This is a genomic window from Niastella soli, assembly GCF_017742245.1.
In the GTDB taxonomy this organism is placed as follows: Bacteria; Bacteroidota; Bacteroidia; order Chitinophagales; family Chitinophagaceae; genus Niastella; species Niastella soli.
The window spans coordinates 332,189-389,859 of record NZ_JAGHKO010000011.1; the positions used below are offsets into that span (position 1 = coordinate 332,189).

At 46.1% G+C, this 57,671-nt stretch carries 33 protein-coding genes (2 of these 33 running past the window's edge); 30 read left to right on the forward strand and 3 right to left on the reverse strand.

What is annotated here, in order from left to right:
* The 29 genes from J7I42_RS27435 to J7I42_RS27575 form a co-directional block, all read left to right on the forward strand.
* Positions 1-672 carry the 3' end of a glycoside hydrolase family 2 TIM barrel-domain containing protein gene (locus J7I42_RS27435; protein ID WP_209142231.1) on the forward strand. It extends 1,746 nt beyond the left edge of the window, so 672 of the gene's 2,418 nt are visible here — the last part of the coding sequence; its start codon lies beyond the left edge, outside the window; the stop codon is at positions 670-672.
* Between the two features lie 500 nt (positions 673-1,172).
* The gene (locus tag J7I42_RS27440) at positions 1,173-1,880 is read left to right on the forward strand and encodes a DUF3826 domain-containing protein (protein WP_209142233.1); all 708 of its coding nucleotides are present in this window, start codon (positions 1,173-1,175) and stop codon (positions 1,878-1,880) included.
* A 167-nt stretch (positions 1,881-2,047) separates the two neighbouring features.
* Positions 2,048-5,398, forward strand: coding sequence for a SusC/RagA family TonB-linked outer membrane protein (locus J7I42_RS27445; protein WP_209142235.1), 3,351 nt, complete (start codon positions 2,048-2,050; stop codon positions 5,396-5,398).
* A gap of 29 nt (positions 5,399-5,427) precedes the next feature.
* The gene (locus J7I42_RS27450; RefSeq protein WP_209142237.1) at positions 5,428-7,422 is read left to right on the forward strand and encodes a RagB/SusD family nutrient uptake outer membrane protein; all 1,995 of its coding nucleotides are present in this window, start codon (positions 5,428-5,430) and stop codon (positions 7,420-7,422) included.
* A gap of 435 nt (positions 7,423-7,857) precedes the next feature.
* Positions 7,858-9,522, forward strand: coding sequence for a polysaccharide lyase (locus J7I42_RS27455; RefSeq protein ID WP_378572657.1), 1,665 nt, complete (start codon positions 7,858-7,860; stop codon positions 9,520-9,522).
* A gap of 293 nt (positions 9,523-9,815) precedes the next feature.
* Positions 9,816-12,932, forward strand: coding sequence for a DUF6298 domain-containing protein (locus tag J7I42_RS27460; RefSeq protein ID WP_209142241.1), 3,117 nt, complete (start codon positions 9,816-9,818; stop codon positions 12,930-12,932).
* 62 nt (positions 12,933-12,994) lie between these two features.
* A complete protein-coding gene (locus J7I42_RS27465; RefSeq protein WP_209142243.1) occupies positions 12,995-14,389 on the forward strand; it encodes a glycoside hydrolase family 140 protein in 1,395 nt (464 codons plus the stop codon).
* Positions 14,390-14,407: 18 nt separating this feature from the next.
* Positions 14,408-15,307 (forward strand): glycoside hydrolase family 43 protein, encoded by a 900-nt coding sequence (locus J7I42_RS27470; RefSeq protein ID WP_209142245.1) that lies wholly within the window; start codon positions 14,408-14,410, stop codon positions 15,305-15,307.
* Between the two features lie 260 nt (positions 15,308-15,567).
* Complete coding sequence (locus J7I42_RS27475) at positions 15,568-17,412, forward strand: sialidase/neuraminidase family protein (protein ID WP_209142247.1); 1,845 nt, start codon at positions 15,568-15,570, stop codon at positions 17,410-17,412.
* 171 nt (positions 17,413-17,583) lie between these two features.
* A complete protein-coding gene (locus J7I42_RS27480; protein ID WP_209142249.1) occupies positions 17,584-19,131 on the forward strand; it encodes an MGH1-like glycoside hydrolase domain-containing protein in 1,548 nt (515 codons plus the stop codon).
* Positions 19,132-19,153: 22 nt separating this feature from the next.
* On the forward strand, positions 19,154-21,961 hold the full coding sequence (locus tag J7I42_RS27485; RefSeq protein WP_209142251.1) for a glycoside hydrolase family 2 protein: 2,808 nt from the start codon (positions 19,154-19,156) through the stop codon (positions 21,959-21,961).
* A 78-nt stretch (positions 21,962-22,039) separates the two neighbouring features.
* The gene (locus J7I42_RS27490; RefSeq protein WP_209142253.1) at positions 22,040-25,837 is read left to right on the forward strand and encodes a family 78 glycoside hydrolase catalytic domain; all 3,798 of its coding nucleotides are present in this window, start codon (positions 22,040-22,042) and stop codon (positions 25,835-25,837) included.
* 60 nt (positions 25,838-25,897) lie between these two features.
* Positions 25,898-27,034 (forward strand): iron-containing alcohol dehydrogenase, encoded by a 1,137-nt coding sequence (locus J7I42_RS27495; protein ID WP_209142255.1) that lies wholly within the window; start codon positions 25,898-25,900, stop codon positions 27,032-27,034.
* A gap of 2 nt (positions 27,035-27,036) precedes the next feature.
* Positions 27,037-27,963 carry a dihydrodipicolinate synthase family protein gene (locus J7I42_RS27500; protein ID WP_209142257.1) on the forward strand — a complete coding sequence of 309 codons (927 nt, stop codon included), beginning with the start codon at positions 27,037-27,039 and terminating at the stop codon, positions 27,961-27,963.
* A gap of 6 nt (positions 27,964-27,969) precedes the next feature.
* A complete protein-coding gene (gene pdxA, locus J7I42_RS27505) occupies positions 27,970-29,016 on the forward strand; it encodes a 4-hydroxythreonine-4-phosphate dehydrogenase PdxA (protein WP_209142259.1) in 1,047 nt (348 codons plus the stop codon).
* On the forward strand, positions 29,016-30,170 hold the full coding sequence (locus tag J7I42_RS27510) for a four-carbon acid sugar kinase family protein (RefSeq protein WP_209142261.1): 1,155 nt from the start codon (positions 29,016-29,018) through the stop codon (positions 30,168-30,170). The genes pdxA and J7I42_RS27510 overlap by 1 nt, the downstream gene beginning before the upstream one ends.
* 31 nt (positions 30,171-30,201) lie before the next feature.
* Positions 30,202-31,773, forward strand: a complete 1,572-nt coding sequence (locus J7I42_RS27515) for a sodium:solute symporter (protein WP_209142263.1) — start codon at positions 30,202-30,204, stop codon at positions 31,771-31,773.
* A 242-nt stretch (positions 31,774-32,015) separates the two neighbouring features.
* On the forward strand, positions 32,016-33,401 hold the full coding sequence (locus tag J7I42_RS27520; protein WP_209142265.1) for an alpha/beta hydrolase family protein: 1,386 nt from the start codon (positions 32,016-32,018) through the stop codon (positions 33,399-33,401).
* A 361-nt stretch (positions 33,402-33,762) separates the two neighbouring features.
* Entirely contained in the window at positions 33,763-34,638 is an 876-nt protein-coding gene (locus tag J7I42_RS27525; RefSeq protein ID WP_209142267.1) for a sugar phosphate isomerase/epimerase family protein, read from the forward strand.
* Positions 34,639-34,658: 20 nt separating this feature from the next.
* Positions 34,659-36,536: a right-handed parallel beta-helix repeat-containing protein gene (locus J7I42_RS27530; protein ID WP_209142269.1), complete on the forward strand. Its 1,878-nt coding sequence runs from the start codon at positions 34,659-34,661 to the stop codon at positions 36,534-36,536.
* Positions 36,537-36,558: 22 nt separating this feature from the next.
* Positions 36,559-37,623, forward strand: coding sequence for a Gfo/Idh/MocA family protein (locus tag J7I42_RS27535; protein ID WP_209142271.1), 1,065 nt, complete (start codon positions 36,559-36,561; stop codon positions 37,621-37,623).
* Between the two features lie 31 nt (positions 37,624-37,654).
* Positions 37,655-39,241, forward strand: a complete 1,587-nt coding sequence (locus J7I42_RS27540) for a sodium:solute symporter (RefSeq protein WP_209142273.1) — start codon at positions 37,655-37,657, stop codon at positions 39,239-39,241.
* Between the two features lie 27 nt (positions 39,242-39,268).
* Positions 39,269-41,479 (forward strand): alpha-L-rhamnosidase-related protein, encoded by a 2,211-nt coding sequence (locus J7I42_RS27545; protein WP_236065595.1) that lies wholly within the window; start codon positions 39,269-39,271, stop codon positions 41,477-41,479.
* A gap of 40 nt (positions 41,480-41,519) precedes the next feature.
* Positions 41,520-42,767, forward strand: a complete 1,248-nt coding sequence (locus J7I42_RS27550; RefSeq protein WP_236065596.1) for a ribulose-bisphosphate carboxylase large subunit family protein — start codon at positions 41,520-41,522, stop codon at positions 42,765-42,767.
* Between the two features lie 110 nt (positions 42,768-42,877).
* Positions 42,878-44,209: a four-carbon acid sugar kinase family protein gene (locus tag J7I42_RS27555; protein WP_209142275.1), complete on the forward strand. Its 1,332-nt coding sequence runs from the start codon at positions 42,878-42,880 to the stop codon at positions 44,207-44,209.
* Positions 44,210-44,241: 32 nt separating this feature from the next.
* Positions 44,242-44,904, forward strand: a complete 663-nt coding sequence (locus J7I42_RS27560) for an aspartate/glutamate racemase family protein (protein ID WP_209142277.1) — start codon at positions 44,242-44,244, stop codon at positions 44,902-44,904.
* 49 nt (positions 44,905-44,953) lie between these two features.
* Complete coding sequence (locus J7I42_RS27565; protein WP_209142279.1) at positions 44,954-46,288, forward strand: bile acid:sodium symporter family protein; 1,335 nt, start codon at positions 44,954-44,956, stop codon at positions 46,286-46,288.
* A gap of 180 nt (positions 46,289-46,468) precedes the next feature.
* Positions 46,469-49,918 (forward strand): glycosyl hydrolase, encoded by a 3,450-nt coding sequence (locus J7I42_RS27570; protein WP_209142281.1) that lies wholly within the window; start codon positions 46,469-46,471, stop codon positions 49,916-49,918.
* A gap of 29 nt (positions 49,919-49,947) precedes the next feature.
* Positions 49,948-51,972 (forward strand): aceric acid hydrolase, encoded by a 2,025-nt coding sequence (locus tag J7I42_RS27575; protein ID WP_209142283.1) that lies wholly within the window; start codon positions 49,948-49,950, stop codon positions 51,970-51,972.
* Positions 51,973-52,148: 176 nt separating this feature from the next.
* Here the strand turns inward: J7I42_RS27575 and J7I42_RS27580 are convergent, their stop codons facing one another.
* Both J7I42_RS27580 and J7I42_RS27585 read right to left on the reverse strand, forming a co-directional pair.
* A complete protein-coding gene (locus J7I42_RS27580) occupies positions 52,149-52,841 on the reverse strand; it encodes a hypothetical protein (RefSeq protein ID WP_209142285.1) in 693 nt (230 codons plus the stop codon).
* Positions 52,842-52,854: 13 nt separating this feature from the next.
* Positions 52,855-55,200, reverse strand: a complete 2,346-nt coding sequence (locus J7I42_RS27585; RefSeq protein WP_209142287.1) for a DUF5703 domain-containing protein — start codon at positions 55,198-55,200, stop codon at positions 52,855-52,857.
* Positions 55,201-55,303: 103 nt separating this feature from the next.
* Here J7I42_RS27585 and J7I42_RS27590 point away from each other — a divergent pair, with 103 nt between their 5' ends.
* The gene (locus J7I42_RS27590; protein WP_209142289.1) at positions 55,304-56,212 is read left to right on the forward strand and encodes an AraC family transcriptional regulator; all 909 of its coding nucleotides are present in this window, start codon (positions 55,304-55,306) and stop codon (positions 56,210-56,212) included.
* 190 nt (positions 56,213-56,402) lie between these two features.
* Here the strand turns inward: J7I42_RS27590 and J7I42_RS27595 are convergent, their stop codons facing one another.
* Positions 56,403-57,671, reverse strand: the 3' portion of a protein-coding gene (locus J7I42_RS27595; protein ID WP_209142291.1) for a hypothetical protein. 258 nt of this gene lie beyond the right edge of the window; 1,269 of the gene's 1,527 nt are visible here — the last part of the coding sequence; its start codon lies beyond the right edge, outside the window; it ends in the stop codon at positions 56,403-56,405.

The window sequence follows — 57,671 nt, forward strand, 5'->3', positions numbered from 1 at the left end:
TGGCCTGCGAGAAGTTCCTATTATGGGATCATAGATCTGGCGGGTTTTCCCAAGGATGCTTATTATATGTACCAGAGCGAATGGACCAGCAAAACAGTTTTGCATGTATTGCCCCATTGGAACTGGGAATCGGGTAAGGATGTGGATGTATGGGCTTATTATAATAATGCGGATGAAGTAGAATTGTACCTGAATAACCGTTCATTGGGCATTCGTAAAAAACAACCACTTGATTTTCACGTACAATGGCGGGTAAAATACGAACCCGGAACGTTAAAAGCCGTGAGCCGTAAAAATGGCAGAATTGTTAGTACAAAAACCATCAATACGGCAGGAGAACCCGCAAGGCTCGAAATAGTGCCAGATAAAAAAATCCTCCATGCCGACGGAAAAGACCTGTCTTTTATAACTGTCAGAATTGTTGATAAAAATGGCAATTTGGTGCCCGCTGCTGACAATAAAATAGCTGTAGAAATCGTTGGCAAAGGCATCCTTGCCGGAATGGACAATGGTTATCCCGCCAGTATGGAATCGTTTAAAGCTGCCTCCCATAAGGCTTACAACGGTCTATGTCTCGCCATCATTCAATCAAAAACAGAAGCTGGAACTATTTCTGTAAAATTCAGTTCACCTGGATTGCCACCAGTTACTATGGTGCTGCAAAATCAGTAGATCATATTAAAAAGGATTACCGGGCATTTCTTAAGAAATAGTGAAATATTCCATCATTTTAGTGAAACCTTACATTGTTTACACATAGGGCCACTAGTACCTTTATTCAGGTAAAATGAATCGTAACAGATAACAATGCTAATATTTGGTTAAGTGGTCCTGATCCATTGTATTCTGAAGGAGATGTAAATGATTGAGCATATGAAGCGTTTGCTTGCCCGGTATTCCTTATTCGCAAAGTTTGATATGGCACTCTAATAGCCAGTAATTATCACCAGCGCAATATCCGGTCAAACTAAACACTCTTCTTGCGAAATCTACACAAATCAACCAGACAGGCTTAAGTCCCCGCACTATGAATAAACAGGCTCATGCTGTTTATAGAATACAAGGTTCTTTACACGTAATCATTAGATAGTTAGAATAAAAAGCATACTTAACTAAAAAGAAAAAGAGCTTACGGCATAGGTCCGTTGGTATTTTTTTTCGCTATGGTCCATATGAAACGTACAGGAAGTGTATATGTAGCATTGATGACGCTTACCATTGTAATGATGGTGCTGTCTGTAAGTCCGGTTTCTGCGCAAACAACTCCCGCCAAACAAACTCAGGAAGAATACAAAGATGTAATTGCAAAAAGAGCTGATAAGATCGTTGCCGGGTTAGGTATTACCGATTCTACCGTATATAAAAAAGTATCGGCAGTAGTGGCCGATCAGTATTTATCGCTGGGACATATACACGATGAGCGGAATGCAAAGATCAAAGAGATCAAAGCAAAGGATAGCGTATTGACCGATAAGGATAAGGCTGCTATTGAAAAGCTGACAGCCAACGCCGATAAACAACTGGATAAACTTCACTCAAAATACCTGGCTAAATTATCAAAACTGTGTACGCCTGAACAGGTGGAAGGCATTAAAAACGGCATGACCTACAACGTATTGAACGTTACCATGACCGCCTACAATGAAATGTTGCCCAATATAACCCCGGAGCAAAAAAAGCAAATACTCGATTGGTTAACCGAGGCGCGTGAGCATGCTATGGATGCCGAGTCATCTGATAAAAAGCATGCCTGGTTTGGAAAATATAAAGGTCGCATCAACAATTATCTGGCAAAGGCCGGTGTGGATATGAAACAGGCTGAGAAAGAGTGGCTGGAGCGGACCCGCGAGAAGAAAGAAGCCGCCAAACAAAGTAAATAACTAGCATTCAATAAGTATTTCCAAATAGCAGGCTGGAAGTGTGTACGCATGACGCATATTCCTTACTGCAAGACACTTAAATTGTATGACAGACTCGCTAAAACCTAAATCATTCACCTGCAAGAAGATTGCAAGAAAGTTTTTTCAGTCCTAAAAACTAATGCTGTATGAATCTGCAACTAACAAAAAAGTTTTCCATTTCGTTTGTCCTGCTGTTGTTGATAACAGTGGGCGGTTTTGCTCAGGTGCGACCTGTGGCCGGACAGGTCACAGACATCGAGGGTAAGCCCGTGTCAGGCGTAACTGTAACTGTAAAGGGAACGGCCGGCAATGTAATTACCGATAAAGAAGGTAGGTACAAGGTTATGGCTACTCCTGAGCAGGTAATTGAGTTTACGCACATTGCCTACACTTCTAAAGAAGTAAAAGTAGGCGCGCATCCAACTGTAGATGTCATGTTGAATAAGACTGACTCGCAGTTAGATGATGTAATTGTAATTGGTTATGGTTCCCAGAGACAAAAAAATATCACTGGGTCTGTAGTTAGTGTAAATATGTCAAAGCTGCCTGATCAGCCGGTACCCACCATTACAGAAGCGTTGAGAGGTCAGATCCCCGGCGTGTCTGTGAACGGCGGTAGTACACGTCCCGGTGTAATGCCCACCTTAACCGTTCGCCAGCAATTTAACTGGGGTAAAGACGGTGGTGGTTCGAATCCGCTGGTCGTTATCGATGATGTGATCCAGACTGATCCGTATACCGGTTTGTCTTCCATGGACCGGTTAAACCTGCTTGACATCTCTGAGGTGGAAAGCATTACTGTACTGCGTGATGCCGCTGCTGCCATTTATGGTACCCGCGCTTCGCAGGGTGCTATTGTTATTAAGACAAAAAGAGGAAAGATCGGTGCGCCAAAGATCACTTACTCTGGTAAATTTGAGACCACTGATGCGGTTAGCCATGGCAAAGTGATGAACGCTTATGAATATGGCGTATTCGCCAACCGGTTTATCCGGGGTACAACTACTCCGACTGCCGACAATACTTTCAGCGATGCGGAGTTGGAGTCAATGAAAGGGATCAACTACGATTGGTTGGATCATGGCTGGAAGGCGGCTAATGCGATGCAGCATTCCGTGAACGTTAGCGGTGGGGCTGAAAGGGCTACCTATTTTATGGGCGCCTCTTACTTTACACAGGGAGCTAACTTAGGCGTGAATGATTATAACAGGTATACATTCCGGGCCGGAACAGATATAACCGTAGCAAATGGCCTGAAGTTTTCCGCTGGCCTTGGTGCGAACAACTCAGACCTGGCAAAAACATTTACAAAAATGGGTATCAGTGATGGTAGCTATGGAAATGGAGGAGTAGAGCAGAATGATTATTCCCAATTGCTCCATATGCCCAAATTCATACCCTGGTCTGTTAATTTACATGGGGTAGACAGTTTTATTTCTCCTTCCCTGGGTCCTAATAAATTAGGGAACGTAAATACTAACCAGCAGCTTTCTGGTACTAACTTTTATGCGTTGTTAGCCAATGGGTCTAAACAAACAACAAAGACCTTTGGTTATAATGCGAATTTTTCGATGTCATATGAAGTACCCTGGGTGAAAGGCCTTTCTTTCAAAGGGACTTATGCCATCCAGTCAAATAACCAGACTACCGAGCAGGCGATGTTGCCGATTTCTTTGTCGCGCAATAAGAATGGAAATAAGGCAGGTCAACATTTATATACTGATTCTACGGTATATGATGCTCCTGTTGTCAACAGGTCTCAAACCCGTGTTGTCTATTCCAATCCTACCGGTACCTCCGAACAAATGAACTTCTTTGTGAATTATGATCGTTCTTTTGGCGACCATAATATTGCTGCCGTAGTAGGCGGTGAGAAAGCAAAAAATACCTATGACGACAGAACGCAACTGTATAGTCAGCCTGTTCCTGGTTTTTACCTCGGTACGTCTCCTACAGCCGGAACAATAGATCCTACAGTAACAACTACAACCCGTAGGATAAGTGGAAGCCTTTCTTATTTAGGCCGCGTGAGCTATGCTTACAAAGGCAGATACCTGTTGCAGTTTTTAGGCCGCGCGGATGCTTCTACCCGTTTGGCGCCAGCCAATTATTGGGGTTTCTTCCCAAGTATTTCAGCGGGCTGGGTGCTTTCTGACGAAAACTTCATCAGAGACAACCTCAGCTTTGTAAACTTCCTGAAGTTGCGTGTTAATTTTGGTAAAACAGGTAACGATAATATTTCGCCCTGGAGATGGTATCAAAACTATAATATAGGAACCGATAAGGGTATGGCCTTTGGTGCTAATGGTGGTGGGCTTACAAACGGTATTACACCGGATGTTTCGCCAAACCCAGAAATTAAATGGGATGAAACCCTTCAGCGTAACTTCGGTCTTGATTTCAGCGTGTTGCAGAACCGCCTGTCTGTGAATGTTGACCAGTACTTTAACACTACTACTAACTTACTTACGGATATGCAGGCTGCGGTAGGTACACCCTATACAGTGGGTGGTGGATTTGCTGAATTAAATTATTCCGACTTAAAATCGTGGGGTACTGAACTTAACGTGACCTGGAAAGACAAGATTGCCAGAAAGGTTGACTACTCAATCAACATGAACTTTGGTACCGGCAACTACCGGACTACCAAATACTACAATCAGGTTATCGGTTATCCAGGGGTGACAGAAACCAGAAGATCTGTGGGAAATGACGGCTACAACCCTGTTTATGGCTATAAAACATGGAGAGAAACTTCCAGTGGCGACGGGATCTTACGTACTGACGAAGACATCGATAATTACTGGCAATACCTTACTGATAATGCCAACAAATCAGGTGTTACCGGCGGACCGAAATATGGTGAGATCATTGCCAAATCGGGGATGAAAAAAGGAATGGTGGCCTATCAGGATTTAGGCGGTGCGTTAAACTATGACGGTACTTATGAAGGACCGAACGGGATCATCGACAAAGACGGTGCACAGGATTATGCTGTAATAGCAAAAACTAACCGGACCTGGGGTGTTACCACCAACCTGAGCTTTGGTTATAAGGGTATTACTTTAAGTGCGCAGATCGCAACCTCATGGGGTGGTTATAATCAGATCGATTATATTAAGAATGCTACCAGCAGTAATGCGGGTATCTGGTCACAGCCTATTTACCTGACTGATATGTATGATGCAGTAGATAATCCCAATGGTAAATATCCTGGCATGTCAGTAAATGACTGGGGTGGAACCAATTCTGATGCTGATTTCTGGAAAGTATCTTCTTTCCGTTCGTATGTACGTACGATGACCATTGGCTATGCATTACCAAAAAATCTGGTGAGAAGAGCCCGTATCGATAATGCCAGAGTATACCTGTCCGGTAACAATTTATGGGATTTCTATAACCCATATCCGATGAAATACCGGAATATGTATGACTCGCCAAATGTGCCTTATCCAACACTGCGTACATGGGCGCTGGGCTTAAACGTAGGATTCTAACCAATTTGATAACTGATTATATTGTTAATATGAAAAATAAATTAGCAAGTTTCCTGTTCGGCGCTGCTGCAGTGGTGGCGACTGCCGGAACGGGTTGTAAGAAAAGTTTTCTGGAAGACATGAGGAGCTATGAGAAATTTGATGAGACCATGTTCACCAGTGAAGCGTTGACCGGTGCATATATAGACAGAACTTACAAGGATTTTTTTAATAATTATAGAACTCCTACGGTTACAGTAACTGGCTTGTATGATAATAACAGGTCAAATAGTACGGATGAATTGGGTGGAACTGTGACCTCTTATATTAATCCAACTACAGAGCTGAAGCAGGCTTCCCAGGCTGATATTTATTTTGGCGATCAGCTGAAGGCCAGTGTAGTTAACAACTCTTATACACGCATCCGTTTTGCAAACTTTTTGATTGAAAAAGTAAATGGCGGAGCTGCCCAGGTGCTTTCGGATGATTTTAAAAAGACAGCAAAAGGACAAATGTATATGTTCCGGGCGCTGCAGTATTTTGACCTGGTTCGCGTGTATGGCGGTGTGCCGATCGTAACAAGCGTAGAAGCAGCCAGTGCCGATGATGAGGCCATTAAAATACCCCGCGCAAAAACGTCGGAGGTTATTGCCCAGATCGTAGCGGATCTTGACTCTGCTGCCATCTTATTGCCCATGAAATGGGCGAATGTAAGTACTGATTATGGCAGATTTACTGCTGCTGGCGCCATGGCCCTCAAAAGCCGGGTGCTGCTCACCGCTGCAAGTCCCCTGTTCAATGCTAACTGGGATAATGCAGGTGATGATCACTGGCAAAAAGCCCTTGATGCAGGTCTGCAGGCAGAAGCTGCCTTAACGACTGCTGGTTATGGCGGTTCTATCACTACTGCAAAGGACTGGTCGGAAGTAACATTTAAAAATGACAACTCGTTTAATGGCGAGGCCCTTATTGTGATGCTTCTATCCAATACCACTAATACAAGCACCGGTTTAAATAGTAGCTGGGAAAATTCGTTAAGGCCAAAAGATTATAACGGCGGCGGTGGTATTGCTGCGCCCCAGGCTATGATCGATCTGTTTCCCCTGGCCAATGGAAGCCGTCCTACAGCAGTAAATGGCTATAACCCCACTTATTTTTATGAGAACCGGGACCCCCGTTTTTATCGCACGTTTGCATTCTCAGGAGCTAAATGGGGGGTGAAAACAAACCCCAATAAAGTTGCCTGGTTGTACAGATGGAAAAAGAATGATGCTGCTACCAGCGGTACCTTCTATGCAAATAACCAGACTAACAGTCCGGCCATTGTTCGGAAAATGTCTAACCCGGCTGCGGACAGCTCCACTTTTGCTAATTCCGGTACAGATATCTTTGATATGCGTTATGCGGAGTTGTTATTGAATATTGCTGAGTGTTATGCGGCACAAGGAAAGATCACTGAGTGTGTCACTTACCTCGCAAAAATCCGTAAGCGGGTATATCCTTTGAGTGCCGCTGCCAACTTCTACGGTATTGGAACTCCCGGAGACAAGTATGCTGCTTTGGAAGCCTGTCTGTACGAGCGTCGCGTGGAACTGGCCTATGAAGGAAAACGCTTCTGGGATATGCAACGCTGGATGTTATATGATGACGATGGTTCTATCGGTGATAACACCAACCAATTGCTTAATATCGCCAAACTCAACGGTACAAGCCGTCAGGGTTCTTATTGGGAAGCAAAAGTAAACAATGACAAAGATCCGTTAACAGCAGCCGACAGAGCATCTATTGCTGTTGATCCCGATGCATCAGATTTCGCTGCCCAAATAACAAAGCTGCATACTTTATTTGATGCCAAATTTAAAGTGACGCCGCTTGACAATCCCTGGGACCAGGTTAATAAAGCTGGTGTATCTATGTTATTCAGGTCGAACTATTATGTAAGTGGTTTGCACTCGTCGCCTTTAGGTCTTAACTCATGGTTAACTCAAACCATCGGTTGGCAGGATTATTATGGCAACATGGGTACATACGACTACAGACAATAACAAGTAAGCAGGGTGAACATCATGATCCCGCTGCAATAAATACTAACAGACAGAGGGCGCCCTACCAGGCGCCCTCTGCTGTTTTTAAACCGCAAGTTCTTTTATAGAAATGCCGTTGCACCGGATGTGGTAAAAGGATTGGAAAAAGGAAGACAGGAAATCGGATAAAAAAGCTATAATATTTTCAGCATGTGCAACTTTTGCGTGTGTATCAGTCGTCTGTGATGATACATGCTTCTCTGCAGATTTTGGCTGGAACATAGGATCAGCCTATTATTTGTTAAAAATACATTTACTGGGATGATGAGTGGTCCTTCCTGTATTTTTATGAAGAATAAATGTAACTTGAACTTTTAAACAGGGCCCGAAAAGAAGACCGACAACACGACGTACCTTATTCTGTTTAAACACACCATGATTTGAAAATTGTTAATGATGAAAATGAAAAAATTTCGCAACCTTCTTTTAGTTTCCGCTGTGGGATTGGCGCAGCCGGTTTTTGCTCAGTACCCAAAAATTCCTCAGGATGTACAGAGGTGGTCAGATTCTTTAATGAATGCCGAGCGTAAACAGTCTGATGAAGCCTGGGCCAAAGCATTGCCCATTATTGAAAAAGAAGCAAGAGAGGGCAAACCCTATATTCCCTGGGCGGCCCGTCCGTACGATCTGCCTCAGGCAAATATTGTGGCATTCCCCGGTGCTGAAGGCGGTGGCGCTTACAGCTTCGGCGGTCGTGGTGGTAAAGTGATCGTGGTGACCAGTCTGGAAGACAGAGGCCCCGGCACCTTCCGCGAGGCTTGTGAAACAGGTGGCGCCCGTATTGTGGTGTTCAATGTTGCAGGGATCATTCACCTGAAAACCCCGGTGATCATTCGCGCCCCATATATTACTATCCAGGGGCAGTCTGCCCCCGGCGATGGCGTATGTATTGCCGGTGAATCAGTATGGCTCAATACCCACGACGTAGTGGTTCGCTTTATGCGTTTCCGCCGTGGCGAAACCAATGTAGGCCGTCGCGATGATGCCATTGGTGGCAACCCCGTTGGTAATATCATGATCGACCACGTATCTGCCTCATGGGGTCTTGATGAGAACATGAGTATGTACCGTCACATGTACAATGACAGCACTGGTGCAATAGAGCAAAAACTGGGAACAGTGAACATCACTATCCAGAACTCTATATTTGCTGAAGCGCTGGATACCTATAACCACTCTTTTGGTAGCACCCTGGGTGGTGAGAATTGCACCTTCATGCGCAACATGTGGGCAAACAATACCGGCCGTAACCCATCAGTGGGTTGGAACGGTACTTTCAACTTTGTAAACAACGTTGTGTTTAACTGGATGCACCGTTCCAGCGATGGCGGCGACTACCGCGCTATGTACAACTTCATCAATAACTATTACAAACCTGGTCCGGTCACTACAAAGGATGGCGCCGTAGGCCACCGTTTCCTGAAACCCGAATCAGGCCGCAGCAAACTGAAAACAAAAGTTTATGGCCGCGCCTATGTGAACGGTAATATCATGGAAGGCTATCCTGAAATTACCAAAAACAACTGGGCTGGTGGCGTACAGGTTGAAGAAATGAAAGATGCCGGTGAATACACCGATTTTATAAAAGTGAACGAGCCCCTGCCAATGCCCAAGCTCACCACCATTACCGCTACGGAAGCTTATGGTTATGTAGTGAAAAATGCAGGTGCTATTCTGCCTAAACGCGATGCAGTGGATATCCGCGTTTCTGAGCAGGTAAGAACAGGTAAGATCGCTTACAAAGAGGGTGTACCTTTACCTACTACCCAATTTGAACACCGTAAACTGCCAATAGATTCTTATAAATCAGGTATCATTACTGATCCGGCTCAGGTTGGCGGTTATCCGGAATACAAGGGCACTCCCTATAAGGACAGTGACAACGACGGTATGCCCGATGATTATGAAGTTAAACATGGTTTGAACCCAAAGAATGCAGCCGACGCTTCTCAGTACAAAACAAAAGGTGGCTATACGAACATCGAAGAGTACCTGAACAGCCTGGTGAACATCAGCACGGTGAAACCCGAAGTAAGCAAAACGACTACAGCTAAGAAATAAGATCTTTAAGACCTGTAAGGTTCGTCATCGGGTCTTGAATAATTACGAGGAACGATCGAACCTGACAGGTCCTTTCAAAGAAACCTGACCTGTCAGGTGCAAATGGACTCTCTACAGGTGCAAGCTCGAGTGATGCACCTTACAGGTCAGCCCATTTGCACATTCGCAGTTAGATATTTAAGGTTACGCAAATGTTAGTCCCCCGACATGTCGGGGGACTTTAACACTAATCATCGGCAGTTATGTTTTTAGCAATTCGACCAACACACAGCGCTAATTTTGTAAACGTTTTCATGAAACCGTTCTTTATTGGCAGCCTGCTGCTGATGACAGGTGCGGCTTTCTCCCAGAAAGATAAAAAGGTTCAGCCCCAGCCTCCCTTATCAAACGTAAAAGGCAAACTCGCTTATGTAGCCGATTCCCTCGGCAACCGGGTCCCTGACTTCTCTTTTTGCGGGTATATGGGCGGCGATAAAGCCATCCCCGATGCTCCGGTGAAAGTAGTGGTGCCTGTAAGATCAGGTGATGCTACCCTTCGCATTCAGGCTGCGCTCGATTATGTAGCCAGCTTACCCCTCGATAAAAATAATGTACGTGGTGCTGTTTTGTTACTGCCTGGCCAGTACGATGTGGCCGGACAATTGATCATTCGCGCCTCCGGTGTGGTATTACGCGGCAGCGGATATGCTGATAATGGAACTGTTTTAAAAGGGACCGGTAAAGACCGGCAAACCCTGATTGCAATAGCTGGTAAAAACGACCGGCAACTTAACACTGAGATCAAGCTTACTGATAAATATATACCCGTTAACAGCATTACTGTTAACGTAGCTACTCCAACTAATTTCAAAGCAGGGGATAAGGTGATCATTCACCGTCCTTCTACCCAAAACTGGATAAATGACCTGCACACCAATCATTTTGGTGGCGGTATTACCGCATTGGGCTGGAAACCCGGTCAACGCGATCTGTATTGGGACCGGACCATTGTGGCAGTAAATAATGGCGCCATTCAATTGGATGCGCCATTGACCACCGCGCTCGATGAACAATATGGTGGCGGGATGATCGCTTCCTACAACTGGAACGGACGCATCCAGGACGCAGGGGTGGAGAACCTCCGGTTGGTATCTGAGTATGATGCCAATAATCCCAAAGACGAAGCCCATCGCTGGATGGCCATCGGTATTGAAAATGCTACCGACACCTGGGTACGGCAGGTAGTGTTTGAACACTTTGCCGGTTCTGCTGTGTTCATACCAGAAACCAGTAAACGAATTACTGTAGAAGATTGTAAATCGCTGGCCCCCGTTTCGGAGATTGGTGGTCATCGTCGCAATACGTTTTATACCGCCGGTCAACAGGTACTGTTTCAACGGTTGTATGCCGAGTATGGCAATCATGATTTTGCCACCGGTTTTTGTGCGCCTGGACCCAACGCATTTGTACAATGTCAGTCGCACCGCCCTTATGGTTTCAGTGGTGGTTTAGACAGCTGGTCAGCTGGGGTGTTGTTTGATATGGTGACTGTAGACGGCCAACCCATCAGCTTTTTGAACCGTGGGCAGGATGGCAATGGCGCCGGTTGGAATATTGCCAACAGTGTTTTCTGGAATTGCTCTGCCGCCCGCATAGATTGTTACCAGCCCCCTACGGCACAGAACTGGTCGTTTGGCAGCTGGGCGCAGTTTTCTGGCGATGGCTATTGGGGTGAATCGAACAACACAATAGAACCACGCAGTTTGTATTATGCACAGCTGAAAGAAAGATTAAATACAGATCTTACCGGCAGGGCGCAATTGCTGCTGATTGAATCAGACGCAACCAGCAGTCCTACCGTAGCACAGGCTGCTGCACTAACTGCCCTGTCAAAAGACCCGCAACCTACTGTAAAGGAATATATTGATGGTGCTGCCAAACGGCAACCCATACCTACTGCAGCGACCGGGATAAAAACCATTGATGAGATCGGGTTTAAACAACCTGCTACTATACCAAACGTGGCTGCTATGCATGTGCAGAACAGCTGGCTGGTACGTGGTAATGAGGTCTTGACCGGCAGTCGCTCCGAATCTCCCTGGTGGAACGGCAGTGCACGGCCATACGCCATGCCGAATGCCAAAGAAGCTATTACGCGGTACATTCCCGGCCAAACCGGCAAAGGACTTACCGATGACCTGGGCAATATGACCGATGAGATGAAAGCTGGTCATGAAGTTGCCTTTGAACAAAATTACGCCTTGTGGTATGAGCGTCGCCGTGATGACCATGAACGCATCCGCCGGATGGATGGCGATGTATGGACGCCCTTCTATGAACTGCCTTTCGCCCGCAGTGGTAAAGACACTGCCTGGGATGGCCTGAGTAAATACGATCTTACCAAATACAATTACTGGTACTGGAACCGCCTGAAACAATTTGCTGATCTGGCCGATCAGAAAGGGCTGGTACTGGTACACCAGAATTTCTTCCAGCATAATATTATTGAAGCAGGTGCCCATTATGTTGATTTCCCTTTCCGCACCGCGAACAACATCAATAATACCGGGTTCCCTGAACCAGTTCCATTCGCAGGCGACAAACGGGTATTCATGGCCGAACAGTTTTATGATGTAACCCAACCCGTTCGCCGTGAATTGTTACGCGCATATATTCGCCAGTGCCTGAACAACTTTGCCAACAACAATGGCGTGATACAATTGACCGGCGCCGAGTTTACCGGTCCTTTACACTTTGTACAGTTCTGGGTAGATGTGGTAAAAGAATGGGAAAAGGAAACCGGCAAAAAGCAATTGATTGGCTTAAGCACTACCAAAGATGTACAGGACGCTATTTTAGCCGATGCTGACCGTGCTGCAGCCATCGATATCATCGACATCCGCTACTGGCATTATCAGCAGGATGGTTCGGCATATGCGCCTCTGGGCGGACAAAGCCTGGCGCCCCGTCAACAGGCCCGTCAGTTCAAACCTAAAAAGACTTCCTTTGAACAGGTATACCGTGCTGTTAGAGAATATCGAGAAAAGTTTGCCGGCAAAGCCGTGATCTATTCCGGCGATAGTTATGATAACCTGGGTTGGGCAGTATTCATGGCCGGTGGTTCACTGGCAAATATTCCTGCAATGGCCGATGCCGGTTTTATTACCGCCGCAGCTGCCATGAAACCCGTTGACGGACCATCAAAGGAACAATATACCCTGGCGAATGCAGGGAATGGCTATATCGTTTTCAGCAATGGCAGCGATGTACAGGTTGACCTTACCAAGGCACCCGGCAGCTTTAAAGTAAAATGGTTCGACGCCAATAAAGGCCAGGTAATAGGAAAAGAAGAAAAGGTAAAAGGGGGGAAAGTAATTACCTTGAAAAGCACCCAACCCGGCACTGTAGTGGCCTGGATAAAAAAAGGATAATTAAAAATTTAGTGTGTCATCCGCCAGCTGGCGGCTGGCTCACCCTAGATCATAAAAGAATTATGTATAAAGTTTTTTCGCTTGTATTGATGGTTGTTATGGCAGTAGCGGGGCAACAAAGTGTGGCGCGTCCCATAGATCCCCTGCAACCATTAAAAGTATCGCCCAATGGCCGCTATTTTATGACGGCCGATGGCAAGCCCTTCTTTTGGTTAGGTGATACAGACTGGTTGTTGTTTTCAAAGCTCAAGCGGGAAGAAGCGATCAAACTCCTTGACGACCGCCAGCAGAAAGGGTTTAATGTGATACAGGTAATGCTGCTGCATACCGCCAAAGTGGTAAATGCATATGGCGATACGGCTGTAAGAAAAGGCAATGTAGGCAAACCCATCACCACGCCGGGCGCTAACCCCGATGATGCAGCACAATATGATTATTGGGACCATGTTGATTTTGTGGTAAAGGCAGCCGCTGAAAGAGGTATTTATGTAGCCATGGTACCGGTTTGGGGCAGTGTGGTAAAGGAAGGACATGTGAGCCCGGCACAGGCAAAACTATATGCGGCTTTTTTAGCCAATCGCTACAAATCACAAACCAATGTGATCTGGATGAATGGAGGCGATATCAAAGGCACAGATTCAATCGCTGTTTGGAAAACGATCGGTCGCACCCTGCATGAAAAGGACCCCGGTCATTTGGTTACTTTCCATCCGCGCGGCCGCACTACTTCCTCCATCTGGTTTCACAATGAGCCCTGGTTGCAGTTCAATGTATTTCAAAGCGGTCACCGTCGCTACAGCCAGGATACCAGCAAAGGCGATCTGCATTTTGGGGAAGACAACTGGAAGTATGTAGCCATGGATTATATTAAAAAGCCGGCGAAACCCACCTTCGATGCGGAACCTTCTTATGAAGAGATCCCCCAGGGTTTACATGATTCACTGGAAAAAAGATGGTCAGCAGCCGATGTAAGAAGATATGCTTACTGGTCGGTATTTGCTGGCGCCTGTGGGTATACGTATGGCGACAATGCCGTGATGCAAATGCACCGCCCGCACGATAAAGATGCTAATTACGGCGTATTCAATACCTGGTATGAAGCCATGCTGGCTCCGGGTTCAGGACAAATGCAATACATAAAAGACCTGATGTTGTCAAGGTCGTATTTCGATCGCGTGCCTGATCAATCCCTGATAGCCGGTGAAGTGGGGGTGAAGTACAATCGCCTGCTGGCTACCCGTGGGAAGAATTATGCGATGTTCTATACTTATAACGGTCGCAGCTTCTCCGTAAAAATGGATAAGCTGGCCGGCAAAAGCATCAAAGCATCCTGGTACAACCCAAGAGATGGCAAATACACTGAGATCGGTTCATTTGAGAACAAAGGGGTGAAAGAGTTTGATGCGCCGGGCGATGTTACAGATGGTAATGATTGGGTACTGGTGTTGGATTTTTAAGGTTTTTTATAAAACGTGATGCAAAAATTATTATACATAGCTTGTTTATTCCTGGTATCCTGTTCTACACAGAAACAGGTGTATATGTTTACCTCCTTCAACGAGCCCGCCAGCGACGGGCTGCGGTTGTTGTATAGCTATGATGGCTATAAATGGACGGATGTGGGGCGTACGTTTGTAAAACCCGAAGTGGGTTCCAAAGTAATGCGTGATCCCTCCATTGCAAAGGGCGCCGATGGCGAATACCGCCTGGTGTGGACGAGCGGCTGGAAAAATGATAAAGGATTTGGGTATGCGCATTCGAAAGACCTGGTCCATTGGTCAACACCGGAGTTTATACCTGTTATGGAAAACGATTCAAACGTAGTGAATGTATGGGCACCGGAGATCTTCTTTGATGACGAAAATAACCAGTTTATCATTGTATGGGCTTCTACCATACCATTTCGTTTTCCAAAAGGCGAAGAGGCGGAGGATAATAACCACCGCCTGTATTATACAGCGACTAAAGATTTTAAAACATTTTCACCTGCTAAATTATACCTCGATCCGCAGTTCAGTGTGATCGATGCGGAGATCGTTAAAAGAGCGCCTAAAGACTATGTACTGGTGTTGAAAGACAATACCCGGCCCATGCGAAATATAAAAGTGGGATTTGGGAATGATCCATTGGGTCCATGGAACAATATTTCCGCACCCATTACAACGCATTTAACGGAAGGCCCTTCTGTGGCCCATGTGGGTAAGGATTGGTTGATCTATTTCGACTCGTATGGCGATAAAAAATACAAAGCCGTTAAGACAACGGATTTTATACATTTTGATTCAGCGAGTGTATCTGTACCAGAAGGGCATAAACACGGGACGATCTTTATGACGAGTAAGAAGGAGTTGAAGATACTGTTGGATTCGAAGTAGGTCGGTTTAGAGTTGATCAGTTGACCAGTTGATCAGGAAGAAGAAGGTTGATACGGTTGATATGGTTGATAGAGTTGATAAGGGCGCGAAGTAGAAAGTTTGGACAGTTGACGAGCCGCAGGCGAGAACTGGGTTTTTCCCATTGCTCTCGGCTCAGCCGAGACCGACTGCCGGATATGATGCCGAATTAAAGGCGTTTCACGTTTCACGTTTGACAGCCTGTCCCGCTCTGCGGGATTTCACGATAAAGAAACTTTAGAATGAATAAGCTACTAGTTATAGGAACATTGTTAATTGGAAGTATACAACAAGCTTCGGCCCAGGATACGGTGCGTTACGTTGGCACAACCCTGTCAAACGTAGACTATCATCATGGTCAGTTATCGCCGGCAGTAGGGGTGCACAACATCCAGGTAATGCGGGCCAACCGGGATATAAAGGATTCTACTACCGGTTTTGGCTGGACGTATAACCACCAGCCTTTGCTTACGTATTGGAATAATACTTACTACCTCGAATACCTGAGCAATCCGGTGGGTGAGCACGTGCCGCCTGGCCAATCCCTGCTGATGACCTCAAAAGATGGTTATCACTGGACGGCGCCAAAGATCTCGTTCCCTATTTACAAAGTACCCGATGGTACAACCAAGGAAGACTATAAGGATTCAGTAGCCTATAACTTGTCTGCAGTAATGCACCAGCGCATGGGTTTTTATATTTCTACCAAAAACCGCTTGCTGATGCTTGGGTTTTATGGCATCGTACTGGGGCCGCATGACGATCCCAACGATGGCAATGGTATTGGCCGGGTAGTACGTGAGATCAATAAAGATGGCAGCCTGGGCCCCATCTATTTCATTCGCTACAACCATGCGTTCAATGAAAAGAACACCAGCTATCCCTTCTTTGAAAAAAGCAAGGACAAAGGGTTTGTAGAAGCCTGTAAGGAATTATTGAACAACAACCTGATGGTGCAGCAGTGGAGCGAAGAAGCAGATCGAAACGATCCGTTGATCACGCTGCGCAATGACAATTATAAAGCATTCAATTATTACACCCTGCCCGATGGCCGGACCGTTGGATTGTGGAAACTGGCGTTGACTTCCATCAGTGCAGATAAAGGAAAAAGCTGGTTATATAATCCTGTACGTGCTCCCCACTTCGTGAACAGCAATGCCAAGATCTGGGGACAACGCACCTCAGATGGAAAATATGCTACAGTATATAATCCATCAGAGTTCCGGTGGCCGCTGGCTTTGTCGGTAAGTGACGATGGACTTAATTATAAGAACCTGTTACTGGTAAATGGTGAGATCACTTCCCTGCGTTATGGCGGTGCTTACAAAAGCTATGGACCGCAATACACCCGTGGGTTGGAAGCGGGGGCCGTATCACCCGATGGCAATTGCTGGGTAACCTACAGCGTGAACAAGGAAGACATCTGGGTGGCGAGCATACCCGTACCAGTAAAAGATAAGGTAGAGAGTGATGTGAACGACGATTTCACCACCTTGCCTGCTGCCAGTGCATTAAAAGAATGGAATATTTACAGTCCTATGTGGGCGCCGGTTGCTATTGATAAAGCACCGGATGGCACCCAGGTACTGTCGTTGAAGGATAAAGATCCATTTGATTATGGAAAAGCTGAACACGTACTGTCTGCTGCAAAAAGAATGAAGGCAACGTTTACGGTAATTCCACAACAAAATGATCATGGTAACCTGCACATCGAATTTCAGGATGCCAAAGGCAACGCAGGCATCAGAATGGTATTTGATTCAACCGGTACATTATATGTAAAGGCTGGCTATAGAAACAGAAGCATCATGAAATATGAGGCAGGAAAACAGTATGAAGTTACCGTGTCCTTAAACACCAATGCCCGTTTTTATACCGTATCCGTAAATGGAAAAGAGAGTGGTAATCAGATCTTCTTTGCCCCTTTGGAAAATGTACAACGCCTGGTATTCAGGACCGGTGATGTGCGTCGTTTTCCCAATGCCGATACCCCTACTGATCAGATGTATGATCTGCCTAACCCTGGCGCACAAGACCAGCCGGCAGCGTATTTGATCAAATCAGTAAAAACGAAAAAGGAACAATGATAGTCAAAAGCAAGACCTGTAAGGTCCGCCATCGGGTCTTAAGCAAACAGACGGTATAGCGGTCCTGACAGGTCGGGACTGCGAAACAGGACCTGTCAGGTGCACAGTTACAGCCTAATTAAGCAATATTAAATGGTGCACCTTACAGGTCCGCCAATGAAATAAAAAGCAATGATCAAAAGAGCAAGCATATTAATAATATTCATCGCTGGTTGCGTAAGCGGCGTCGTTGCTCAAAAGAGTAAGAAGGGGAGTGGTGTGTTGAAAGCAGACGATTTCCGTCACTATGTAGACTATTTCAATAAAATGGAAAATGAGAATGTTGCGCAGGCCATTCCCAATGCACAATCATGGGATTGGCTGAAGGCCAATATTCCCCTGTTTGAATGTCCGCAACAGAACTTCGAGGAAATGTGGTATTTCCGCTGGTGGACGTTGCGCAAACACATCAAACAAACACCGGTGGGGTTTGCGATCACCGAGTTCCTGGTACCACGCACCTATGCCGATAAGTACAACCTCATTGGCAGTGCCCTGGGGCATCATATTTATGAATCCCGCTGGTTGCATGACAACAAGTACCTGAATGAGGATATGCATGTATGGTATCGGGGCAATGAAGGCAAGCCCATGAACAAATTGCATAGTTTCAGCAGCTGGAACATTTATGCATTGTACAACCGCTACCTGGTAAATGCTGACAGCAGCTGGTTACTGAACATGCTGCCCGATCTGGAAACTGATTATGCCCGTTGGGAATCGGAAAAACGGATGCCCAATGGCCTCTTCTGGCAAACAGATGTAAAGGATGGCATGGAAGAGACCATCAGCGGCGGCAGAAAAGAAAAGAACTACCGGCCCACCATCAACAGCTATATGTATGGCAATGCCATCGCGTTGGCCAAAATGGAAACCATGGCTGGTAACAAAGCTAAAGCGGACCTGTACACCGCTAAAGCAGATACAATTAAAAAACTGATCCAGACATTACTCTGGAGTCCGGTTGATACATTCTTTGTAACCCGCAAACAAGCAGATACGTTGGCCGATGTGCGGGAAGAAGTAGGTTTTATTCCCTGGTATTTTAATTTGCCTGATGCCGGATATGAAGCCGCCTGGAAACCGATAAAAGAAGAGAAGGCATTCTTTGCTCCTTTTGGTATAACAACCGCTGAAAGAAGTGATCCTCGCTTTCGTAAACGTGGCTGTTGCGCGTGTGAATGGGATGGTGCTGTATGGCCTTATGCCACCGCACAAACCATGACTGCCATGGCCAACTTAATGAATAATTATCAGCAAACGGTTGTGAACGATTCGGTGTATTTTCGCCTGATGGAGTTGTATGTGGAATCGCAATACCACCGCGGCCGCCCGTATGTAGGTGAATACCTCGATGAATCACATGGGTATTGGTTGAAAGACGACCAGGAACGCAGCCGGTACTATAACCATTCCACTTTTAACGACTTAATTATAACCGGGTTGGCAGGCTTGCGGCCACGTAGTGATAACATGATCGAAGTAAATCCGCTGGTCCCCGAAAACAAATGGGATTGGTTTTGTCTCGATAATGTAGCATACCACGGCAAACTCGTTACCATTATCTGGGATAAAAACGGATCAAAATATAAAAAGGGTAAAGGGCTGAGCGTTTGGGTAAATGGAAAGAAAATAGTGTCAGCTGAACATTTACAAAAAGTAACAGGAATTATTGAATAAGTATAAACAGCGTACAGCTACGATGGAAATGAAACCGACTATAAAAACCAATTTTCTCAAAGGACTGGCTTTGGTTGTAGGCTTTCAGCTTGCTGCTTTTGGCTCAGCGAATGCTCAATCTACAGAGATTCAGTACTTGTCAGGCACTGGAAGTGATAAAACCGTAAACTGGCAATTCTTTTGTACAGCCGGTCGCAATTCAGGTAAATGGACAACCATTGCCGTACCCAGTAACTGGGAACAGCAGGGGTTTGGCAAATACAACTACGGCCACGATAAAGATTCGGTTCGTGGTAAAGAACAGGGATTATACAAATACAATTTCAACGTGCCTGCTAACTGGCAGGGCAAAACCATCAATATAGTTTTTGAAGGTTCCATGACCGATACCGAAGTAAAGATCAACGGAAAATCGGCCGGGGAAACACACCAGGGTTCTTTTTACAGTTTCTCTTATGACATCACGAAGCTGTTGAAGTTTGGTAAAAAGAACCTGCTGGAAGTGACCGTGAGCAAACACTCTGGTAATGAGTCGGTGAACTGGGCAGAACGCCATGGTGATTACTGGATCTTTGGCGGCATCTTCAGACCGGTGTTCTTACAGGCATTGCCGGTTGAACATATTGCTCAGGTAGCCCTTGATGGAAAAGCAAATGGCGCCTTTGCAGCCAATGTAAAGGTAGCGGCTGTTTCACAGGTGGATGAAGTGAGCGCGCAGCTGTTCACTATGGATGGCAAAAAAGTAGGCGATGCGTTTTCTGCAAAAATAAAATCAGGTGATACCCTCGCTGCCTTGAAAACAAGCGTGGCTGCTCCTGCAACATGGACACCCGAGTTTCCCAATCGTTACAAGGTTGAATTCACCTTGCTGTCAAAAGGCAAGCCAGTACATACAGTACAGGAGAAATTTGGTTTCCGCACTATTGAAGTGCGCGAGCGCGATGGCATTTACCTCAATGGCGTTAAAATAAAATTCAAAGGCGTGTGCCGTCACTCGTTCTGGCCAACTACCGCCAGAGCCATGAATGAGACCCGGAGCCTTGAGGATGTGTTGATGATGAAAGACATGAACATGAACGCGGTGCGTATGTCGCATTATCCTCCGGATGCACATTTTCTCAATACCTGCGACTCGTTAGGTTTAATGGTGCTCGATGAATTAGGCGGCTGGCACAAAGCATACGATACGCAGGTGGGCAGCAAGCTGGTGCATGAAATGATCGCGCATGATGTAAATCACCCCTCCATCGTTATTTGGGATAATGGTAATGAAGGCGGTCATAATTTTGAACTGGACCATTGGTTCGATGAACTGGATATTCAACACCGTCCGTTGATCCACCCCTGGCAGGTATTCCGTCAGTTCGATACCCAACACTATATCAACTACGATTACGGTAACGAAACGCACCTGCATGGTCACCAGATCGTGTTCCCCACAGAATTCCTACATGGCTTGTATGATGGTGGTTTAGGTGCCGGGCTGGAAGATTACTGGGAACTGATGTGGCGTCATCCCCGTTCAGCCGGTGGCTTCCTGTGGGTGTTTGCCGATGAAGGCATAGCCAGAAAAGACAAGAATGACAGCATCGACAACGACGGTAACCATGCTCCCGATGGTATTGTGGGACCCTACCACGAGAAAGAAGGCAGCTATTATACCATTAAAGAAGTATGGGCTCCCGTTCATTTCGAATTAAAAGATATTACTCCTGCTTTCAACGGACAATTCAACGTAGAGAACAGGTATCATTTTACCAACCTGAATCAATGCCGCTTTACGTTTAAACTGGCGTCATTGCAAAACGGTAGTAAAGACACCGCTGTAGGAACGGTAAACGTGCCCGGCATTACACCTGGTACAAGCGGCACCATTACCTGTAACCTGCCGGCCAACTGGCAACAGTACAGTGTCATATATGTAACGGCATACGATGTGACCGGTCATGAAATATATACCTGGAGCTGGCCTATTAAACTGCCCGCTGCCGTTGCAAAAAATATAATAAAGCTGGAAGGCAATGCCACTGTTAACGTAGCTGATAAAGATTCCCTGATCATTGCTACTGCGGGTGATGTAACAATCACTTTCAATAAAAGAACAGGGCTGTTACAAACCGTGCAAAATGGCAAAGGCGCCATTCCTTTAAGCAATGGTCCTTTACTGTGCGAAGGCGAGACCGGCTTTATAAAATGGAATACCCGCAAGGATGGCAACAACCAGATTATTGCTGCCGAGTTCCAGAAGAAAAGTCTTTGCCAGTTGCTGGAGTGGACCATCTTCCCTTCAGGCTGGGTAAAAATGCAGGTAAAGTATTTCCCGAAAGAATATGAGACCTCATTGGTAGGTATCAATTTCTCCTTTCCTGAAAGTATTGTAAAATCAGTACAATGGATGGGTGTAGGACCATACCGTGTTTGGAAGAATCGCATGAAAGGCGGTACGCTGAATGTTTGGAATAAAGACTATAACAATACATCAACCGGTGAAGGCAAACTGATCTATCCTGAGTTCAAAGGATATTATTCAAACCTGTACTGGATGAAGTTAAACACAACCGGACAACCGCTGACTGTGGTATGTGCCAATGAAGATGTGTTCTTACGGTTATTCACCCCCAAATTTTCTGTTACTTCATTTAATACCGCACCTGCGTTCCCCGATGGCGATCTGTCGTTCATGCATGGCATTTCACCCATTGGTACCAAATCGCAAAAAGCGGAGAACATGGGGCCCATGGGGAAAAAGCATATGTTCTATGATTATGGCAAAGACCCGATGTATGCCAAGGATATAACCTTATTCTTTGACTTTTCTGGAAAGGAATAGGTTGAAGAGAGTTGATCAGTTGACCAGTTAATAGGTTGACAGGACCGGGGGAGGCTCCGGGAATGTAATTAAAATGACATGAACAAAAGACTCAAATACAGACTTCTTGTAACAGGCGTGCTGCTGATCTTATCAGCAGCATCGTCTGTTAAAGCACAGCTCACTGCGCAACACCTTCGCTGCGAAATGTTGAACAACCCTGCTGGTATCGATGTAACGCAACCACGGCTTAGCTGGCAACTGGCTGGCAAAGCCCGCAATATTCAACAGGTAGCTTATCAGGTGCTGGTGGCATCAACGCCAGAGAAGCTTGCCAAACAGGAAGGGGATATCTGGAACTCCGGTAAAGTAAGTTCCAATCAATCCATTAACGTAGCGTATAATGGCAAGGCACTCGCCAGCCGTACCGCCTGTTACTGGAAAGTAAAAGTATACACCAGCAAAGGCGAAACAGGCTGGAGCCAACCCGCTACCTGGAGCATGGGTTTATTAACGCCCGGCGACTGGAAGGCGCAATGGATTGGATCAGATAAAGCCATGCCCTGGGACAGTGTTACACAGTACGCGCGTTTATCGGCACGTTATTTTCTGAAAACGTTTACACAACAATTGGCAGTTAAGAAGGCCACGGTGTATGTTTCGGGTCTCGGGTTGTATGAATTGTTTATAAACGGACAGCGTATAGGCGATGCAGTAATGGCACCCGGACAAACTGATTTCAACAGATCTGTTCTCTACAACACCTATGATGTAACAAAACAGGTAAAGCAAGGGAACAACGCGATTGCTGCTGTATTGGGCAACGGCCGTTTCTTCACCATGCGCCAGAACTACAAACCCAAAAAGATCAACACCTTTGGCTTTCCCAAACTGCTGTTGCAGCTGGAGGTAGAATACACCAACGGTACAAAGAAAACGGTGGTGACCGATGGTACGTGGAAGATGACCGCCGATGGCCCCATTCGCACCAACAACGAATATGATGGGGAAGAGTACGACGCTACAAAAGAAATGACCGGTTGGAACAATACCGGTTTTAACGATAAAGGCTGGCAACAGCCGGAGATGGTGCAGGCGCCCGCTGGGCATTTGACTGCACAAATGAACGAACCCATTAAAATAATGAAGACCATAAAACCGGTAGCAATTACGCAATTGAAACCGGGTGTTTTCATTGTAGATATGGGCCAGAATATGGTTGGCCGTTTACAAATGCAGGTAAAAGCCAGCAAGGGCCAGCAAGTGACATTGCGCTTTGCCGAAAGCCTGCAACCTGATGGGGAACTGTATGTACGCAACCTGCGCGATGCAAAAGTGACGGATGTTTATACCGCTAAAGGCGTGGGTGTCGAAACCTGGATGCCAACCTTTGTATACCATGGTTTCCGGTATGTAGAGATCACTGGTTATCCCGGTACGCCAACCGTAAACAATTTTGAAGGCAAGGTGATCTTTGATGACCTCGCAACAACCGGTACATTAGAGACCTCCAACGAAATAATAAACCGTATTCACCAGAATGCCTGGTGGGGGATCAGCGCCAATTACAAGGGAATGCCACTCGATTGTCCGCAACGGAATGAGCGGATGCCCTGGCTGGCCGATCATGCCATTGGTTCATTGGGAGAAAGCTTTTTATTCGGTAATGGTAACCTGTATGCCAAATGGCTGCAGGACATTGAAGAAGCGCAAACCCCAGAAGGTTCTATACCCGATGTGGCGCCCGCTTACTGGAATTACTACAGCGATAATATGACCTGGCCTGGTACCTACCTGGTTGTGGCCGATATGCTGTATAACCAGTATGGTGACAAACGCGTCATTGAAAAACATTATGCCTCCATGAAGAAATGGCTGCAATATATGCAGACCAAATTCATGCAGGATTATATCATCTCGAAAGATAAATATGGTGACTGGTGCGTACCACCTGAGTCACCTGAGTTGATCCATTCAAAAGACAGCCTGCGGAATACTGATGGTACACTGATCGCTACCGCCTATTATTACCGCATGGGTTGGTATATGCAAAAGTTCGCTGGTTTGCTGAACAAGACTGAGGATGTAAAAGCATTTGCAGCATTGAATCAGCATATTCAGGAAGCCTTCACCAAACGCTTCTACAACAAACAAAAGAAATCGTACAGCAATAACACCGTGACCGCCAACCTGCTGCCTTTGTATTTTGGCATTACCCCTGATAGTTTGCGTGAAGCGGTGTTCAATAATATCTCTCATAAGATCTGGAGTGAAAACCATGGTCACATCAGTACAGGGGTTATTGGTACCCAATGGCTGATGCGTTGTTTAAGCGAATACAAGCTGCCCGATATGGCTTACACCCTGATCTCAGATACTACCTACCCAAGCTGGGGGTATATGGTAAAACATGGTGCTACTACCATCTGGGAATTGTGGAATGGCAATACGGCGGCGCCGCAAATGAACTCACAAAACCATGTGATGCTGCTGGGCGACCTGCTGGTGTGGATGTATGAGAATGCTGCCGGTATCAAATCGGACGATTCTGCTGCCGGTTTCAAAAAGATCATCATGCAACCCACGCCGTTAGATGGGTTGACCTTTGTAAATGCTTCGTATCAATCGGTCCATGGACTGATAAAAAGTTCCTGGAAAAATGCGATCGACCGGTTTACCTGGAACGTGACCATTCCGGCCAACACTACTGCGTTGTTGTACATCCCAGCCGATGACGTAAAGAGCATCCTGGAAAACAATAAACCAATCACTGGTGTCGATGGCATTCGCTTTTTGCGTATGGAAGGTAAGAAGGCCGTGCTGGAAGTTGGCTCAGGCGATTATTCGTTTGTCTCCCACTACAAATTCAAAAGTGGTATGGTGACCGATGAATTCATTTTTGACAGAACGTCTTTTCCGGAAAGTCATGCCGCTACCATTGCTGAAACACCGAAAGGGTTGGTGACTGCCTGGTTTGGTGGCACCAAGGAAAGAAATCCGGATGTATGTATCTGGGTAAGCCGACAGGTGAACAATAAATGGACAGCACCCGTAAATGTGGCCAATGGCATTATCAATGATACGTTGCGCTATGCCTGCTGGAACCCGGTATTATACCAGATACCCAATGGTGAATTGCTGTTGTTCTATAAAGTAGGGCCTAATGTAGGAGGCTGGAAAGGCTGGCTTATCCGTTCAGCTGACAATGGCGTAACCTGGGGCAAACCAGAGGCGTTGCCCGATGGATTCCTGGGGCCCGTGAAAAACAAACCGGTGTTGTTACCCAATGGCGATCTGGTTTGTCCAAGCAGCAGAGAAGGCAGTGGTTGGACCGTCCACTTTGAAGTTACTTCCGACAATGGCAAAACCTGGCGCATGGTAGGGCCGATCAATCCCGATAAAAAGATCAACGCTATTCAACCAAGCGTATTAACATATAAAGATGGCCGGTTGCAGATCCTGTGTCGCAGCAAAAGTGCGGCCGTAGTGGAATCATGGTCTGCCGATAACGGTAAAACATGGACGCCACTGGCCGAGTCGATGTTACCCAACAACAACTCTGGCACAGACGCGGTGACCCTGAAAGATGGCCGGCAGTTAATTGTATACAACCATGTAAAAACACCAAAGGGTGCGCCCAAGGGCGCCCGTACGCCGTTGAACGTGGCAGTATCCCTGGATGGAAAATTATGGCAGGCGGCATTGGTGCTGGAAAATTCACCGGTGAGCCAATACTCATACCCATCCGTGATACAATCGGCCGATGGGATGGTGCACATTGTATACACCTGGCGCCGGCAACGCGTGAAATACGTAAAGGTTGATCCATCAAAACTAAAGTTGGTGCCGTTAACTGAATTTCCTTCGGGGGATCAGAATGGCGATAGTGAACTATAGTGACCGGTCGCCGGCAAACTTAGAATCAAAAAGAAACTAAATAAGTATATGCAGGATATAATGAAAATACATTTTCCCGGTAAACTGGTGTTTGGTAAAAATACATTAGAGCAGTTGCCTGATGAAGTAACGGCTTTATCCTGCACCAGGGCATTGGTAGTGACGATCACTCCTTTGCTGGGCCAGTTGAAAGGCTTTGTGAGCAAGCTGGAAGCAAGTGGTGTACAAGTGCAAACGAATACAAGCATCGTTAACGAACCATCATTTGCCGAAGTACAACAGCTGTTACAGGAAGTAAAAGGGTTCAACCCAGATGTGGTGATTGGTATTGGCGGCGGCAGTGTACTGGATGTGGCAAAAGTGACTGCGGCATTACTTGAAAATGAACAAGGCTTAAAAGATATAGTGGGTATTGGCTTTTTGAAAAGCCGCCCCAAAAAGCTGATCTGTATGCCAACAACTTCCGGCACAGGCAGCGAAGTATCACCCAATTCTATTTTGGTTGATGAAACAGATAACCAGAAAAAAGGGATCATCAGTCCCTTCCTGGTGCCCGATATAGTGTATGTAGATCCGTTACTGACGATGGGTGTGCCGGCTGCCATCACCGCAGCAACCGGTATTGATGCATTAACGCATTGCCTGGAAGCATACACCAATTTGTTTGCACATCCATTTATCGATGTGTATGCGTATGAAGGTATGCGGTTGATCGCAGCCAACATTGTGCAGGCCGTACAAAATGGCAATGATGAAGAGGCCCGTACGCAGGTGGCCATGGGCAGTCTGTTGGGTGGGTTCTGTTTAGGTCCGGTAAATACAGCCGGGGTGCATGCCCTGTCGTACCCGCTGGGAAGCGCTTATCATTTGGCCCATGGTCTGTCAAATGCCCTTTTGTTGCCTTATGTAATGGAATTTAACTACGTGGCAGCACCAAAACGTTATGCCGATGTGGCGGTTGCTTTGGGTTGTGAAAGAGAAGCCGATGATGTAAAGACAGCCCTGAAGGGAATTGACAAGATCCGTTCGCTGATCAGTGCTTGTGGTATTCCGGCCCGTTTGCGGGATGTAGGTATTCCCAAAGAAGCTATTCCACAAATGGCGGTAGATGCCATGAAAATAACGCGTTTGTTGAAGAACAATCCACGTCCGATCACAGAGAAAGATGCTATTGATATATTTAATGCAGCTTATTAACCATGCAACAAAAGAAATATAAAGGTGTAGTGGTACCGGCGGTAACGCCCCTGGCGTCGCCCACGGCCAACAGGCTTTCGCTGGATGCGGAGGCTGTAGAAAGAATGTTTGCGAACTTTCGTCAACATCAGGTAATGCCATTTATTTTAGGTACTACCGGCGAAGCAGCATCGCTGCCGCAATCAATTAAGCAGGATTACCTGAAAGTGGCTGTCCGGGTCAAACAGGCTGGCGATGTGCTGTATGCTGGTATTTCTTCCAATATTATGGAAGAGTCGGTATTATTCGCAAAACAGTCATTTGATGCCGGTGTGGATGTAGTGGTAGCTACATTGCCGAACTATTATCCGTTGACACCCGATCAAATGAAAACTTATTTTGAGCGCCTGGCAGACAACGTAGGTGGTCCGTTGATGATCTATAACATTCCGCCTACGGTGCATATGTCAATCCCGTTGGAGGTAGTGGAAGCATTGAGCCATCACCCCAATATTGTTGGGTTGAAAGATTCAGAGCGCAATGAAGAACGCTTACAGGCTGCACTAAAACTATGTGCTAACCGCGCTGACTTCGTTTATTTTGCCGGTTGGGCCGCACAGAGCGCTCAATCCCTGTTAAAAGGCGGCGATGGCATTATCCCCAGCACCGGTAACGTGGCGCCAGGGTTATACAATGAATTGTACAAAGCCGCTGTGGGTGGGAACGAAACAAAAGCCAATGCGCTGCAAAAGACCTCCGATATCCTGGGGAATATTTACCAGGGTGGCAAAACCTTAGGTGAATCATTATGGGCGTTAAAAGTGCTGATGAAAAAAGAAGGGTTGTGTGAAACGAATATGATGCCGCCCTTACATCAATTATCAAGCGAAGAAGAACAAAAAGTATTAACCGCCTGGGAAGCTGTAGTAAGCACCGGCGCTACAAAATAAACTAACATGCAGAAACCGATAGTAGGAATAACGATGGGTGATCCGGCCAGTATTGGGCCGGAGATTGCCGTTAAAGCATTATTGAATGAAAAGATCCATGCCATTTGCCGCCCTTTGCTGGTTGGTGATGCCGGCGTGTTTAATGATATTATCAGCCGGTTGAAAATGCCTGCTACAGTAAATGCCATTACCAAAGTGGCCGATGCTGCCTTCAAACCAGGCACCATAGATGTGTTTGATCTGAAGAATGTGGATATGGGTAAACTGGCGTTTGGCGAGATCTCGGCCATGGCTGGAGGCGCTTCTTTTGATGCCGTTAAAAAAGTGATAGAGCTGGCATTGGCGGGTGATGTAGACGCAACCGTAACTGGTCCCATCAATAAAAAGTCTATCAACGAGGCCGGGCATCATTTTGCCGGTCATACGGAGATCTATGCGCACTACACGGGTACCAGGAAATATGCGATGCTGCTGGTAGAAGAGAATATGCGCGTCATACACGTGTCAACCCACGTATCGCTGCGTGAGGCTTGTGACCTGGTGAAAAAAGACCGCATCATCCAGGTAATTGAATTATTGCACAATGGTATTCTGCAACTGGGCGCTACCAATACAAAAATTGGTGTGGCCGGTTTGAACCCGCATGCAGGTGACAGCGGTTTGTTTGGTACCGAAGATGATGGCGAAATAAAACCCGCTGTAGAAGAAGCCCGTAAAATGGGATATGATGTGGATGGTCCGGTGCCTGCAGATACATTGTTCTCGAAGGCTGCAACAGGTACCTATGGTGGCATAGTGGCCATGTACCACGACCAGGGGCATATTCCTTTTAAACTCACTGGTTTTAAATGGAATGCAGAGAAAAAGCAAATGGATAGTGTGAAAGGAGTGAACATCACCATGGGTCTGCCTATCATCCGTACTTCGGTTGACCACGGTACTGCCTTTGAAATTGCCGGGAAAGGCATTGCCAGTCCCGATGCCATGGTGTTGGCCATTGAAGCAGCCGTACAATTAAGTAAACACCGGATTAAACAACAAAACCCAGCATAATGATAGCGGTGATCGCAGATGATTTTACGGGTGCTGCCGAGCTGGCGGGTATAGGGTTACGCTATAACCTGACCGTTGAGCTGGGCACCGAAGTAAATGCAGCTACCAAAGCTGATCTGTTTGTTATAGCCACAGATGCCCGGTCGTTACCCGAAGTAGAGGCGGTTGCCATTATGCAAAAGCATACGCGCGAACTGTTGGCCATGCAGCCAGCCATGATCTTTAAAAAAACAGATTCTGTTTTAAGAGGTCATGTGCTGGCGGAATTACAGGCGCAATTGTCACTCACCGGTTTTAAAAAAGCGGTATTGGTAGCGGCCAATCCGGCTTTGGGCAGAACGATTGCAGATGGCCAGTATTTCCTCCATGGAAAACCTGTACACGAAAGCAGTTTTTCGCACGATCCTGACTTTGCCATCAGCAGCTCCACCATTTTGGAGATGCTGCGCAGTGATGGCGAATTGGTATATGTAAAAAAATATAGTGAGGTGTTGCCCGATGCCGGGATCATAGTGGGGGAGGCAGTACAAACCGCCGACCTGCAGGCCTGGGCAACCCGCATGGATAAGACCACGCTGATAGCCGGTGCTTCCGGTTTCTTTACAGCCATGCTTGATAAAATGCTGGCTGGTAAACAACCTGCTAAAAGCGTGGAGATACCTGAACGCTTACCGTTCAGTTTATTTGTTTGTGGTACCACCTTTTCTCAAAGCCGCAATACCATCAAAAGTATAAAAGCTGCCGGTGGCCCGGTGTGTTATATGCCCGAGGAAATAATCAGGTCGGTGCATAGCGGAACATACAGTTTTGTGAAATGGGCCAATGAAGTGGTGGCCCTGGTGAAAAATAATGAAAAAGCCATCGTGGCCATTCATGAAGATTCCACCAGGAATACAGCGGTTGGCGCTGGCCAACTGAAGGAAAAGATGGCGGGACTGGTGAATGAAGTATTACAACGTAGCATGGTGCAGGAACTGATCGTGGAAGGCGGCGCTACTGCCTGGGCATTGATCAGTCAGTCAAAACTGACCCGGTTTTATCCCGTGGAAGAAATGGCGCCTGGTGTGGTGCGGATGCAGACGAATGACCCTAATTTATTTATTACGGTTAAACCCGGCAGTTATCAATGGCCGGATGGGTTGTGGGATTTTTAAAAAAGGTTAGCTATCATTTTATAATTGCCATATGAATTTATCATTGTTGGATTACATCATCATCATCTGTTTTCTGGTGGTGACATTATATGTAGGTTTCCGTTTTGCGCGCAAGCAGGATTCGTTTAAGTCTTACTTTTTGGCGCATGGACGGGTCCCATCCTGGGCGATTGGCATGTCGTTATTGGCGACACTGATCAGTAGTGTAACTTTCCTGGCATATCCCGGAACCGGGTTTACCAGTAACTGGATCTTATTGGTACAGGGGCTTATGGTGCCCATTGTATTATTAGGTACCATCTGGTTTATTGTGCCATTGTATCGTAAGGTGATCGGATTAAGCACCTATGAATATTTTGAAAAGCGTTTTGGCGTATTTGCCCGCTATTACAGCTCCCTGGCATTTGTACTGCGCCAGTTCTCTTCCATGGGAACGGTGTTGTTCCTGTTGGCCCTGGCGCTGGATAGTATGATAGGTGGCAATACGATGATCATGATCGTTGTGGTAGGGTTGATCATTATTGGCGTGAACTTAATGGGTGGCATGGAAGCAGTGATCTGGCTCGATGTGTTCCAGGGTTTCATGCTGTTTGCCACCGGCATCATTTGTATAACAGTGATCCTCTTTTCTACGCATGGCGGTCTTCCTGAGATCTGGCAGGTGGCGAAAACCAATGGCCGTATCGGATTTGGCCCCTATGATGCTGACCTTACCCGGGTTACTTTCCTGGTAATGGCCATCAATGGATTGTTCTATGCTATTCAGAAATATGGTACCGACCAAACCGTAGTACAACGTTATTTGACCGCAAAAACCGACAAAGGCGCCATTCGTGCCTCACTCATGGGTATTTTGCTGACCGTTCCCGTTTGGATGTTGTTTATGTTCATTGGAACTGCTTTGTTTGTTTTTTATAAACAGAATCCCCTGCCAGCTGGATTACATCCCGAACAGGTATTCCCTTATTTTATTGGTACCCAGTTGCCCGTTGGGGTAAGAGGGTTGATCTTGTCGGCCATGATCTCTGCTGCTATTTGTAGTTTGAGTGCCGACCTGAACAGTCTGGCCGCTGTGGGCGTAGAAGATTATTATAAAAAGATGCGCCGTGGCCTTTCCGATGCAGCTTATTTGAAAGCTGGCAGATGGACGGTAGTGATCTCCGGATTGATCGCCATGGGCATTGGTTGTTTATATATCAATGCTGGTAGTGAAGGTGTATTGGGTATTGTGTTTACCCTGTATGCCATCTTCTCTGGTGGTATTGTGGGTATTTTCCTGCTGGGTATTTTCAGCGCCCGCGCTAATCAGCAAGGGATCACTATTGGCATTATTGCCTGTATCCTGTTTACTTCCTATGCATTTTTGACGTCTACCCAAATTGGAATAGGTGCCGACAAACACCTGTTACTCGATTTTGGTAAATATAATTTTGGCCACGATAAAATGATGCTGGGTGTATATAGTCATCTGGTGGTGATCGGAGTAGGGTATGTGGCGAGTCTGTTCTTCCCCAAACCGGTGCTGGATAAGAATCTCCTGTATTCAGGCTGGAAGGAAGCGAGGAGGAAGGAGAAGAGACAGGTTACTTTGAAGGCGGTGTGATTGGTTGACAGGTTGACACGTTAACACGTTGACAGGGGTAAAGGCAAGTAGATTAAGGGTAAAGAAAGTATAAGGTTGATAGGGGTGACGGAGTTAATAAGGATGATAAGGGGGGCCGCGTCGCGGATTGCCGATTGCGGATTGCCGATTGCGGATTGCCGATTGCCGATTGCCGATTCGGTATTGCCGACTTGTCCGCCGTGGCCTTGGCGAAAGCGGATTCACGATAAAAAATAATAAAGATGCGCAAACTTATTTATATCCTTTGTTGCCTGCTGGCTTGGATAGATAGCAGAAGTCAGAATTCTGACGATTCCTATCGCGAGCCATTGAAACAGGTGTTAACGGAAATTCAAGGCCAGTATGGCATTAAGATCCGTTTTAACGACGATCAGGTAAAAGATCGCTGGGTAACCTATGCCCGCTGGCGTTTTCGTCCCGATGTGGAGAAAACACTTACCAATGTGCTGGCATCGCAGGACCTGTCGTTCAGCAAAACAGGCGACAAAAGTTATAAGATCAGCGCGTATCAATATCATTTAAAAACAGTAGAAGAAGGCAAGGCGCAGTTGGAATACCTGTCTACATTATATAATGATGTAGCCAGTTGGGAGAAACGAAAGGCGGAGTTGCGTTCGTGCATGTATGAAGCGTTGCAATTATCGCCCATGCCACCGGCGCCTGCTTCAAAACCCATTACAACGCCTGTGCGTAAAATGGATGGATACACTGTAGAGAATATTGCCTTTGAGGTATTGCCTGGGGTGTATACCGCTGCCTCTTTATATAAACCAGCAAAAATAAAAGGAAAGGTCCCGGTAGTGTTATGCCCGGATGGGCACTGGGAAAAACACCGCTACCGCGCCGATTGTCAGTACCGTTGCGCCACATTGGCCCGCATGGGTTGTATGGCCATCAGTTACGACATCTTTGCCTGGGGGGAATCGCTGTTACAATTTAAATCCGAAGATCATCGCCGCCCGCTGGCTATGACGGTGCAGGCGTTGGGTGCTTTTCGCATACTCGATTATTTGTTGAAGTTAAAAGAAGCAGATACCAGCCGGGTGGCCATCAGTGGCGGATCGGGTGGTGGCAGTCATACCATGCTGGTAACAGCCCTGGATGACCGGATAAAATTAAGCGTGCCTGTTGTAATGGTATCATCATACCACAGCGGCGGTTGCCCTTGTGAAAGTGGACAGCCGGTGCATTTGTGTGGTCATGGCACCAACAATGTTGAAATAGCTGCTATGGCAGCACCACGTCCGCAATTGGTGATTTCCGATGGCGGTGACTGGACGACCCATGTGCCCGAAAATGAATTTCCCTTTCTGAAAAAAATGTATGGGTATTATGGAAAACCCGAACTGGTAGAGAATGTGCACCTGCCACAGGAAGGACATGATTATGGTATTAACAAACGCACTGCCCTGTATGAGTTTATTGGCAAACATTTCCATTTGGACCTGTCTGCCATAAAAGATAAAACAACCGGCAAGATCGATGAAAGCAAGGTGACCATTGAGCCCGAAACCGCATTGTATGTGTTCGGCGATCATGGCGAGAAATTGCCCGCCAATGCTATTCATAGTTATGAGAAGTTGAAGGCATTGTTTGATAAGAAGTAGTTGGTAGGTTGATAGGGGTGATAGGGGTGATAGAGTTGATAAGGGAAGTAAGAGGTAGGAAGTTGACCAGTTAACCAGTTGATCAGTTGAACAGGAAGAAGGAGGTTGATATAGTTGATGGAGGTGATACCGTTAACCGGTTAACAGGGTGATATAGTTTATTAATTCTTGAGTTCTTGAGTTTTGCGCGAAGCGCTACTGCCGATTGCCGATTGCCGATTGCCGATTGCCGATTGCCGATTGCCGATTGCCGATTGCCGATTGCCGATTGCCGATTGCCGATTGCCGATTGCCGATTGCCGATTGCCGTTTCACGTTTCACGTTTGCCGATTCACGATAAAAGTTAACCCACATATAAAGATGAAGAATCACGTATTCACATTCGCACTATTAGTAACATTACTGACAGGCTTTGCTGCGTCTGCGCAAAAGCTGGTGAAAAAAGATGGGCGGTATAAGATTGCCGTGGTGGATCTCATGATCCTGAAAAGACAAAAGCTTAGCGCATTCCAGTTGTCAAAAGAATTAGGCGCGGATGGCGTGGAAGTTGATATGGGCGGATTGGGCGATCGCGAGACGTTTGATAACAAACTGGCCGATGATACCATCCGGGCTTTGTTCCAGGATAAAGCAAAAGAGTTCAACCTGCAAATAGCTTCATTGGCCATGACTGGTTTTTATGCTCAATCATTCCCTGAACGGCCTACAGCAGTGAAAGCAGTGGGGGACTGCATCAATACCATGAAGAAGATGAATGTAAAAGTTGGGTTTCTTCCCCTGGGTATTAAAGGTGATCTGACCAAGTTCCCTGAATTGAGACCAGCTGTTGTATCACGCCTGAAAGAAGTAGGCAAGATGGCAGAAAAGGCTGGTGTGGTGATAGGAGTGGAGACGGCTTTAAGCGCTACCGATGAATTACAACTGTTAAAAGATATTGGTTCACCCGCTATACAGATCTATTTCAACTTTTCGAATGCAATTCAAAATGGAAGAGACCTGTACAAGGAAATGGAAATACTGGGTAGTCATATCTGTCAGATCCATTGCACCAACAAGGACAGTGTATGGCTGCAGAACGATAAAGCAATTAATATGACCCAGGTAAAACAGGTCCTTGATAAAATAGGCTACAGAGGCTGGCTGGTGATCGAGCGGTCACGCGATGCCACTGATCCCAGGAACGTAAAAAGGAATTTTAGCGCTAATGTGGCTTATATGAAATCGATCTTTCAATAGTAGGAGAATAATAATTTAAGATGAAGAGATTATTTAAATACACGATTGCTTGCTCTTTTTTCACCTTGGTTATGAGTTTGGCTGTACAGGCTGCTGACATTTATGTAGCACCTGGCGGGGCGGATACAAATGCGGGAACAAAAGAAAAACCCATGGCTACCATAGCCATGGCATTACGTAAAGCAAGGGAAATGCGCCGGTTAAAAGACCCGGCTATTGCAAATGGCATTCATATTATTGTTGAGAATGGCGTATATGCATTTGCAGAACCGCTGTTTGTACGGCCCGAAGATTCGGGTACGCCTGGTAGTCCGACCATTATTGAAGCAGCGCCTGGTGCCAAACCGGTATTCAGTGGTGGATTATCAGTAAAGGGCTGGAGAAAGGCCATGGAGAAAATCCCGGGCTTACCGGCAGCGGCGCAAGGGAAAGTATGGGTAGCAGAGGCGCCTGTAGAAGCGGGCCGCCTGCTCGATTTCCGGCAGTTATGGGTAAACGATCAAAAGGCCATTCGTGCCCGCGATCGCAATGCCGATAGCATGAACCGCATTCTTTCCTGGAACCATGAAACCCAGCAATGCTGGATCCCCAAATCAAAAACAGCCGGCTGGGAAAATGCAGCCGGACTGGAAATGTATATCCACCAGTGGTGGGCAATTGCTATCCTCCGGATAAAATCGGTTACAGTAAAGGGTGACAGTGCCTTGTTGAGTTTTTATCAACCCGAAAGCCGTATTCAGTCTGAACATCCCTGGCCTGCGCCCTGGATCTCACAGAAAACCGGTAATTCGGCATTCTTTCTTACCAATGCCATTCAGTTTCTCGATGAACCTGGAGAATGGTACCTGGATGTAAAGAAACAACAGATCGTTTACTGGCCGCGTAATAATGAAAATATGAGCACTGCCCAGGTGGTAGCGCCCAATTTGCAAACTATTGCCCGTGTTGAAGGTACCATTGATAATCCTGTTTCGCACGTGTTCTTCAAAGGCATCGACTTTAAATACGCTACCTGGCTGCGTCCTTCGCAGGCCGGTCATGTGCCTTTACAGGCCGGTATGTTTTTGTTGGATGCGTACAAATTGAAAATACCAGGCACGCCTGATAAAAAAGGGTTGGAAAACCAGGGTTGGATCGGTCGTCAACCCGGTGGCGTTGAATTACAGTATGTAAGCAACACCGGTTTTGAGCGTTGCAATTTTTCACATATGGGAGCCACCGGTCTCGATTATATTAAGGGCACTCAATACGATACCATCGTTGGTTGCACTTTCCGTGATATTTCCGGTACAGCCATTCAGGCTGGTATGTTCTCAGATCCTGGTTTTGAGACCCACTTACCATATGCACCTGCCGATGAGCGCGAGTTGTGTCGCAAGCTCACCATCAGCAATTGTTTTATTACCAATTGTGCCAATGAAGACTGGGGTTGTGTTGGCATCAGTGCCGGTTATGTGCAGGGTATCAACATTGATCATAATGAACTGAGCGATTTGCCGTATAGTGGTATTTGCGTGGGCTGGGGCTGGACGAAAACCATCAATGCAGCGAAGAATAACCGCATTCATGCCAACCTGATACATCATTATGCAAAACATATGTACGATGTGGGCGGTTTGTACACTTTATCGGCTATGCCCGGTTCGGTGATCAGCGAGAATGTGGTGCATACCATTTTGAAGGCGCCTTACGCCCATGATCCCAACCACTTCTTTTATATCTATCTCGATGAAGGTTCTGCCTATATCAATTTAAAAGATAACTGGACCGAGCAGGAGAAATACATGAAGAACTCCAACGGGCCCGGTAACACCTGGGAGAACAATGGACCAAACGTAGCCGATAGTATAAAGAACAGAGCTGGGCTGGAAGAAGCGTATAAAGCAATAAAAAATTAAACTAACTGTATAAAATTATTATATGTTGAGTCTCGGGATACTAGGATTAGGAGAAGGGCGCAGTACTATGTCTGCCGCTTTGAACAGCGCAAAAGTGAAGCTGAAAACCATTTGCGATAGGAACGAAGAATTGTGCAAACACCGTAGCAAGGAGTTTCAGTTTTTCAATTATACTACGAAGTATGAGGATATGCTGAACGATCCTGAGATTGACATCATTGCAATATATACGCCGGATAAATTGCATGCAGAACATATTAAACAGGCATTGCTGGCTAACAAACATGTGGTTTGTACCAAGCCCTTGATCGATGACCTGGCAAAAGCAAAGGAATTGCTTGATCTGCAAAAGAAAACCGGTAAGAAAGTATTTGTAGGGCAAAGCTCCCGGTTTTTTGAGCCTGCCAAAAGACAGCGGAAAGATTTTGAGGCTGGTTTGGTAGGCGAGCTGATCACTGTGGAAAGCCATTACCACGCCGATCATCGCTGGTTTTTAGAAAAACCCTGGGCTTTGGAAAGTTCCTTCAAATGGCTCTATGGCGGGTTAAGTCACCCGGTTGATTTTATTCGTTGGTACCTGCCCGATATTGAAGAGGTAATGGGGTATGGGATGATCAGCAGCAATGGGAAAACAGCTGGTTTGAAAAATGAAGACACCATGCACTTTATTTTCAGGGCTAAGGATGGTCGCATTGCACGCGTAAGCGGCGCTTATACCGGGCCTATTCAGCCGGCTCAAAGGGATAGTGGCATGAGTGTGATCTTACGAGGTACCGAAGGCGCCTCTCAGGCCGATTATCATGAACTGCGTTATGCTATTACTGATAAGACCGGCGAAGAAAAAGTAGTTCATTGGGGCGATAAGACCATTAAATACTATTTCCGTTTTGAAGGCCAGAGTCACCATGCGGGGGAATACCAGAATTACCTGGAATATTTTGCCGATAGCATCACCAACAACACAATCGCTTATCCTGATCTGCAAGAGGGAATAGGCACTATTGCGTTGTTGCAGGCAATGGATCAGTCTTTAAAAGAGAGAAAGCCCGTGAAGGTGAGTGATATTTTGAAGGCGCATGGCTTATAGATAATTAAACCCTGATAACTAAATCTTAACGATGAAGGCCATATACAATCTGTTACAACCAGTAGACTTTGTAATTGTTGCGATTTACCTGGCGATCCTTCTTGGAATAGGGCTATGGGTAAGTTTTGGACAAAAAAAGAACAAAGACCAAAACCTGTTCCTGGCCGATAAATCATTAGGCTGGGCGAGCATAGGTTTTACCATGTGGGGTACCAATGTAGGGCCCTCCATGTTAGTAGCATCAGCCAGTGCCGGTTATTTATCCGGCATAGTATCTGGTAATTTTGCGTGGTATGCGTTTGTGTTCATTCTCATGCTGGCGGTGGTATTTGCACCTCGGTACCTGGGCGCCAATGTATCCACCTTACCTGAGTTCTTAGGAAAACGGTTCGGTGAGAATACCCGCAATATTCTGGCCTGGTATACCCTGATCACTATTTTGATCTCCTGGCTGTCGCTGGGCTTGTTTGCCGGCGGTGTGTTGATCAGACAACTGCTGGGATTGGAAATGTGGTTGTCGGTGATCGTTATGGTGGTGGTGTCTACTTTGTTTGTTATTGCAGGTGGCTTAAAAACCATTGCCTATACCAGCGTATTTCAAATGTTGTTGTTGATTGCGGTATCATTATTACTGGTGGTACTAGGGGTGTCAAAAGCCGGAGGTCTACATGCTATATATGAAAAAACACCGCCGCATTTCTGGAATTTGTTTCAACCTAACAGCGATACAAGCTATCCCTGGCTGCCTATTTTGCTGGGGTACCCCGTTATGGGGGTGTGGTTCTTTTGTACCGAACAATCCATGGTACAGTCCGTATTAGGAGCCAAAAGTTTAAAACAGGGACAATTGGGCGCCAACTTTATTGGCTGGTTAAAAATACTGGATGTGCCCCTGTTTATTTTACCTGGGATAATTTGTTATGTGCTGTATCCGAATATAAATCCTGATGAAGCTTACCTGACGATGGTAACCAATTTGTTTCCGGCAGGTTTGAAGGGCCTGATCATCGTAGTGCTGGTGGCTTGTTTAATAAGCACCATTGGCGCCTCGCTCAATTCAGTGAGTACGGTGTTTACCATGGATATATATGTTAAAAAATACAATGCTCAGGCTACTAACCGGGAGATCATTCGTGTAGGCCGGATCATTACGGTGGTGGGAGCCATCGTATCAGTTGCGGTGGCACTGGCGATTGATCTGATAAAAGGGCTGGACCTGTTTAACGTGTTTCAGTCGGTGTTAGGTTTCCTGGCGCCGCCTATGACCGTTGCTTTTTTGTTTGGCGTGCTTTGGAAGAAAACAACGCCCCGCGCCATCAATTGTGTATTGACCATAGGTACGGCGTTTTGCCTGTTGATAGGGATCTTATATTTGTGGGTATACCCGTCAAAAACATACACCATTTGGCCGCATTTTATGCTGTTGTCGTTTTACCTGTTTCTTGTATTAAGCGCCATGACGATTTTGATCTCGGTTTTTGATAAAAAAGGTGCATTACAAATACAGCAGGCCGCTTATTTTAAAAGCCTGGCCAAACCCGACAAACGGGTATGGGTTATGTGGAGCGTACTTGTAGCGGTAATGATAGGATTGTACTTAGTTTTTAACGGACACTAATTTTTGCATTTAATAAATCTTTCCGGAATGAATTGCAAACATGCCATATTGCGTCAAACGATTTGGATAGCATTAGTATTATTCGTCTGTAATACAGCCATGGCTCAGAGCGAGCCTGTACAAAAAAGCGCCCCAACTGCTCCTGCTACCTGGATCTGGTATCCCGGTGACTTCGAGATCTGGCTGGCCAATAATATGCAGAACCGCCGTACAGAACGTGGTTCTTTCTTTCCTCCATTCTGGAAGCTGGATGGACATTATGTGTTGATGGATTTTCATAAGGATGTGGAATTAACCGGACCTGAAGACATCGATGTATTTGTAGAAGGGAAATATATTCTCAAGCTCGATGGTAAAGGTTTTGAAGGAACACCGTCACGGATAACCATTCCCGCAGGCAAACACCGTATCAATGTAAAAGTATTCAGCGCTGGTACCGTGCCTGCTATTTATGTAAAAGGTAAAACCATTGCTTCTGATTCTTCCTGGCTGGTAACCTTTGAAGATAAAGAGTGGATCGATGAAACAGGTAAGACCTCCGATGTATCGGCCACTGTTTGGTTGAATGCCGGCAGCTGGAATTTCAATGAACCAACACAACGTCCTTCGGCCTTCAAACTGGCCGTGAAACCACAATCTGCTGTGTCTGCCACCAAAAACAATGGTTCCTTACTGGTTGATTTTGGTAAAGAAACATTTGGTTATATCCGCCTGCATGGGTTACAGGGCAAAGGCAAAGTGTCGTTGTATTATGGCGAATCAAAAGAAGAAGCGTTGGCTACAGGTACCTGTGAAACGCTGGATAGGGTAGCCGTGAATGCTGATGGAAAGATGGATTCCATAATGATGCTTACAAAGGCATTCCGGTATGTAAATGTACAGGCAGAAGGCGGCGTTACGCTTGATTCTGTTTCTATGTTGTACGAATACCTGCCTGTAGAGAACCGCGGTGCTTTTCGTTGTTCAGATACTGGCATCAATAAAATATGGGATGTAGCGGCTTATACCATGCATTTGTGTACGCGGGAATTCTTTATAGATGGAATAAAACGCGATCGCTGGATCTGGAGTGGTGATGCATATCAAAGCTACCTGATGAACTATTACCTGTACTTTGATGTGCCTACAGTCAACCGCACGTTGATGGCCTTGCGTGGTAAAGATCCCGTGACCAGCCACATCAATACCATCATGGACTATACTTTTTACTGGTTCCTGGGAATATATGACCTGTATCAGTATACTGGCGATAAAACATTCATTCAACAGTTCTACCCCCGCATGCAAAGCATGATGGAGTATTGCCTGGGCCGTCGTAATAAAGATGGCATGATGCAGGGGCTGTCTGGCGACTGGATCTTTATTGACTGGGCACCCGGGTTAAGCAAAAAAGGAGAAGTGAGCTTTGAGCAAATGCTTTTCTGTAGAAGTCTGGAAACCATGGCGCTTTGTGCTAAGATGGTGAACGATACAAAAAATGAAACGCTGTACAAACAGCTCGCTGCCGATATGCGGTCGAAACTGTTTTCTATTTACTGGAACGAAAGCAAACATGCGCTGGTACACAGCCGGGTTGATGGAAAACCAACCGATAACGTAACCCGTTACGCCAATATGTTCGGCATCTTCTTTAATTACTTTAATGAAGACCAAAAACAACAGGTAAAACAACATGTGTTGTTGAACGACAATATTCAAAAGATCACTACGCCCTATATGCGTTTTTATGAGCTGGAAGCATTGTGTGCGATGGGTGAACAAAAATATGTGTTGAACGAAATGAAAAGCTACTGGGGCGGTATGTTACAGGCCGGTGCTACTTCATTCTGGGAAGAATACAATCCATCCAAAACAGGCGCCGACCATTATTCTATGTATGGCCGTCCGTTTGGAAAAAGCCTTTGTCATGCCTGGGGTGCCAGTCCAATTTACCTGTTGGGTAAATACTATCTGGGCGTACAACCTGCTTCGCCCGGTTATGCCACCTGGACGGCAGAACCCGTTCTGGGCGGTTTGCAATGGATGGAAGGTAAAGTGCCCACACCCAAAGGAGACATCAGCGTATATTGCAGCACTACCCAGATCAAGATAAAAAGTGCTGTGGGAACAGGAATACTTAAGTTTAAAAGTCAAACAAAGCCATCTTCTAAAGGAGCTACGATCGTAAGCAAAGGGAATAATGTTTACGAGGTGACTATTGAGGCTGGTAAAGAGTACGAAATAAAGTATAAGAGTTAACCAGTTGATCAGGTTGATCAGGTTGAAAATAATAAAACAAATGATGGAAAGGATAACAGCAACATACTATATCGAAACGCCTTTAGACCCGGAAAAAGCAGCAACAGTTTTAGCAGGGGAACAATCGTCTGGGACGTTCATTGCGGTACCTGGTGAAACCGAAGAGTTGAAACAGCGATTTGCCGCAAGAGTAGAAAAAGTAACCCCATTGGAAACTGTTACTACGCCAGCGATGCCTGGGGCTGCCAGCAACAATGGACAATACCATCGTGCCGAGATCCAGGTGTCGTGGAGCATCGAGAACTTTGGTTATAACCTGCCGGTGTTGACCTCAACGCTGCAAGGTAACCTGTATGAACTGCGCCAGTTTACTGGTTTAAAGCTGATGGATATAGCGTTGCCGGCTTCCTATGCCCAACATTATAAAGGACCCGCCTTTGGGATAGAAGGTTGCCGTCAGTTAACCAATGTGCAAAACAGACCCCTGATCGGTACCATCATAAAACCCAGTATTGGACTTACACCTGAGCAAACAGCAGCAATGGTTAAAACACTGGCCGGAGCTGGGATCGACTTTATAAAAGATGATGAGTTGTTGTCTTCATCGGCTAATTCCTCTTTCAAAGATAGAGTAGATGCGATCATGAAAGTGATCAATGCGCATGCCGATGCAACCGGTAAAAAGGTGATGTATGCCTTTAATATCAGCGGTGAGATCGATGAAATGCTGCAACGCTATGAATATATAGTAAAGAGTGGCGGTACCTGCGCTATGGTAAGCATCAACAGTGTAGGGATGGCCGGTGTAAAAAAGATCTGTGATCAACGCCAGCTGGCAATCCATGCGCACCGCAATGGCTGGGGGATGCAAACCCGTCATCCGTTGCTGGGGATCGATTTCCGGGCCTATCAAAAATTATGGCGGGTAGCAGGGGTTGACCAACTGCACGTAAATGGTATTCAGAATAAATTCTGGGAAAGCGATGATTCAGTTGTGGCTTCTATAAAATCTTTGCAAACGCCGTTCTATGATCACGAATCGGTATTGCCGGTGGTGTCTAGCGGCCAATGGGGCGGACAGGCGCCGGAAACCTATCGTCGCACCCAAACAGTTGATCTGTTATACATGGCCGGTGGTGGCATTATGGCGCACCCCCTGGGCGCAGCAGCTGGTGTTGTGGCCTTACAACAGGCATGGCAGGCAGCGGTGGATGGGTTGAGTGTTGAACAGGCTGCGGCTAAGTATAAAGAGTTTTCTGAGTCGGTAAAACAGTTTGGGAAGAAATAGTTAACAAGTGAGTTGTGAGTGGTGAATGGTGAGTAGGATCCCGAAATTCGAGAGATCCGAAAAATCGCGAGTCCACTCACCACTGACAACTGACCACTCACACTTAAACAATGGAATCAAAAAGCAACAACATACTACTAGCATTCTACGGAGATGACTTTACTGGATCAACAGATGCGCTTGAGTTTTTAACCCGTGCCGGGGCGAAGACTGCTTTATTCATTGAACCGCCAACAACGGAACAATTAAAGAAGTATCCAGGTCTTAATGCGTTTGGGGTGGCGGGTAAAACCCGTGCCATGGCGCCGGCAGAGATGGAGCAAACCCTGTTACCTGCTTTTGAAAAATTAAAGCAAACCGGGGCGCGCCATGTACATTATAAAGTATGCTCCACCTTTGATTCTTCTCCCACAATAGGAAGCATAGGAAAGGCCATCGATACTGGTTATACTGTTTTCAGAAACAAATGCATTCCCTTGCTGGTAGCGGCGCCTGTATTGGGCCGTTATTGTATGTTCGGGAATCTGTTTGCACGGATGGGGATCGGTAGCAATGGAAAAATTTACCGGCTCGACAGACATCCGTCCATGAGCAAACACCCCGTAACACCGGCAGATGAAAGCGACTTGCGGCTGCATCTGGAGAAACAGACTTCGAAGAAAACAGGATTGATAGACATTCTGCAATTGTCGAACGGGTCGCTTCAGCAGGCGTGGGAGGAAGTGGTTCAACAGGGATTTGAAGTGGCGTTGTTCGATGCCTTATACCAGGAGCAATTAAAGCTCATTGGAGAACTGATAGATGCGCAGGCCAATACCGGTACTTTGTTTTCTGTAGGTTCGTCAGGAATTGAAATGGCATTGGGCCAGCATTGGAACTTTACAGACCAATTGACGTCAAGACAGGCCTGGGACCATCCCGGCAAAGCAGCGCCATTATTGGTGATTGTAGGTAGTTGTTCGCCCATAACGGCCGGACAGATCACCTACGCCAAATCAAAAGGATTTGAAGAGATCCTGATCGATGCGCCGGCTATTTGCAACAATGATCAGCAGTCTATTCATGTAGCGATCAGTAAAGCGGTTGACTTCCTGAATAAAGGAAAACATGTAATTATTAGCACGGGAGGGGCTGGTAGCCAGCAAACCGTTAACTTACCTGCAGCACAATTGGGCGGGGCATTGGGGTCAATTGCCCGTGACGCCGTGCGTCAGTCACCTGTAAAAAGGATCGTAATTGCCGGTGGCGATACCAGCAGCTATGCAGCCCGCGCCATGGGTATTGAAGCCGTAGAAATGATCGCAGCCCTGGTGCCAGGTGCACCTTTGTGTAAAGCAACGGCACCCGGTTCGTCTATTGATGGTTTGGAAGTAAATTTCAAAGGCGGACAGGTAGGCGGTGAAGATTATTTTGAAGTGTTGATGCAAGGCAATTTGAATTAATACAACTATAACAGAAGAAAATAATATACAACATGCAACAGAAGACTTTAGGACTTATTCATACTTCAGCAACATTGGTGCCTATGTTCCAACAATTAGTTAGTGAACATATGCCCCAGGTAAAGGTGTTCAACATTGTTGACGACAGCCTTATTAAAAACACCATTGCCTGTGGAGAATTAACGCCCACCACTGCACGCCGGGTAGTGAACTATGTTGGGTCTGCGGAATTAGCGGGCGCCGACTTTATTCTGGTGACCTGTTCTTCCATTGGCGCTGCTGTAGAAGCCGCTGCTGAATTGACCAATGTGCCTGTATTGCGCGTTGATCAGCCGATGGCCGATCAGGCAGTACGCACCGGTAAACGCATTGGCGTAATTGCAACGTTGTCAACTACCCTGCAACCCACCAGCGACCTGGTAAAACGCAGAGCGGCTGTCGCAGGCAAAGACATAGAGTTGCAGGCAGTATTGTGCGAAGGCGCTTTTGACGCTTTAATGAGCGGTGATGGCGCTAAACACGATGAAATGGTTGGGAAAGCATTACGCGAATTGTCTGCTAAAGTAGACGTGATCGTATTGGCGCAAGCCTCTATGGCCCGGGTAGCCGATGCCTTGTCGCCCGAAGATAAAAAAGTGCCTATCCTGGCCAGTCCGGGTATTGCTGTACAACATATTGCCTCTATTTTAAAATAATTGAATAAAGCCGGGAAGCTTAGGTAGCTCCCGGCTCTATATAATCCATATGAAAAGAGTATCCCAGGTGTTTTTGGTGGCTGGTATTGCAGGTTTGGTTGCCTTACTGATCGGTATTATAATGCAAAATCCGTTGTTGTACAAACCCGTTGCGGTTGGTGCGGCCGTGTGCACAGCCATCGGGTTAGGTGCTATTCCTGCATTGAAGGGTTATAGGTATACCGCCTGGATCATTGCCGCAGTAGTTGCCGGGATGATGTTCCCTGCTTCTTTCACCAACTGGGGTTCCATCGATCTCCGGAATAAATGGTTGATGTTGATCATCATTCAGCTGGTGATGTTTGGTATGGGTATACAAATGAAACTGGAAGATTTTACCAGTGTTGGTAAAACCGGCCGTGGGGTGGTGATTGGTTTAATGTGCCATTTCTCTATTATGCCCCTGATGGGATTGCTGCTTACAAAAGTATTTCATTTTGAACCGGAGATTGCCGCTGGGATCATTCTTATTGGCTCTACCTCAAGTGGGTTGGCCTCTAACGTAATGGTATACCTTGCGAAGGCCAACCTCATGCTATCTGTAGTAGTTACTGCTATGGCCACGATGGCTGCCCCTTTCTTTACGCCCTTATTGATGAAATTATTGGCCGGCACCCTGGTGCAGGTAAAAGTGGTCCATATGATGATGGAGATCATCAAGATCGTGATCGTACCTATTGGCGCCGCGCTGTTACACGACTTTTTAAAAAATGCTACTCCCAAAAGCGTTCGGTTAATAACTGTGCTGTTTGTTGTAGCAGCCTTATGGCTGGTAGCTTTACCGCTTGGTTGGTGGGATTATCTGTCTGCCCACGTTACTTCAGAATCATTCTTACAATCCATCGAAATATTCGGGTTTTTATTAAGCGCTGTAGTAGCTGGTGTGTTGTACCACCTGCTGGCGAAGGCCATTACAAAGCTCGATTCCATTATGCCTTATTTTTCCATGTTCGGCATCATTTATTTTACCACGGTTACAACCGCTGCCGGACATGACAATTTATTAAAGACCGGCTTTTTATTGTTCCTGTGTTCAGTGATCCACAATGCGGCCGGGTTCTTCTTTGGCTACTGGTTGGGACGTTTGTTCAGGTTGGATAAAAACGCTGCCCGCACCGTAGCATTTGAAGTGGGTTTGCAAAATGCCGGTATGGCCTCGGGTATTGCAGCCAGTATGGGCAAGCTCGGTACGTTGGGGTTACCCGCTGCCGTGTTCAGTCCATGGATGAATGTGGCTGGGTCTATATTAGCAAATTACTGGCGCAAAAGGCCGGTTAAAGAGGAGTTGAGTGTTCAGGAAGGGGATTTTGATGTAGCGAAAGAGGTTGATGTGGTTGCGAGTTGAAAGTTGAAGGTTGAAAGTTAAGTTCGTAGGTTCTTGAGTTATTTAGTTATTAAGGTAATTCGGATAAGCGCGGGTTCAAAGCCTTTGCCGAATCGCAGGCGAGGCCGATTCACGACTTGGCCACCGAAGCCTTGACTAAGGTGGCTTGCCGTTTCACGTTTCACGATCCATGATTAATAAATGAAGAAACATAGTATAATATTAGCTTCTTGTTTAGCGGCGCTGTTCCTGTTTCCACAGGCAGGTAAGTATGCTGGAGCCTCATATACAAGCGAGGCCCCGTTAACAGACACCTCATTGGATGAACTGTTCCGTCATCCACCGGAGCCCGCCAAACCCTGGGTATTCTGGTACTGGATGCAGGCGGCTGCTTCCAAAGAAGGTATTACTGCCGACCTGGAAGCCATGAAATCGGCCGGATTAGGCGGTGCTTATATGATGTTCATCAAAGGCGCAGATAGTGTGCCCTTGTTTAATCCACCCGCACAGCAATTAACCCCTCATTGGTGGGAACTGGTGAAATTTGCCATGCAGGAAGCCAAACGCCTGCACTTTCAATTGGGGATGCACGTGAGTGATGGTTTTGCCCTGGCCGGTGGCCCCTGGATAAAACCAGCAATGTCCATGCAACGGGTGGTAAGCACTAAAACGTACGTTTCCGGTAAACAAACCTTCAATGGGGTATTACCGCAACCTGAAACAAAGGAAAATTACTATAAAGACATTGCGGTATTGGCCTATCCCACGATGATCAAAAAAAGCATTGCGGATACAGCATTGATACCGGTTGTGAGCAGCAGTGTGGCCGGCGTTTCGCCCCAATTCCTGGCAGAGAAACATAACCGCCAAAACTTTAGAAGCGACAGTGCCTGCTGGATCCAATATGCCTACGCCAGGCCGTTCACCTGCCGCTCTATTGTTATTCATCCCAGCGGCACTAATTATCCATGCCGCCAGTTACGCATTGAGGTAAGTAATGACGGTAAAAAGTTCACCCCCGTTGAGCGGATGCAGTCGCCTCGTACCGGCTGGCAGGATTTTGACTTTGATCTTACTTATTCAATCAAAGCCATTACTGCCCGGTATTTCAGGTTTGTATATGATAAAAAGGGATTGGAGCCCGGATCGGAAGATCTGGATTTTGCCAAGTGGAAACCGGTGTTAAAGATCACGGGTATTTATTTATCGGGCGAACCGGTGATACATCAATATGAAGGAAAAAGCGGCGCTGTTTGGCGCCTAAGCGAACGGACAGCTGCAGCACAGGTACCCGATTCGTTATGTGTTCCATTGAACCGCATCATTGATATTACCAGTAAAATGACGGGGGATGGCCATCTCAATTGGGAGGTGCCTGAAGGCAATTGGACCATCGTGCGGATGGGGCATACCTCCACGGGACAGACCAATGCAACCGGTGGTGGCGGTAAAGGACTGGAATGCGATAAGTTTAATCCGGAAGCCGTAAAGCTGCAATTTGACAGCTGGTTTGCAGAGGCCATTCGTCAGGCAGGACCGGATGTAGCCAAAGACGTATTGAAACTATTCCATATTGATAGCTGGGAATGCGGCAGCCAGAACTGGTCGCCGGTTTTCAGGGATGAATTTAAAAAGCGTCGGGGGTATGATTGCTTACCCTATCTCATAACCATGGCTGGTGTACCAGTGCAAAGCGCCGATGTATCAGAACGCTTTTTATATGACGTACGCCAAACGATCATAGAACTGGTAAGAGATGTGTTTTATATAACGTTGAAAAACCTGGCGCATGAGAAGGGCTGTGTAGTGAGCGCAGAAAGTATTGCACCCACCATGACCAGCGATGGATTATTGCATTATAAAGAAGTTGATCTTCCTATGGGCGAGTTCTGGTTAAAAAGCCCAACCCACGATAAACCCAATGATATGTTTGATGCCATATCCGGCGCGCATATCTATGGTAAACCGGTTATCGGTGCAGAAGCATTTACCGAATTGCGGCTGTCCTGGGATGAACACCCGGGGATGTTGAAAGCATTAGCTGACAGGAATTATGCGTCGGGTATAAACAAGCTCGTGTACCACGTATCTATGGAAAGTCCGTGGCTGGACCGAAAACCCGGGATGACATTGAATGGGATCGGTCTCTATTTCCAACGGGACCAAACCTGGTGGAAGCCGGGTAGGGCCTGGGTGGAATATGCTCAGCGTTGTCAGGCGTTATTACAGACCGGTAAACCAGTGGTAGATGTAGCTGTGTTCACCGGTGAAGATATTCCCCGTCGTTCGATATTGCCATACAGACTCGTAAATACGCTGCCGGGCATTTTTGGTGACTCAGTTGTTCAATCAGAGAAAAAGCGATTAGCCAATGACGGTAATCCGTTGCGCACCATGCCCGAAGGCGTAACCCATACAGCCAATATGGCTGACCCGGAAAAATGGATCGATCCATTACATGGTTATGCCTATGATTGTTTTAACCCGGATGTTTTGTTACAGGCAACTGTACGTAATGGAAGGGTTGAGTTTCCCGGAGGCGCCAGTTATAAAATATTGGTGCTGCCACAGCCGCATTCGATGTCACCCGTGGCCAAACGCATGACACCGGCGGTTATTAGAAAGATCGCAGAACTGGTAAAAGCTGGTGCAACCATAATTGTAAATGACGCACCCGAACAATCATACAGCCTTGAACAAAGAACTGCTGCTGATAAAGAAGTAAAAGCCATTGCAGCTACTATCTGGAAAAAAGCACCAGCCGGTAAATTGAAACAATGGAAAGTAGGGAAGGGAACTGTGATACAGGGACCGTATATGGAAAGTTCTTTTGAACCTGTTGGATTAGAAAAAGACATCACCTTCCAGGCTTCCGGAAAGCCTGTTCACGATATGGCCTGGACGCACAGGACGGGTGAAGGGTTCGATATTTATTTTATCAGTAACCAGCGTAATGAGGAACGGAGCGTATTTGTTACTTTACGAAAAACCGGTTATTTGCCTGAGATCTGGGACCCGGTTACTGGAAGTCAAACAGACGCGGCGCCTTATTTATTCAGGAATAGCAGGACCGTTATACCACTGGACCTTCCTGCTAATGGCTCTGTATTCATCGTATTACGAAAGCCGACAAATGGAAAATTTTCCCTGGTTGAATCTGCTGTAAAACGAGAGGCCATTCAAAATCCCTGGACTGTTACATTTGATAGCACTAAGGGCGGCCCGGCAAAGCCTGTCGTATTTGAACAATTAAAGGACTGGTCAACGGATAATAATAATGCCATTAAATATTATTCCGGAACAGCGGCCTATACAAATACCATTGAATGCAGGGATACGATCAACGCCGGTACAAAGGTTTTTATAGAAGTGGGTCAGTTAGCCAACATAGGGGAGGTGTATGTGAATGGTATTTCCTGTGGTGTTATGTGGACGCCTCCTTATCGGATTGATGTTACCAAAGCCATTCATCCTGGTAAAAATGAATTGCGGATAGCAGTGACGAATACCTGGTTCAACCGCTTGAAAGGGGATCAGTTATTGCCGGAGAAAGAACGAATTACCTGGACCAATGCGCCTTTCTGGTCGAAAGATAAACCGCTGTTGCCTGCTGGTTTGTTAGGTCCGGTAACTTTGATAGTAGAACAATAATATAGAACGTTGAAAAATTTGTAAAAGCTATGTATAAAAGTATTCATCTTTTCCTTGTCCTGTTGGTTGCGGGAGATTGTGTGTACAGTCAGAACAACAGCCTGGTGAATACCAGCAAGAGCACGCATGTGAAATTGCAACCAGTAGACCTGTCGGCCACCGTTTGGACTGGTGGTTTTTGGGGCGAACGGATGCAGGTATGTAAGGACTCTATGGTGCCACATTTATGGCGTACTTATACCGACGCCAATGTGAGCCACGCCTATAAGAATTTTGAAATTGCAGCCGGTAAGGATACCGGATCGCACAGCGGTCCCCCGTTCCATGATGGCGATTTTTATAAACTGCTGGAAGGGGTGACCAGTTTGTATGCGGTCTCCAAAGACAAGCACCTGGAAACGATGCTTGATACAGCTATTGCTACCATTGTGGCCTGTCAGCGCCCCGATGGTTATATTCATACGCCTGTACTGATTGAAGCGCGCAAGCAAACCAATAAGGAGAAAGCATTTGGCGATCGGCTTAATTTTGAAACGTACAACCTTGGTCACCTCATGACCGCTGGTTGTGTTCATTACCGTGTTACTGGTAAAAGAACTTTATTGGATGTAGCCATAAAAGCAGCCGATTACCTGGATAATTTCTATAAGCGTGCTTCGCCTGAGTTAGCCCGTAATGCCATTTGTCCTTCACATTACATGGGTGTGGTGGAATTGTATCGTACTACCAAAGATCCCAAATACCTGCAACTGGCCACTAACCTCATTAACATTCGCGGATTGGTGGAAGAAGGTACTGATGATAACCAGGACCGCATTCCTTTCCGTCAGCAAATGGAGGCGATGGGCCATGCGGTGCGCGCCAATTATTTGTATGCAGGTGTGGCCGATGTATATGCCGAAACCGGTGATGATTCCCTGATGACTTGTTTAAACAGCATCTGGAATGATGTGGTGTACAAAAAGATGTACGTTACCGGCGGTTGTGGCGCTTTGTATGATGGCGTATCACCTTATGGTACTTCCTATAAACCACCTGTAGTTCAAAAAACGCATCAGGCATATGGCCGGGCTTATCAGTTGCCAAACATCACTGCGCATAATGAGACCTGTGCCAATATCGGTAACTTGTTGTGGAACTGGCGGATGCTGTTGTTGTCGGGCGATGCCAAGTATGCCGATGTAATGGAATTGGAATTGTACAACGGTATCTTATCAGGTATCAGCCTTGATGGTAATAATTTCTTTTATACCAATCCGCTGAGTCATTCAGCTGATTTTCCCTATACATTACGTTGGCAGGAAGCAGGCCGCGTACCCTATATCAAATTGTCTAATTGTTGTCCGCCCAATACGGTACGTACCATGGCGGAAGTAAGTGATTATGCTTACACCACTTCTGACAAAGGGGTATGGGTGCATTTGTATGGTGCCAATAAATTGTCTACAAAGCTGGATGATGGTTCGGCGCTGGAGATGACGCAACAAAGCAATTATCCCTGGGATGGCCATATTAAATTCACTGTTACAAAAGCGGAAGCCAAGGCCTTCTCATTGTTTTTGCGCATACCAGGCTGGTGTAATAAAGCGGGATTAACCCTGAATGGCAAACCCGTAACTGCTACCTCCAAACCGGCGCAATACGCCGAGATCAATCGTACCTGGAAGGCCGGGGATGTAATAGAGCTCGAGCTGAGCATGCCGGTAACTTTGATTGAAAGCAATCCACAGGTTGAAGAGACCCGTAACCAATTGGCCGTAAAACGTGGTCCGGTAGTGTATTGCCTGGAATCAACTGATTTGCCAAAAGGAACAAACGTGTTTGATATTGCAATACCCATAAAGAACGATCTGAAGCCAGTGCTGACCACTATCAGTAAAAGCAAGATCGCTACTTTACAGGGAACGGCGTTGTTAGAGCCTAAAACCGATTGGTCGAACGCTTTGTATAAAGAAGTACGCACCACCTCCACTCCGATAAAAATAACCATGGTGCCCTATTATGCCTGGGGTAATCGCGGCAAGTCGGATATGACGGTGTGGGTGAGGAAATAATATTTACAGACCTGTAAGGTGCGTCATTGGGTTTCGAATAATCAGGTGATCAATGCGGTCCTGACAGGTCTTGTTTTAACTAAATAATAATGGCGCAAGCGTCCGCTTGTGCCGATAAAGACCTGTGCAATACAACCCACTGTTAAGGCAAGCTCGAATGATGCACCTTACAGGTCTTATTCATTATCGAAATTGGTCATCCCTTTTAAGAACTCATTCCTCTCAAGGATCTCCCCATCAAATACATTGATCACGGTTACATGCTGGCTGTTGCCCGTGGCATTATCGGCTTCCATGATCTGCCAGACTATTGTTTTATAGGTTTGATTGTAATAAATATAGATATCGCCTGGTTTGGTAATAGGCGCTTCTTTATCGGCAGCTGCTATTGATAATGCTTTGGTACAGGGAATGATCTTCTTCTTCTGGTTTACAATACCTTCAAACTGTCCTTTCTTTAACAACTCACCATTCTGTTTTACTTCCAGTTTGAATACAAAAGGGATCTCGCCCTTAAATTTCATTTCATAAAAGATAGCATACACAAAGTTCACCGGATTGTTGTCATTGTCGAGGACCACAACAGGTGTAAACAGTTTTTCATTGATCGCTGAATCAAGGTACTTTACGCTTCTTATTGTTAGTTCTTTGAAGAAGGCGGCAGAAGTTTCCCTGATGATCTCGGTTTGGAGACGGGCTTTTACTGAATCGGGAATTTGGTTGTAATCAAACAATTTGAAATCCTGCACCGGCAATTCGGCGGGTGCCATCGCCAGTTTGTCGAGGTACTTTATTTTATCGCAGGGCGATTGCGCCTGCGACAGGATTGTTACCAGACAAATCAGCGATAAGACGAGTAAGGATCTCATGTTTTTAAATACTTTAATAGTCCTTCGCCGGCAGCATATCGATCACATCTTTCTTTCTTTCTTCCGGGAGCACTGTGAGTGATTGTACTTTCCCATTTATAACGGTTGCTTCAACCGTAGTGTTATAGGGTGCGTGTAATTTAAAATGTACGTCCTGATCTTTAGGCCAGGCAGGGCAGAGGTAGATCTTTTTGCCATCGGCCTGTAACAACATCTCCTGTAAACCGATCATGCCACTGCCGCCCCAGTTGTGATCGGGCGTCCAGTCGAACCCGGGGCCCCAGAAAGCGGGAAAGCGGCGACCGCTGTTCCTTAATTTCTGGGTGGTTAGCTGCAGGGCCTCGTTGGTCAATCCCAGGCGGGCGGCAAAAATGTTATCCTGTTTCCAGCCTATATGACTTCTGAATTTAAGCGCGTCTGTATCGTGTTTAAAGGTATTGATGGCGGTATCCAGACCGGGTTTCCCAATCCCATATATACCCCATGGAAAAACAGGATATAGTTGGGGACATTCCGTATTGTTAACCCGTTCCCATAGTTTGGCGGGGGCAATGGTTGTGTAATTACCAAATTGTCTGAAATTAATAGGGGGGATGCGCAGCAAGAGCTGTTGCCATTGCGTGCGTGCCGAGTCAGCAAGGTATGTTGCCGGTAATTCCAGTAATCTGGTCAGTACCGTACGTAAACCGGAAACCGTACTGCTGGCGTTATAGGTCATCTTGTAGGTCTCTGCAGCTGAGCCGGGAAATAATATAAGGTTACCATTGCCATCGAGGCTCTTTCTTCCCCGTTTACTGGCCAGGTATTGATAGTGTTCGTTAAAGAAACGAAGACAGCTTTCAATAAGCGGCATGTATTCTTTTATATTGTTGCCGTTATAACGCTCAGTCTCCAGTATCATTAAACAAAACTCCAGCGCGGTATCCCATTCGTATTCCAGCCAGGCATTGTATTCAACGCCTTTATCAAAATCGGCGGGGCGCTTCCAACCCCATTCTGTACAATTGGGCAATCCAAAATTTTCAAGCTGTTCTGCGAAGCAGGCACCTTTATGCTGCCAGTAGGTTTCACTGCGTAATTCGGCGTTACGCAGTATACGCTGGTAAAAATCAAACTGTGCTTTCATGCCGTCGTAATCGCCGCTCTTCAGCATAGGGAAATAAACCAGCCGTTGGTTTTGGGCTGTGTGAATACCACCCCCCCAGTTACGGAAATCGGGTGTAAAACGCATGCTGCTATCTATTGCAGAAGGATCGTAAGTGAACAATCCACCATTAAATTTGGTAGGATAATTTCCCATAGCGTTACAACCAAGCATATAACGGAACAACTGGTAATTACGACCGGTTTGCCAAAGCACAGAACCGGTATCGGGCCGGTTGGGTTGCAGATATACAAAACTGCGTTGCCAGTATTGTTTCCACCAGTTACGGGTTTGTTGCCAGGCGGTTGCTGAATATTTAGCAGCATCCGTACTAACGGTTTGCAGGCCGGTCAACCAGGCTTCGGGGGTAGGCGTTTGAGCAGTATGCAATAAAACGGTAATGTGATGTTCGCGGGCGGCTTTTTTGCTTTGCAGTTTCCAGCCTTTGAAATCGGTATCCATATAAGTGCCCGTATACGTGCCTGCTGGTTGCAGGTTGTTCCCCTGCAAAGAGCCGCCAAACGTTAGGTTGGCAATTGGGTTGTATAATTGGTCTTTTACCGCTTCCAGCCCTTGTTGTTTTACCGTTATATCAAAAACATTTGGTACATCTCCGCGGTTACGGTGATAAAACAACACGGTATTGTCTTTAAAGTCAATATTATCTTTATTAGTAATTACTTCAGTAGGAGGGGCCCATTTGTAGGAATTGGCATTGTTGGCTTTGCCGGTAAGGGTACGGTTGGTATACCGCCAGCTTTCATAACTCACTTCTGTCTTCACGGCTTCATTGCCTGTAACGTCTATATGTACCACAGGACGGAACACATCTACCCATATTTTTATAGTTGTTTGCAGCCGGTTGTTCCGGCCGTCGATCTGTACATAACCGGCTGCTAAATTTAATTCCTGTTTAAAATATTCGCCCTCAAAGACATTTGGTGTGCATTTGACACGTATTCGTCCTTCTTTTAATAAGGCATTGTTTTCATCAAAGCAACCGCTTTTGGCCATGTACACTAACAGGTCGCCTTTTTCTACCCAAATGTTCAATCCGATATCACCCCCACCGCATGGCATGGATTCTCCTGCATTTCTACTTTGTGAATTCCAGATAATATTGTAAGTTGGTAATACAGACTGTGCCGGTAAAACCAGCGGCAACAGGTTATAAGCGATAACCCCTATTATAAGTAGAATGTTTTTTTTATTCATGGGCTGGTATACAATTCGATGTTCCAGGTTTTAGAATATTATTAGATCATGCCTGGAATCAGCGAATGTAAGTATCTTGCCGTAAATTCTATTGTTATACCATATGAATGCGAAAAATAAAGAGGGTTCCCATAAAAACATCTGGTATGGAATTGGTCGCCAGCGCATAGAGATCCCGAAAACAGTGCTGAAGCAAAAAGTACAAACGAATGCTTTGCTGAATCAATTGTACGTTTGCAGCCTGGGATATTATCCTAATGCGCGTGGTCACTATACATACCGGAAAAAGGGATTGCCGGAAAACTTTTTATTTTATTGTGTGGATGGCGCTGGGTGGTACCAGATAGGGGATAAAAAATCGGAAGTAGGGCCGAATCAGTTTTTTATTCTGCCTCAGAATGTTGAACATGCCTATGGCAGTGCAGAGGATAACCCCTGGAGCATCTACTGGATCCATTTTGGGGGCGAATCATTGCCACAAATGAATGGGTTGCATGCAGTACAAAAACATTTCAAACCATTTTATATAAAAAGCAGCGGTGAGATCCTGTCTATGTTCTCCCGGATGTACAAAGCGCTGGAATTGGGGTATAGTACCGATAACCTCATTTTCGCTAATTTATGTTTGCCGCATTTTCTGAGCCTGTTTATATATAATTCGAAACATACCACCGTTAGTCCCAATGATAAGCTGGATGTGGTTGACAGTGCCATTCTGTATATGCAGGAGCACATCAATGAAAATATTTCCCTGCAGGACCTGAGCTCTCACTACAATTATTCAGCTTCCCGCTTTTCCAGTTTGTTTAAACAAAAGACCGGCTATGCCCCAATTGATTATTTCATCCAAATGAAAATGCAAAAGGCCAGTCAGCAGCTGGACTTTAGCACCAGCTCTGTTAAGGACATTGCCTTAAGTATGGGTTTTGATGATCCGTATTATTTTTCTAAAAGGTTCAGGAAGATCATTGGGTTGTCCCCGAAGCAGTATAGGTCGCAGAAGAAGGATTGAGGAGTTAATCAGTTGACCAGTTAACTAGTTGACCAGTTGAAAAATTGACAAGGTGGATAAGGTAAGGAGGTATGCATTAAGTGTCGAGCTACAGGCGAAAATGGGAGTGGTGAGTGAACTCGAAATTATTTGTGAATACCGAGTAATAGCGAGCCCACTCACAACTGACAACTCACAACTGACATTCGACTTATTTCAAACGTCTCCGCCTCACTTTCAACCAAAGCACCAACCCTACCGCAATTATCACTATCTGAAAGAACGCCCACACCATCGTACTCGCATCCCTCGTGCCCTTACCGCCCCAATCCATGAAATGGTGTTTGTGCAATAGGGCAAACGAATACCCCTCCGCCAGCTCATTGTTATTAACTTTTGCAGATAATCTGCCGGTAGCCGTTTCTACAAAATACCTTGCGTTTTCGGACCCGGTATAATTGACCCGCCAAACAGGCAACCGTTTATCCGCAAAGTTGTATTCGTCGTTGAATTTTGAGATCAATGAAACAGACTGAACATTACCTGATGTATTCTTGCTGAACTGGTTCGCCAGCCAGGTGGCATATTTTTCTTCTCCTGTAGGTAAAAGGGTATAATCATTCGTATTAATGAACGTAATGCCAGGTTCCATACTGGTAACCCGCCACCAGGTTTGTTCATTCATACTAACCAGACTGACATTACTAATTGGTTTGGATACCACTTGTTGTAATCTGGTAATATCAAGTTCGATGTTAGGGGAGAACTGGTTGCTGATAAAAAATGTATTCCGGTTATCGGGTTTAAATTTAGCAAACGCATGCCAGGCGCCACTGAACGACCAGGCCAGGGTAAACAGCGCGCCAACAATAGCCGTGTACCGGTGGTAACGCCGGGCTTTTACAACAACATTGCCAGTTGCTTTTTTTGATTTTGTAATAAAGAAAATGTAGAGGCCCATCAGCGTTGTGCAAAAGGCTAATAATGTAAGGGCTATAATAAACACCAGTTTGGTATTTCCCAATGCGTCGAGCCACGACCAGGTATGTAACCATTGGAAGATGTTGTCAAATATTGCCCGTCTGTTGTCCATAGCGAAAGCAAAGCGGTCCTGCGTGGTTTCCACATAGATGCGGATGCCATCGGGTCGGTCAAAGGTTACTTTGTAAACCGGTAGCAGGCGGTTTACATATTTGTATTCGTTATCAAATTCGGTTAACTGATGGGCGTTGGCTATGGTGCTGCCGCTTGTATTTTTCAATACACAAGCCGTAGCGGCATTACAACAATCCGGAAGCTCCTCTTCTGCCGGGGCAACCAATGCTACCGGGCTGACCGTAGTAACTGTTTCGCTTTTAGGCGGTCCTTCTAAAAATTGCCGGGCCAGGTATTGCGCATACAACCAGTCGCCTGATGGCAGTAACCTGCCATTCGATACGCTCAGGTATACAGGCGCTTTATTTGCTTCCTTTTGGACCTG

Bases quoted from the DNA above. Each gene is read 5' to 3' on its own strand.
- J7I42_RS27525 (WP_209142267.1), top strand. From the start codon at position 33,763: ATGAAGAATCACGTATTCACATTCGCACTATTAGTAACATTACTGACA.
- J7I42_RS27455 (WP_378572657.1), top strand. From the start codon at position 7,858: ATGAAAATGAAAAAATTTCGCAACCTTCTTTTAGTTTCCGCTGTGGGA.
- J7I42_RS27545 (WP_236065595.1), top strand. From the start codon at position 39,269: ATGAATTGCAAACATGCCATATTGCGTCAAACGATTTGGATAGCATTA.
- J7I42_RS27515 (WP_209142263.1), top strand. From the start codon at position 30,202: ATGAATTTATCATTGTTGGATTACATCATCATCATCTGTTTTCTGGTG.
- J7I42_RS27450 (WP_209142237.1), top strand. From the start codon at position 5,428: ATGAAAAATAAATTAGCAAGTTTCCTGTTCGGCGCTGCTGCAGTGGTG.
- J7I42_RS27510 (WP_209142261.1), top strand. From the start codon at position 29,016: ATGATAGCGGTGATCGCAGATGATTTTACGGGTGCTGCCGAGCTGGCG.
- pdxA (WP_209142259.1), top strand. From the start codon at position 27,970: ATGCAGAAACCGATAGTAGGAATAACGATGGGTGATCCGGCCAGTATT.
- J7I42_RS27575 (WP_209142283.1), top strand. From the start codon at position 49,948: ATGTATAAAAGTATTCATCTTTTCCTTGTCCTGTTGGTTGCGGGAGAT.
- J7I42_RS27560 (WP_209142277.1), top strand. From the start codon at position 44,242: ATGCAACAGAAGACTTTAGGACTTATTCATACTTCAGCAACATTGGTG.
- J7I42_RS27465 (WP_209142243.1), top strand. From the start codon at position 12,995: ATGTATAAAGTTTTTTCGCTTGTATTGATGGTTGTTATGGCAGTAGCG.
- J7I42_RS27440 (WP_209142233.1), top strand. From the start codon at position 1,173: ATGAAACGTACAGGAAGTGTATATGTAGCATTGATGACGCTTACCATT.
- J7I42_RS27480 (WP_209142249.1), top strand. From the start codon at position 17,584: ATGATCAAAAGAGCAAGCATATTAATAATATTCATCGCTGGTTGCGTA.
- J7I42_RS27585 (WP_209142287.1), bottom strand. From the start codon at position 55,200: ATGAATAAAAAAAACATTCTACTTATAATAGGGGTTATCGCTTATAAC.
- J7I42_RS27495 (WP_209142255.1), top strand. From the start codon at position 25,898: ATGAAAATACATTTTCCCGGTAAACTGGTGTTTGGTAAAAATACATTA.
- J7I42_RS27475 (WP_209142247.1), top strand. From the start codon at position 15,568: ATGAATAAGCTACTAGTTATAGGAACATTGTTAATTGGAAGTATACAA.
- J7I42_RS27445 (WP_209142235.1), top strand. From the start codon at position 2,048: ATGAATCTGCAACTAACAAAAAAGTTTTCCATTTCGTTTGTCCTGCTG.
- J7I42_RS27565 (WP_209142279.1), top strand. From the start codon at position 44,954: ATGAAAAGAGTATCCCAGGTGTTTTTGGTGGCTGGTATTGCAGGTTTG.
- J7I42_RS27490 (WP_209142253.1), top strand. From the start codon at position 22,040: ATGAACAAAAGACTCAAATACAGACTTCTTGTAACAGGCGTGCTGCTG.
- J7I42_RS27520 (WP_209142265.1), top strand. From the start codon at position 32,016: ATGCGCAAACTTATTTATATCCTTTGTTGCCTGCTGGCTTGGATAGAT.
- J7I42_RS27590 (WP_209142289.1), top strand. From the start codon at position 55,304: ATGAATGCGAAAAATAAAGAGGGTTCCCATAAAAACATCTGGTATGGA.
- J7I42_RS27540 (WP_209142273.1), top strand. From the start codon at position 37,655: ATGAAGGCCATATACAATCTGTTACAACCAGTAGACTTTGTAATTGTT.
- J7I42_RS27530 (WP_209142269.1), top strand. From the start codon at position 34,659: ATGAAGAGATTATTTAAATACACGATTGCTTGCTCTTTTTTCACCTTG.
- J7I42_RS27535 (WP_209142271.1), top strand. From the start codon at position 36,559: ATGTTGAGTCTCGGGATACTAGGATTAGGAGAAGGGCGCAGTACTATG.
- J7I42_RS27470 (WP_209142245.1), top strand. From the start codon at position 14,408: ATGCAAAAATTATTATACATAGCTTGTTTATTCCTGGTATCCTGTTCT.
- J7I42_RS27570 (WP_209142281.1), top strand. From the start codon at position 46,469: ATGAAGAAACATAGTATAATATTAGCTTCTTGTTTAGCGGCGCTGTTC.
- J7I42_RS27460 (WP_209142241.1), top strand. From the start codon at position 9,816: ATGAAACCGTTCTTTATTGGCAGCCTGCTGCTGATGACAGGTGCGGCT.
- J7I42_RS27485 (WP_209142251.1), top strand. From the start codon at position 19,154: ATGGAAATGAAACCGACTATAAAAACCAATTTTCTCAAAGGACTGGCT.
- J7I42_RS27580 (WP_209142285.1), bottom strand. From the start codon at position 52,841: ATGAGATCCTTACTCGTCTTATCGCTGATTTGTCTGGTAACAATCCTG.
- J7I42_RS27550 (WP_236065596.1), top strand. From the start codon at position 41,520: ATGATGGAAAGGATAACAGCAACATACTATATCGAAACGCCTTTAGAC.
- J7I42_RS27555 (WP_209142275.1), top strand. From the start codon at position 42,878: ATGGAATCAAAAAGCAACAACATACTACTAGCATTCTACGGAGATGAC.
- J7I42_RS27500 (WP_209142257.1), top strand. From the start codon at position 27,037: ATGCAACAAAAGAAATATAAAGGTGTAGTGGTACCGGCGGTAACGCCC.